The organism is Bacillus sp. MN7755 (genome assembly GCF_054771475.1).
Window position 1 is genome coordinate 172,547 of sequence record NZ_BTRL01000017.1, and the last position, 57,104, is coordinate 229,650.

Below are 57,104 nucleotides of genomic sequence, written 5' to 3' on the forward strand. Positions count from 1 at the left end.
ATCATTGTCGATTGTACCTGGTACACCAACACATGGGAATCCTTGTTCAGTTAATTTTTTAGCGCCTTGGTAAGAACCATCTCCACCAATAACAACAAGTCCTTCGATACCGTGTTTCTTTAATTGCTCGATACCTTTTAGTCGTACTTCTGGGTCTTTAAACTCAGGACATCTTGCTGTATATAATTTCGTACCACCGCGGTGGATAATATCGCCAACAGAACCTAGTTCTAATTTTTCAATGTGACCAGAAATTAATCCAGCGTATCCATGGTAAATACCATATACTTCAATATCATGGAAAATCGCTTTACGAACAACTGCACGAATGGCAGCATTCATACCAGGTGAATCTCCACCACTTGTTAATACACCAATACGTTTCATTTGTACTCACCTCATAAAGATTATTTGCCTTATAATAAAATAACACGAAAAAATATAAAAACACAATGGAGAAGATGTGTCTTTTCATAATAAAAACGTGCATTCGCGAAGAGGAACGCACGCTTTTCTTATTTTATCCCAATGGAAGCGTTTGAAAACGAAACTTGCCCAATTTTCATATATTTTTCATAACGTTTTTCGATTAATTCATCTTTCGAAATTCCACTTAATTGTTCAAAAGTTTTTTTAAGCATTAAATCTATGTTTTCTGATTGTTTTAAAAGATTACGATGTGCTCCGCCTTTTGCCTCTGGAATAATTTCGTCAATTACACCTAATTCTTTCAAATCCGCTGCTGTAATTTTCATCGCTTCTGCAGCTTCTTTTGCTTTACTAGCATCTTTCCAAAGAATTGCTGCCGCACCCTCTGGTGTAATAACAGAATACGTGGAATTTTCTAGCATATGAATGTAATCGCCTACTCCAAGACCTAACGCACCACCGCTACCACCTTCACCGATAACAATACAAATAACAGGTACAGTTAAACCCGCCATTTCAAATAAATTACGGGCAATTGCCTCACTTTGTCCACGTTCTTCAGCTGCTTTACCAGGATAAGCTCCCTTCGTATCGATGAAACAAATAATAGGACGATTAAACTTTTCCGCTTGTTTCATTAGACGCAGTGCTTTTCGATATCCTTCTGGATGAGGCATCCCAAAATTACGACGAATATTTTCTTTCGTATCTTTTCCGCGTTGGTGCCCAATTACAGTTACAGGCATCCCCTTATATTTCGCAATGCCGCCGACAATCGCTGCATCGTCGCCAAATAGGCGATCTCCATGACATTCAAAAAAATTAGTAAATAAGTGCTCAATATAATCGAGCGTTGTCGGTCGTTCTGCATGACGAGCAATTTGAACACGGTCCCATACTTTCATATTGCCGTATATATCTTCCTCTAATTTTTCTAGCTTGTCTTCCAAAATACGAATCTCCTCACTGAAGTCCATCTGGCTGTTTTTCGTATAGTCTTTCAGTTCACGAATCTTATTTCTTAGCTCAACAACTGGTTTCTCAAATTCTAGCTCTGCCATACAGCCATTTCCCCTCCTTGATGAACTTCTAAAATCTTACGGAGCGATTCTCTCATATCATCACGATGCACCACCGCATCTAATTGACCATGTTCTAGTAAGAATTCTGCCGTTTGGAAATCTTCCGGTAGTTTCTCACGCACAGTTTGTTCAATTACACGTCTACCAGCAAATCCGATCAGTGCCCCTGGTTCTGCAAGATTATAATCACCAAGTGAAGCGAAACTTGCTGAAACCCCGCCCGTCGTTGGGTGAGTCATAACAGAAATAAATAATCCTCCTGCATTACTATGCTTTTTCAAAGCTACGCTTGTTTTTGCCATTTGCATTAAACTTAATATCCCTTCTTGCATACGGGCACCACCCGAAGCAGTAAAGATAATAAATGGAACTTGTAAGTCGTATGCCTTTTCAACCGCACGGGCAATTTTTTCTCCTACAACAGAGCCCATGCTCCCCATTCGAAAACGAGAATCCATTACTGCAACAACAACAAGCATGTCATCAATTGTTCCTTCACCAGTTACAACCGCTTCGTTCAATTCAGTCTTCTTACGATCGCTCTCTAGTTTCTCTTCATAATGTGGAAACTCGAGTGGATTTAATGAAACCATTTCTTTGTCATACTCACGGAATGACCCTTCGTCCAATATACTATCAAGACGTTCCCATGCATTCATAGGATGATGATATCCACAATTCACACATACTTTTAAATTTTTTAGAAGTTCTTTCGTATACATGATTTTTTTACATTTCGGACATTTTGTCATAACGCCATCTGGTACATCTTTTCGTACTTGTTCTGAAGGTATTGCAGCATACTTTTTCTTTTTCACGAATAAATCTCTTAGCACAATTTGACCCCCTTCGTTGAGAGCTAAGGTTAGCGTAGGAAGAAAATTGGGCTAACACCAAAGTTTGATGTTAGCCTTATCTTCTCAATCTGTCTAATAACCTCACTCTTTACGTTTAACTTTAACCGCTACGCGATAGAATGTTTGTCATAACGTGTCATGGTCATTTCGACAAATTTTATACATTACGAGTGAAACTGTATATTCTCTACTAATTCATCGTAAATTTTTAGTGCATCATTTTCTTGTTTTTCTTCCAAAGTAGCATAAAGCTTTCTATACATATCGATAGAATCTCCTGAAACTTTACAAGAAAGAGTTGCTACGTAATCATTTACGATCATCCAAATGCGATATAGTAAATAATTATCGACTTGTTCAATAAGTGTTTTAAAGAACGTTTGATGAAGCGTCGGAATTGAATTTTCATTTTCTTCAAGCACTTGATGTAACTTACTTAGCACTTTAGAAAACGTTTCTTTCGGTAAATTACATACAATTCGAATCATATCTTTTTCAAGCAATCGTTTTGTTTGTAATAAATCACGAATTGTTTTCTCATCTTGCAGCAAGAACGGAGCAATCAATTGTACAAGACCGTTATCGTAAAAGTTTCGAATAAACGTCCCTTCACCACGTCTCGTTTCAATCAATCCTACAAGTTCTAAAGCACGCAACGCTTCTCTTACAGAGGAACGCCCTACATTTAAACGTGAACTTAACTCACGCTCAGACGGCAAACGATCCCCCGCTACCAATCCATCCTCTTCCATAATGGAACGGATTTTTTTTACAATTTCGAGATATACTTTTGTGTTTGATGATGTCAATGGAAATTCCTCGCTTATTCTTTACCAATCAGCGCTAATTGTTTTGTTTTCTCAGCAATCTCATTTGGATCTACTTGACGGCGAGCTACTCCTGTTTCCATTGCTGCTTTCGCAACGTAAGCTGCCACTTGAGGCGCTACACGCGCGTCAAACGGTGCTGGAATGATATAGTCTGCATTTAACTCATCTTCTGCTACAAGCTCAGCAATAGCCTGTACAGCTGCCATCTTCATTTCTTCGTTAATTTGTGTCGCATGTACGTCAAGTGCACCGCGGAAAATACCAGGGAACGCTAGTACATTATTTACTTGGTTTGCAAAGTCAGAACGACCCGTTCCAACAACAGCTGCGCCCGCTGCTTTTGCCAATTCTGGCATAATTTCTGGAACTGGATTCGCCATTGCAAAAATAATTGCATCGTCATTCATTGTACGAACCATCTCTTCTGTTAATGCACCTTCTGCAGATACACCAATGAATACGTCCGCACCTTGTACAACATCAGCTAAAGAACCTTCGATACGATTCTTATTTGTATATTTTGCAACTTCATCCTTCACCGGATTCATACCTGTAGGACGACCATCATAGATTGCCCCTTTACGGTCACACATAATAATGTCGCGTACGCCATAGCGATATAAAAGTTTAATAATTGCGATACCTGCTGCACCTGCGCCATTTGCGACAACTTTAATGTCAGACATTTTCTTTCCAACTAATTTTAGCGCGTTCACAAGACCCGCTACTGTTACGATAGCTGTTCCGTGTTGATCATCATGGAAGATAGGAATATTTGTTTCTTTTTTCAAACGTTCTTCAATAATGAAGCAGTTTGGTGCTGCGATATCCTCTAAGTTAACGCCGCCAAAAGTTGGCTCCATTAATTTTACAGTTTCAACAATTTTATCTACATCGTTTGTATTTAAGGCAATCGGGAATGCATCTACACCAGCAAAGCTCTTGAATAATACAGCTTTACCTTCCATTACTGGAAGAGATGCTTCAGGTCCAATGTTTCCAAGACCAAGTACAGCCGTTCCATCTGTCACAACTGCTACCATATTTCCCTTCATTGTATATTCATATACCTTACTTTTATCGTCATAAATTTCTTTACAAGGCTCTGCAACCCCTGGAGAATATGCAAGGCTTAAATCTTTTGCATTTTCTACTTTTACTTTTGATACAGTTTCTAATTTTCCTTGATGCACTTTATGCATGTGAAGTGCTTCTTCACGAAGTGTTGACAAACTATCCACTCTCCTCAAATTATTCTAGCTGATATCAATTTCTCCAAGTGGTCTGACCACGAACACTACTACTATAATAATCGAAGTGTAGGGAAATTGTCCATTATATTTTCACAACTACATTTTCTTCCCCGACAATTTCACGAAGTGCTCCTAAACATTCTTCACTTGGATGAATCGATAAACTTCGAGATAATTGTACCATTTTATGTTCCTTTTCATAATAAATTAGTACTTTCGCAAAACCTGAATAGTCAAACAATATTTTAGTAACCTGATTCAAAAGCTTTTTCTCATACTGAGACGGCAATTTCACGTAAACAGATGCATCTTTCTTTTCTTCATACACATCCATTTCTTCTAACGGATATAGTCCATTTACAATCCATTGCAACTTATGATTTCTAAGCTCAATCATGCCGTCAACTAAAACAATCGCTCCTTCTTGTAACTTATCTGAGAAATGTATATACGTTTCAGGGAAAAGCACTGCTTCCATTTCATCATTTTGGTCACAAAATGTAATAAACGCCATCTTTTGCAACTTTTTCGTACGAATCACTCTCACGCTTGTTATATACACGATAGCTCTTTGTACTTTTTTCTTATGTCGCATTGCTTGCGCGAGAGATGGAATTTCTAATTCTTTCGCTAACTTCACATACTGCGCTGTCGGATAACTTGATAAATAAAAACCTAGTGCTTCCTTCTCTTTATTTAATTGTTCAATAAAAGAGAGTTCTTCTCCTTGTACATATTTTGATTTTGGAACCGCATCTCCTAAATCACGTGCAAGGTTTGCGTACTCTAACGCCCCTTTAAGACTTTTCCATAAATTCGTTCTTGAAACGCCAAAGTCATCAAAACATCCAGACCAGACGAACGCCTCTAAATTTCGCTCTGTTACAAACTTTGATGGCATGCGAAGACAAAATTCAAATAAATCTTCAAACATTTTTTTCTCTCGTTCTTCTAACAAAGCTGTCACTGTAGCCATTCCGATATTCCGAATGGAAAGTAAACTATAACGTATCGCATTGCCTTCTATTTGGAAATTGTAACCACTTCTCTGAAGGGACGGCGGCAAAACGTGAAAACCTTTTCGCTTCGTTTCTCGTATATACTGTACAATCTTATCTTCATTTCCAATTGCACTTGATAATAGTGCTGTCATAAATTCCAGCGTATAATTCGCTTTTAAGTAAGCAAGCTGATATCCAATCATACTGTAGGCTACAGCGTGACTTCGGTTAAAACCGTAATTCGCAAATCTTACAATTAAATCATAAATTTTCTCTGCGGATGTCTCGTCATAACCGTTTTGTAAACACCCTTGTACAAAATGCTTACGTTCCTGATCTAAAATATCACGATTTTTTTTACTCACTGCACGGCGTAATAAATCTGCTTCTCCAAGCGAGAATCCCGCCAACTTCGACGCAATTTGCATAATTTGTTCTTGGTATACAATTACACCGTATGTTCTTTCTAAAATCGGCTTTAAATCTGGATGTAAATATTCAATTTGTCTTTTTCCGTGCTTTGATTCAATAAAGGTTGGAATTTGTTCCATCGGCCCTGGTCTATATAACGAGTTAACAGCGACAATATCTTCAAATTCATTCGGTTTTAACCCGCGAAGTACATTTCGCATACCACCTGATTCAAGCTGGAATACACCTGTTGTGTCCCCTCTACCTAACAATTGGAACGTCTTTTCATCTTGAAGTGGTAAATTTCTTATATCAATTTGTGTCCCAGTCTTTTTCACGATAAACTTTATAATATTTTCAAGTAACGTTAAATTACGTAATCCTAAAAAGTCCATCTTGAGTAATCCAAGTTCTTCTAATGCATCAGCTGGGTATTGCGTAACATACACATCGTTATGCCCTTCTTGAATTGCAACACTTCCGGTTAACGGCTCTTGGCTCATAATAACGCCAGCTGCATGGATAGACGTATGACGTGGTAAGCCTTCTACACGTTTTGCAATTTCAAACACACGCTCATGCAGAAGATTCCCTTGTATAAACTCACGAAGTGATTGCGATTCCTCATATGCATCTTTTAACGTTATACCAAGCTTTGATGGGATAAGTTTTGAGAATATGTCAATATCTCGCGGCGGAAGCCCCATTACACGCGCAATATCTCTAATTGCCGCTTTCGCTGCAAGCGTCCCGAACGTTACAATTTGTGCAACACGAAGCTGACCATATTTATCTTTCACATATCGAATCATCTCATCACGTCTTATATCCGGAAAATCGATATCAATATCTGGAAGTGTCACACGTTCAGGGTTTAGAAACCTTTCAAATAATAGATCGTATTCAATTGGATCAATATCTGTAATTTCTAATACGTAAGAAACGAGTGAGCCAGCTGCCGATCCACGGCCTGGTCCTGTTAAAATATGATTTTCATGCGCATACTTCATAAAATCCCATACGATGAGGAAATAATCACTAAACCCCATACTAGAAATAACGTTTAATTCATGATTCAAACGCTTTATATGTACTTCTTTCGGCGTACCATAACGTTTCTGCAACCCTTCTTCACAAACGCGGCGTAAATACATATCATTTGTCTCGTTAGCTGGAACAGGGAATTTCGGTAATTGATTTACATGAAACGGTATTTCTACTCTGCAACGTTCTGCAATTTCTACTGTGTTATAAATCGCTTCTTCCACGTGAGAAAATAGTACTTCCATTTCATCTGATGATTTTAAATAATATTGATCTGTTTTCAGCCTCGGTCTATCTGGATCCGTCATTTTCGTTCCACTTTCAACAGATAATAAACATTCATGAACAAGTGCGTCACTTTGATTGATGTAGCGTACATCGTTTGTTGCAACGACTGGAACATTTATCCTACTCATAAATTCAGGTAATTTCTCTTGCAGGAGCAGTTCATCTTGAATCGCATGATGCTGCAAACTCATATAAAAATTGCCGAACATATTTTGATATGCGCGAGCTACTTCTTCAGCCTGACTTTCTTTGTCTTCTAATAATAATTGTTCAATTTCCCCATCTTTACCTGGTGAAATAGCAATTAGCCCTTTCGCATAATGCGCAAGCCATTTCTTAGGAATACCTTCTTTTGACTTTGTCATAATGCTACTAGAAATCTTTAATAAATTTTGATAGCCCATTTCATTTTCAGCGAGTAAGACAAGCGGATAAGACTTTTCTTCTTCTTCACTAAAAATAGAAGCTGTTAAACCGATAATAGGCTGTATATCATGTTTCTTACATGCTTTATAAAACGGAATAACGCCATACATAACATTTTCATCTGTAATAGCCAACGATGAATAACCGAGCTCTTTCGCCCTGACTACAAGCTCATCAATTTTACAAGCACTTTTTAATAAACTAAAAACGGTTTGACATTGTAAATGCACAAACTTCACTGTTGTACCCTCTCTTTACCTATTTGACTACTTTTATTATAGGTGAAGAGGGAAGCTTAAATCAAAACATACTTCTTATACTTTGTCCATATATATGAAGAAGAAAGGGGAATGACGATGGATGTAAGAGAACATACTTTTTTCTCTCTGCTTATTATTAGTTATTTTATTGCCTTTGGGGTTATACTTGGCGGTTCATTAATTGGTGGATTTGGTGCATTTCTTATCGGAAAACCAACTCTAACTTACATTAATCAATTCGCCCAAAATTTAAGAATTTGGGCACTCGTTGCAGCAATTGGCGGAACATTTGATACCTTTTATAGCTTTGAAAGAAGTTTCTTTGGCGGGGATATGAAAGATATCGTAAAACAAATTCTCCTTATTTTTTTCGCAACGGGTGGTATGCAAACCGGTCTTACTATTATTAAATGGCTAACGCAGGAACATGTATGAGAGTACCAAGTGCCAATACAGCAAAAAGATGGTATTTAGTTTTAGCTGGCGCTGCTGTTGGAGGCGTGTTGAGCTGGTTTATTTTTTTGTACATATACGGTGTTTTTCAAGAAGAACAAACTAGTAAAATAGCAGAACAAAGAGAAATTATAGAAAAACAAGAAGCAAAGCTCCACGTCCTTCTCGAAGATCAAGAAAAATTGAATACAGAAAATAAACGGCTCTTAACCATTCAAGAGATTAAAATAAAAATTATAAATCGGGAAAAATACGATTTAGACAACCTTACACTCGAAAATATGACCACTTCTATCCATAATGACCTCCAGCATCTTTTAACGAAAAACATACAAAGTATCGCAAAAAATAAAGACCTACTCAAAAAAGCAATCGAAAATAAAACGTATAAACATTACGATCGTCTATATCGTTTTAAAGTCGACACCATATCTTTCGATACCGTGCTTGAAATTAGCATTGCTATAGAGAAAGAAAAATAAAGAAGGAGGGCTTTAGCGCCACTCCTTCTTTTCGTTTTAATATATACTCTCTTATTTACAAATCTCACGTAAATCAGCAAACAGACGATCCGCTTCTTCCCAAGAAGATGCTTTTGCACCAGAAGCCATCGGATGCCCTCCGCCATTATATTGCATTGCTAATTTATTTATAACTGGTCCTTTTGAACGAAGGCGAACACGAATCACATCGTCTTCCTCTAAAAATAGTACCCACGCCTTTAATCCATCAATATTACCAAGTGCTCCAACAACACCAGATGCTTCAGAAGGAAGTACATCAAATTCTTCTAATACTTCTTTCGTTAATTTAATGTAAGCTGCTCCTTCTTCTACCATCGTAAAATTCTGTAAAATATAGCCGTTTAAACGAGCAATCTTTTCTTTCGTCTTATACATTTCATTGTATAAATCTGTGAATTTCACACCCATATCAACAAGCTCACTTACGTAACGAAGTGTTTTTGCTGTTGTATTCGGGAATAAGAAACGTCCTGTATCTCCAACAATTCCTGCTAAAATAAGGCGAGCAGCTTCTGTTGTTATTTGTAATCCTTTATCTTTTCCATAACTGTAAAACTCATAAATCATTTCACTTGTAGAACTTGCTGTCGTATCTACCCATGTAATATCTCCATATGGATCTTCATTTGGGTGATGATCAATTTTGATTAACATTTTCCCTTTTGTATAGCGTTGATCGTCAACACGTTCTTGGTTCGCGGTATCACAAACGATAACAAGTGCATTTTCGTATACACTATCTTCAATATCATCCATTACTCGTAAGTATGCTAGTGACGGTTCATTATACCCAACCGTATAAATATTTTTCTCTGGAAACGATTCTTGTAGAATTGTACTAAGACCGCCCTGTGAACCTAGTGCATCTGGATCTGGACGTACGTGACGATGAATAATAATCGTATCAAACTCTTTAATTGCTCCTAAAATTTGCTCATGCATATGTATAATCTCCTTTTTATTCAACTTCTTCACTTGATTCCGCATTAACGTGCAGTAAAAGCCCAATTGGTGCGGGCTAATCATTAGCGCGTGGAAACATCCTCATACTAATTAAAGTTTCACTTTATCCTTCATTATAACGGAAAGTATTTCATACATGCGAACAATTGCTTTATAATAAAAGTTAGAAAGTTTAGATATTTCTTTTTTCTCCACTATTATTTTTCACAAAACGATGGGAGTGTGTATTATGCCAGTATTAGTCTTCTGTATTATCGTCTCATTTATGTTGTATCTCTTCTACAAAACAAAATACTTTCGTACAAGCCGCCCAATGGAGAAAGGTTGGCTCTCCGGAAAATCTGCAATGGCACTCGGTTCATTCGTCTTATTCTTCGGAATAAACCAATTCTTTTTAGAACTTTCAACCGCTCGTATTATCGTTGGTGTCTTATTTGTTCTATTTGGTAGTGCAAGTGTATTTAATGGATTTCGCCAATATAAACATTTCTTACCATTAGCAGTTAAAGAAGCAGAAGGCTATGAAGCAACGTAAAAAAGCATCAACATTGTGATGCTTTTTTACGTCCTCTAACTTTCAAAATCATATATGCGACAAAAGCAGAAGGTATATTAAATGGGTTGCCTTGTACGTGAAAATGTAATTGTTCTTCTTCAAAAGACATTTTTTCATATAGTTCTCGCTGAGATAATCCTGTTTTTTTCTTTTTTTCATGTAATCCTTGTAAGTATAAATATTGAAGCGGTATCATCACAAGAAAGTAAAATAGTGCGATACTACCAAAAAAGAGTACTGTTGACGACATAATGCATACCACCTTCCTGTAATCCATTTTCTTACAATTTAATTATAACATAGTCTAGGATCTAATTAAATTAATATTCTGTTTTTTAATCAGACAATTGTCTCACCACATAATTCTTCTTCGACATACTGAATATATCGGCGAATAAAAGCATCAGGATCTTTTCTAATAGGTTCAATATCAAGTCTTACGCAGCTTAAATAACAGCTTCAAAATCCAATAAAACAAAATAAAGTTAAAGAAAAAGCCTAATGGATGAAACGAAATTTCCCATCCGCCATAATAAATGAAATTTTCTGCTGGCATACCAAAGTAAAGAAAATCGCTATTATTTTCTCCAGTTGTAGGGATAAAGGAACAAATAATAGCGAAAATCAAACTTATTACATACAATTTCTTTTTATTTAAATCCATTATTCTATGAGTTATCACATGAACAGTAATTACAGATATTAAGCCTAAAAAGAAAAATATTACTCCCATTCGACACCTCCACAATTAGTGTTCAAGCATCTTCAAATGATTGCATGCCCTACTTATAAATATGAAACAGAACGTGATTTAATTTTCTCTTTTGCAGTTCAAAACATAATAGATTCGATAACTAAATTTTAAAACTCCCTAATGTAGCGTTCTAAAAAAAATGGAACAAACCAAAGCGGTCTGCTCCATCTTTTTATTTATCAATCAACTGCACCATAAGTAATGCTTTCCCAACAACATTACCTTCATGATGCACTTCTACATCAACCTTACCAAATTTACGTCCAATTTCTAATACTTTCGGATGAACCGATACAACATTATCAATTTGGACTGGCTTCACGAAATAAATTGTTAAGTTTTCAACAATTAAATCGCTTTTCTTTTGCGCACGAATAACGCGATTCGTTGCTTCCGTGACAATTGTTGCGAATACACCGTAAGATAACGTTCCAATCGAGTTCGTCATTTGCGGCGTCACTGAAAATTGATATAGATGTTCATTTTTCGCTTCTTTCGGCGTCATAAATTGATTCGTTACAATATCATCAATTGTTTCGCCGACTTGTGGTTGACGCTGAATCATTTGCAATGCCTGAAGTACATCTTGACGGCTAATAATACCTTGCAACTTATTTCCTTCATCAACAACAGGAAGTAACTCAATACCTTCCCACACCATCATACGTGCCGCAGCCGCGACAGACATTTTTCCATTTACCGTAATTGGATGCCTTGTCATTACTTTATCAATTGGTGTTTCTTTTGCAACACCAATCATATCCTTAGAAGTCACAATACCTAATACCTTTTTATTTTCATCAACAATTGGATACCTTCCGTGCATCGTCTCTTCGTTATATGCATGCCATTGCTGCACTGTATCATTTGGTTTTAAATATAACGTTTCTTCAATTGGCGTTAAAATATCTTCAACGAGTACAATTTCTTTCTTAATAAGCTGATCGTAAATCGCACGGTTAATTAACGTTGCAACTGTAAATGTATCGTAACTACTTGAAATAATCGGCAGTTTTAATTCATCTGCTAATTTCTTCACATGATCTTCCGTATCAAATCCGCCCGTAATTAACACCGCAGCTCCAGTTTCTAACGCTAATTGATGTGCGTTCGTACGATTACCGACAATAAGTAAGTTTCCAGCTTCTGTATAGCGCATCATCGCTTCTAATTTCATTGCCCCGATTACGAATTTATTTAACGTTTTATGTAGTCCTTCTCTGCCTCCAAGTACTTGACCATCGACAATGTTAACGACTTCTGCATATGTCAGCTTTTCAATATTTTCTTTCTTCTTTTGTTCAATTCGAATGGTTCCGACACGTTCAATCGTACTAACATACCCTTTATTTTCTGCATCTTTAATTGCACGATAAGCTGTACCTTCACTTACACTCAAATCTTTTGCAATTTGCCTTACAGAAATTTTATGCCCTACTGGCAGGCTATTAATATGTTCTAAAATTTGGTTATGCTTGGTAGCCAAATGGTTTCACCATACTTTCTTTTCCCTAAATTCTTCATGTGTTGTATTTTCAGTATACTATATTTTCAAAACTGTTACACTCTCTCTTTATATATCTGTACTATTTTTTTTATAACAAAATACGCCTTACATTACACCACTTCTTCCATTACAACAATGTAATGGTATTGTCATCTCGTTCGATAGTTTGTCCAGCCGCTTCAATATACAATGAAGACAAGAAATGAAACAAAGGAGCGGATAGATGATGAAAAAATTATTAGAAGTTGTAGGTGCTGTATTTTTAGCTTTCGTAGACGGGAAAAAAGTTGCAATGGAATTAAATGAAACACCTGAACAACCACTTCCAAAAAGAAAAGAATCATCAAAACAATTACAACCTTTAAAAGCTGCCCTACACACATAAAAAACCCTTCACTTGTCTTTTCAAATGAAGGGTTTCTTTTTTATAGTGTAATACTTTCTCCAGCTTCTAATACTTTCCCTGTACAATTTTGTAGCTTTTCTACAAATTGATATGGATCTTGTTCAATTACTGGGAACGTATTGTAATGCATCGGTACAACAGTTTTCGCCTGAACCCATTTTGCTGCTAAAACAGCATCTTCTGGTCCCATTGTGAAATTATCACCAATTGGTAAAAATGCTACATCAATGTTATGTAGTTCCCCAATTAATTTCATATCAGAGAATAAAGCGGTATCCCCTGCATGGTACACAGTTTTCTCTTCTGCTGTAAATAAAATACCCGCTGGCATACCTGTATATGTAATCGTCTTATTTTCTTCATCAATATAACTAGAACCGTGGAATGCTTGTGTAAACTTCACTTTGCCGAAGTCAAATTCATGTGAACCACCAATATGCATCGGATGTGTATTCACACCTTGCCAACTTAAAAATGTCGCTAGTTCAAATGGCGCTACAACAACCGCATTATTTTTCTTCGCAAGCTCTACTGTATCTCCAACATGATCACCATGACCGTGCGATAAAAGAATCGCATCTACTTTTACATCTTCAGCCTTTAAATCTGTTTTCGGATTTCCTGTTAAAAACGGGTCAATTAAAATGACTTTTCCATTCGTCTCAATTTTCACAACTGAATGTCCATGATAAGATACTTTCATTATTACATTCCTCCCCTTATTACATTCACACTTTTTATTCTACATGATTTTTCAATTCCCTGTCTTTTCTAACATCTATTTACTTGTCATAACACTTTCCTCCGATGTAAAGTTATATTTGTAATTAAATATCTCGGGGGTGCCAATCAATGAATGCTAGATTAGAAAATTTAATGCAATGGCTAAAAGAAAAAAACGTAGAAGCTGCGTTCCTAACTTCTACACCAAACGTCTTCTACATGACAAACTTCCACTGTGAACCACACGAAAGACTTCTTGGTATGTTTGTATTCCAAGACAAAGAGCCTATTTTAATTTGTCCTAAAATGGAAGAAGGTCAAGCGCGTAATGCTGGCTGGGCACATGAAATTATCGGATTTACTGATACTGACAGACCATGGGATATGATTGCAAAAGCAATTAAAGACCGCGGTATCAATGCAAATGCAGTTGCAATTGAAAAAGAACATTTAAACGTAGAGCGCTACGAAGAATTAACAAAACTATTCCCAAATGCAGCTTTCAAATCAGCTGAGGAGAAAGTTCGTGAACTTCGTTTAATTAAAGACGAAAAAGAACTTTCTATTTTACGCGAAGCAGCTAAAATGGCAGACTATGCTGTTGAAGTTGGTGTAAATGCAATTAAAGAAGATCGTAGCGAGCTAGAAGTATTAGCAATTATTGAACACGAATTAAAAACAAAAGGCATACATAAAATGTCATTTGATACGATGGTATTAGCAGGTGCAAACTCTGCCCTTCCACACGGTATTCCAGGTGCAAACAAAATGAAGCGCGGCGATTTCGTACTATTTGATTTAGGCGTAATCATTGACGGTTACTGCTCTGACATTACACGTACAGTAGCATTCGGTGACATTTCTGAAGAACAAACTCGCATTTACAACACTGTACTTGCTGGACAACTACAAGCAGTTGAAGCATGTAAACCAGGTGTTACACTTGGCGCAATCGATAATGCTGCTCGTTCTGTTATCGCAGATGCAGGTTACGGAGACTTCTTCCCGCACCGCCTTGGTCACGGACTTGGAATTAGCGTACACGAATATCCAGATGTAAAAGCTGGTAACGAATCTCCATTAAAAGAAGGTATGGTCTTCACAATCGAGCCTGGTATTTACGTACCAAACGTAGGTGGCGTTCGTATTGAAGATGATATTTACATCACAAAAGACGGATCAGAAATTTTAACGAAGTTCCCAAAAGAATTACAATTTGTAAAATAATAAAAAGGCAGCTTAATTGCTGCCTTTTTTATTTCTCTACTATTTCAAATTTCTCTACTATCATTTTTGCTGGATAACTCTCAAGCGTTTGAGAAGACCATACTTTTATTTTATCCCCTGTGTTCAATTGATTATATGCGTCTTTATCCTTAAAACTCAACACTATATCTGATGGATGTTCTTTATTCATTTGTTGTTCCATATAATGTTGCAACTCTACTTTTGTATGAAACGTTTTATCACCGACAAAAAATACCGCATCATTTCTTATTATGATATACCCTTCTTCAGGTACTTTTTTTACCTCTACTTGTTTTGTAGTACACGCTGATAATACGAGTAGAAATACACTAAAAAATATATACATAGAAATTTTCACATGCCTATTCATTCTTAACTCCTTATCCTACACTATTTCCGCTTTAACACCATCTTCTCTTCATACTTATCATCCCATTTAATCACAATCTCTATCGGTTCATCTTTAGAAAGCGGCGCGCAACTTACACAAGAAGACTTCATTTCAATTCTTGCTCCTTTATGACTTTCTGACGTTTGTGTCATTGTACTAAAGGTCCCATGAATAGAAATCTCCAAATTTTTAAATTCTGTATTCCCATCTCCGCCCTTATACTGAAATGTAAACATTCCATCTTCACTGTCATCCTTAATATGGCCTTTATATTGTCCCGTCCAACTTTTGCTCTCGCTAGAAAAAGTAAAATACCAAATTGAGCAGCTTCCTAAAAAGAAAATACTAATGAAAAAGAATAATGCTCTCTTCATCATGCCCCTCCATTCAAATGCACTTATTTATCCCGCATTAACGGGCAGTAAGACCCCCACCTCAAAATTCGGTGAAAGCAAAGAAGTTAGGTGGGAGATCAACTGTCCGTAAAAGCCCGATTGGTTCAACTAATAATCAGTGGGGGATGAATCCCCCACTGATTAAAGTTTCACTTTATTGCCTATTTCTTCCTCTTATTATACTATTAAAATACAGAATTTTCTAAAATAGGAGGTTTATATGTTACAACAACAGTTAGAAGAAATTCGTAATAATAATTACGTAATCAATGGTAATCTCAATATTGATTCCTTAAGTTCCAGTATGCTTGAGCATATTGGGGATACTGATAGCTATTTAAGAGACAAACTTATTTACTCTACTTTTTATCATCTCATCAAAAAGGAATACATTTCACACACGCAATTACAGAAACTATTATTAGAAAGCATCGGTGAAAAATATTTATTGTATAAGATTCATTCGGATAACGAAGATGCGGTATTTACCCGTGCATTTACAACATTATTAATTGCACTTATTATTGATGCCGATACGAATCATAATTTCTTATCACAGAATGATATTTTAACTGTAAAAGATCAATTAATTCTATATATGAACAATGAGCATGATTTCCGTGGATATGTGCAAGACCACGGCTGGGCACATAGTATTGCTCATGCTTCCGATACGTTTGAGGCGCTTGTTCGTAATCCTAAACTGGAAACTTTATATTACGAAGAAATATTACAAACTTTATTAAACAAAGTTTGTGTCCATTCTATTTGCTACAAATATGAAGAAGATGAACGTCTCGTTTATCCAATTGTCGCAATGCTACAAAATGGTCTAAAGGAAGAAGCGCTCATATTAGCCCTTCATGACTTAGTAGCCCAATTACCAGTCCAAAAACAAACACTACATATTAAATCGTACGAGTTTCTATATGGAAATATAAAATCTTTCTTACGTAGCTTATTTTTCAGACTACGTACACTGTCTATATGTGAAGAAACTGAATGCGAAATTGAAAAATTGCTACAAGAGCTTCCAAAATATTATTAAAAAAAGAAGGCCACTTAGAAAGTGCCTTCTTCTATTTCACTAATATTTAATTGAAATTTCACAATCCAAACTGAGAAAAGGTGGACAAGAAGCGCAAACGCCATACATGCTCCGCTTAAAAAAGTTAGTATAGGATGCGAATACACGTGCCCTAATCCATAGGATATTGCCACGAAAAACATTGTTATGTAAATATAAATTGCTCCATGTATTTGCCTCATATGAACCTCCTTTTCACATAGTATAACATAAATTTTCTGATTATTCACATTAATAGACTGTAATTAATATTTCTCAACTGTTACACCTCTAACAGCAGCCTTAATATATAGTGCTCCTTGTAAACTTTGTAAATCCTCTGTTTTATCTGTTACAACTACACCGTATATCGCTAATTCTTTTGCTTCGAAGTTTTTTATCTCATTATAGTTTTCCCTAAAATATTTTTGATATCCCCCTTTATTTTCACTTAAAGATATCTAAATACAACTTTCCTTTAAATTTTTTTCAAAATAAAAAGCACATCCATTTTGATGTGCTTCTCTCAAAAATACTATTCTATTATTTCATCGCTTCCTTCACAACATCTTGAATCATAACGACTTCTGTTTTCATATCAACAGACGGTACTTCCTCATCAATACATTCATACCAAAATTCCAAATGTTTTTTATCAATTTCATGATGAGAATTTTCGACAAGAGCCCCGCCTTCTCCTTGCACAGAATACCAATATAAGTACTCTTCTCCATCTCTTATTTCCCGGAAAATTGTCTCTACATACATCTTTTCGTCGTTTAATGTCAAAAGCACTTCTTTCATATTGTCATTCAGAAGCTGCATCCATTCATCTACTCGCTGACTTTTACCCGGCTTCACTTTAAATCTCGTTAGTTCTACATTCATTTTTATCCCCCCGTTTTCTTACGTACAAATAAACTATATTCTACTGGATGATGAAAACTTAATTTACTAGCTAATTTTTGCGAGGGAATATTGTCTACATAACAATCCCAGCATGGTGTAATATCATTTTGTATGCAATGTTTAATGAACCGTGTTGCAACAGCTTGGGCTAATCCTTTCCCTTGATATGCTTTATGCGTCGCAATATCAATTTCAGCAAATCCATTCCCGCTAAATATCGAAACACATTCCGCTACAATTATCCCATCTTGTTCTATACAAAATCCAAAACCATCATTCAAAAACGCTTCAATTGACCCCCAATATTCTTTATAATATTCCTCTGTAAATTCATTGCTTCGTTCTATATTTCTTCTATCAATACGCTTCACTTCATATGTATTTTTGTTACAATCTCGCTCTCTCTCTTCAAAGGTTACTCTTTGAAATTTCATTCGCGGGATGTTCCGAAGTGCATGACTAAAACACCCTTCAATTATCATTTCCCATTCTTCGCTAGAAGTGAAGAGTGTAAATCGTTTTTCTGTTTTTTCAATGGCTGTTTTTATATACGAAAATAAATCTTCGTTATAACTTTCATCTTGCGTATTACCAAATAAATAATAAATGCCGTTAGCTGTAATAATTAGTCCTGCTGTTAACTCCTCGTTTGCAAAAACCTCACCATCTATCATTTGATCACATACCGCATAAGCAAAAGTCGTGGTTCTTGTATCACTTTCTAAAATCGAAAGTACTTGTCTATACTCAGCTACAGATAATTCCCTCATAATTGCTCCACTTTAATCGTATCAGCCTCTATATTTTCAAAACAAAGATTTACCGTTCTCTTTAATGCTCTCGTTCTATGAATCTTGCATGCTGGAATTAAAATAGAATCATTTGGCTTTAATACCACTGTTTCTCCATCTTCAAAATCAATAAGTAATTCTCCCTCTAACACAATAAATAATTCATCCGAATTAGAATGATAGTGCCAATCATATCCACCAGTAAATACGGCGATTCGTAAGCAATGATTATTTATATTTGAGACAACAAAGTTTTTGTGTTGATCTTGAATATCCTTTGTTAATTCTATTAAGTTCACAGTTTCCATCTTTCGTCTCATCCTTTCATTAGTCGTTCTTCTGAAAAACTAACTTAGTCGCCACCACCTCCGCAGTCACCTCCACTATCACCTGAGCTGCTACAATCATTGCTACTATAGTCACCAAATCCACTTGATGAGCTTGAAGCGTACGAAGATTTTTTGCTCCTTTTTCTTTGCTTATCTTTCTTACTTTCATGACTAGGCCATACTGTATCAAAAAATATAAAAAATAAGACTAATTCTATTGCAACAAGGAGAAATTCTAAAATACTCTCAATAATATTAGGAGTTATCTCAAAACTGTAAAACACTCCAAATGAATACATACACAAAATTACATACAGAGCCATACAAATATACCGAAATGTTTTCTCTATCATAATGACTACTTTTTGTGAAAAAGGTATGTTCTGTTCCTGTTTTTTCTTTATATATTTTTGTCTTTTAGCTTGTTTTTGCTTCCTCTTTTTGCTCCCCATCCAATTCCCTCTTTCGACTTCTATTTTTCACTTAATTCCAAATTATCACAAAAAATAACATTATAACAAGCTATATTTCACGTAAAGTTTTGTTTACTTTTTGTAAAGTTTCATTTACTTATTACCTAAAAATGGATATAATGAATGTAACAAATTTACAAAAAGGAGCCTTTGTATATTTGATTAAAAATAAGGTAAAACAATTCCGCGTCGTTAGAGACATCACCCAAGAACAATTAGCTTCCTCTGTTCAAATCACTAGACAATCCCTCATCGCTATCGAGAAGAATAAATACAACCCAAGTTTAGAATTAGCATTGAAATTATGTGAGTTTTTCAACTGTAAAGTAGAAGATTTATTTCAATTAGATAAAACTGGGGAGGAAAAGAATGAAAAATACTTTTAATCAAAAGTTCATTTCACATCTTACTATTTTAGTGTTAGGATCATCTTTTCTTTATTTCAATAGTAATGAAGAAGAAAAGATTAGTTCTGTCCTTCTATTCGCTGGCGTATACATACTCTTGACCTTGATACTATTAGTAGCGAAACGAATATTCTTTAAGAAAAAAAAGAACGATGCAGAGAAATATCCATTACCTGAGATGGATGAAAGAATCGAGAAGATGAGTTTAAAACTTATGGCGCAAATTTTTGGTCTCTCTCATTTAATCGGCTCTGCGATACTATTTATTTTATATATCACTGACAAAAATTCGATGATACGAGTTGAGTATGCCTTGTATTACTTATTCGGCATTCTTTTCTTTACAATGATGTTCGGATTGAGAATTATAAAGAAACTAGACAATTAATTTAAATAAAAAGCCCCTCCTTACGAAAGGAGGGGCTTACATGTATTTCTATTATGATAAAGCAGGAGCTATTTCAAGTAGCTCTTTCGCATCAGCATATTGTAAACCGTGTGCTTCTGCAACTGCTTCGAATGTTACATAGCCATCTAATGTGTTAATACCTTTTAGTAATGCAGTATTGCCTAAGCAAGCATCTTTATAGCCTTTGTTCGCAATTTGTACTGCATATGGTACTGTTACGTTTGTTAATGCAAGAGTTGATGTACGTGGAACCGCACCTGGCATATTAGCAACCGCATAATGAACAACGCCATGTTTTTCGTAAGTTGGGTTGTCATGAGTTGTAATACGGTCAGTTGTTTCGAAAATACCACCTTGGTCAATCGCGATATCTACAACGACAGAACCTGGTTCCATTGATTGAATCATTTCTTCTGTTACAAGTTTTGGCGCTTTTGCACCTGGAATTAATACCGCACCAATAACAAGGTCAGATTCTTTTACAGCTTCTGCGATGTTATATGGATTAGACATTAACGTTTTTACTTGGTTACCGAAAATGTCATCTAGTTGACGAAGACGTTCTGCACTTAAGTCGATGATTGTTACATCTGCACCTAAACCTACTGCAATCTTCGCTGCGTTTGTACCAGCTTGACCACCGCCGATAATTGTTACTTTGCCGCGTTTTACCCCTGGAACGCCTGCAAGTAAAATACCTTTACCACCTTTGTTTTTCTCAAGGAATTGTGCACCGATTTGTGCAGACATACGACCAGCTACTTCACTCATTGGTGCAAGTAATGGTAATGAACGATTGTCTAATTGTACTGTTTCGTATGCAATTGATACAACTTTGTTATCAATTAATGCTTTCGTTAATTCTGGTTCTGGAGCTAAGTGTAAGTATGTGAATAAAATTAAACCTTCACGGAAATAGCCGTATTCACTTGCTACTGGCTCTTTTACCTTCATAACCATATCTTGATTCCATGCTTCTTCAGCAGTTTCAACAAGTTTTGCACCAGCTTGTACGTATTCTTCATCCGTAAAGCCAGATCCTAAACCTGCTCCTTTTTGAACAAAAACTTCATGACCATTTTGTACTAAATGTACTGCTCCCGCTGGCGTCATTGCCACGCGGTTTTCATTGTTTTTAATTTCTGTTGGAATACCGATACGCATTATTAGTTCCCCCTTGAGTTATGAAATGACCCCTGAATCATTTTTTAAAGCGCTTTCTACACTCTTATATTTTAACATAATATCTCAATATTTGACAAAAAATAATACAAGTTTTCCGATAGATTTAATCTTACATTAAAGGACAGTATTATCCGCACCTATCAGCATACAGGATAAACTGTCCAATTATTCGAAACTTCACTTCACTTTATTTTACTCTATCGATGTCTATGAATAACATCAACTGCACCCGTTACTTCAATAATTGTGCCGGTAATCATATCGGAATCGTCCTCACATAAAAACGAAATCGTTCTTGCGATATCTTCGCCTGTTCCAGATCTACCAATTGGTGTGTTATGTTCTTTCAACTGACGTGCTTCCTGAATTGTCGCTTCTTTCATTTCACCAATAATATCACCAGGACATACCATGTTTGCAGTAATACCATACTCTGCTTCTTCGTAAGCAACTGTTTTCGTTAATGAAACAAGTCCTACTTTCGCTGCTGCAAAAGCTGAACGATAAATCCATCCCGGTGCGCTATCTGCCCCTTGGAATCCGTAATTAATAATACGGCCAAAGTTCTGTTTTCTCATAACTGGAACGACAAGTTTCAACAAATGAAACACCGCTGTTAAATTACCCTGAATCATTTCATTCCATTCGTCTTCTTCATAATCGACTAACTTTTTTCGTTCAAATACATATGGACCAGCATTATTAATTAAAAAGTCAATTTTGCCAAAACGGCTTATCGCTTCTTCTACTATTTTATGTAAATCTTCCTTTTTCGTGACATCCGCTTGCACGAATTGTAGACGCTCTTCCACATTTTTATATGTTTCTTTCATCGTTTCCATAGCTGCTATATCGCTATGATATGTTACTGTTACTGAATATCCTTTAGCCAATAACTTTTCTGTTACTTGCTTTCCTAAACCTTTCGTACCGGCTGTAATGAGCGCGTGTCTCACAAACATGCCTCCTTTTAAATTGCTATACTTCATATGTAACAAGTTCTCGCACCAATTACAACTAAAATGAATCAAAACAGAGTTTTCGAAATTCTGTAACGTTTCCGACAAGCACATTACCAAAATTTGTTTTATAATAAAGTTGTAAACAGTAATAAAAATGATTGGGAGGAATTTACTATGAATAATACATATACAAATATTTTAATCGCGGTGGATGGTTCTAAAGAAGCAGAAAGAGCCTTTAAAAAAGCAATTCAAGTCGCAAAACGAAACAACGCAACATTAACAATTGCTCATATCGTTGATGTAAAAGCATACTCAGCAGTAGAAGCTTATAGCCGTGCAATTGCTGAACGTGCAAATCTATTTGCAGAAGACTTATTAGAAGACTACAAAAAAACTGCGCTTGAAGCTGGCCTTGAAAAAATTGAAACTGTATTAGAATTCGGTAATCCTAAATCTAAAATTTCAAAAGAAATCGCTCCAAACCATAAAGTAGATTTAATTATGTGTGGTGCAACTGGTTTAAATGCTGTTGAGCGTTTCTTAATCGGTAGCGTCTCTGAACATATTATTCGCTATGCGAAATGCGATGTCCTTGTTGTTCGTGGTGATGAAGAGCAAGGTGAGCTTTAATTTATAAATAAAAACACCAAGTCCACATGGGCTTGGTGTTTTTCATTTCACATATTTTACTATAAATACAAGACAAACCACAATAACAACAGTAATTGCTAATACATAAGGCGGAAGAAATTTTAAGGACCACAGTGCCATCATGATCGTAGCTACCGTTAAATAAGATTGCTTTGCATCTTCTGTCATTGTTTTACGAAGGAAGAATACATACAAATAACCAATTGGCGGCGTAATAAAGCAAAGAACATATATGATTTTTGATTTCAAATACCATTTTTGTTCTCCAAGTTTCTTTATATCTTCTTCTATTCTCTTATGCTCTTGTTCTCTCGTTTCTCCTACAAGCGGATCTTCCTCTTCTCCTCGCTTTTTTTTCATATAAGGAAGAAAGTGCATGAAAAAATAGTATGCAAATACGAACGCTCCAAATCCAATATTTAATCTTTCTAATGGAATATGTTCACTAAAAAAAGCAGCAATAAGCACTAAAGATAAACAGTACGTCATCATCCAAAATGAACGTTTTCTCTTTTTTCGTTCCATTTCTTTTTATCTTGTACATGTTTTCTTTTCGAAAGCCATATCGAAATACAGCAATCTACTACAAATAGAATAAAGATAAATATCCCGATGTGTACTATTTCTACATCCTCAAATGAAAAGATATTTGGGAATGCAACGTGTAATACAATTAGCGTGTACAAAATTAACCGATACGATAAACTTAACTAAATCTATACAATTCAATCAAATTTACACAAGTTAGTGCTTCATCGTGTTCTCGCAGCCCCAAAGGGACGAGGGGTATAACACTCCACACGAGGCAGTATCGTTACCTCCTATTATCAAGCATTTATTTTACCCATCTTGATAAATTTATCGCAGCATTTATATCCCTATCGTGATGGCTATTGCACCCAACACAGTCCCATTCACGAATCTTTAAACTCCACTGTCCTTCTGGTTGAACTGAATGGTCGTATTTAACTCCGCATGAACAAATCTTGCTTGAAGCGAACCATTTATCAGCTTTTACATACTCAATGCCGTACTTCTCACACTTGTATGATAAACATTGAAAGAAGAAGTTTAATTTTTGAAATGAAAATGCTTTCGATAGTCTTTTGTTTTTTAACAGGTTTGAGATAGATAAGTCTTCCACAACCATCCTCATTGGTTTGGTTTTCACCAATTTAGCTGTTGCTTGATGGATATGGTTATTTCGGATATTCGTAATTTTCCTAGATAACCGCAGGTGCTCAGCTTTCGCTTTTTCATATCCGGCAGATTGAATTTTTACACCTTTTTTAAATCTCCTAGACATATCTCTTTGCGCTGACTTTTTCCTTTTCAAAAGTTTTTTAACCTTAGCATCTTTGTTTATATTTCGTTCTTTCATACCTTTAGAAGCTACAAACAGCTCTTTTAAACCAACATCCACACCAATCGACTCATTGGTTAGTTCTTGTAATTCAAAGTCTTCTTGGAATCCTACACTAATCCACCAGTGACGACCATCAAAGGTAACTCTTGGATTGGATGTTTTTTTGTTTCTTGGTAGTTGTTGGCTTGTTTTTACTTTTCCAATAGACTGAATATGAACTACTTTCTTTCCTATAATCAGTCTTTCATAATTGGCATAAAATCCTTGGATTAAATCTTTTTTGGATTTATAAGAAGTGTGAGAACCATTTTTGTACTTTTTGAACGAATTTTTTCTCGCCGTATCAAAATCTTTTGAAGCCTGTTTGGGAACTTGTGCGTTGATGTCATTTAACCACTCATATCTCTTTCGCTTCTTGATCTTTGTAAATCGTTTCTGTAAAGCTAACTGTGAAACAGATTTTCCAAATAGCTTATAATATCTATCACTCATTCTTTTACAATAGTTATAAGCGAATCTTGCAGCACCAGCATGGTTTCTAAGCACTTTTTCTTGTTCAGGCGTTGGAATCAGTCTGACTTTCTTCGCCAATATCATCAGAATTTAACTCCTTTAATGAAAGATTTGTTCTTCTGAATCGTAGCGTGTTCCACCAGCATTCTCCTTAGACTACTCGGATGCAAACCTGTTAATTCCGATACTTGACTAACTCGTGAAAATTTCATTATTATTCTCACCTCATTGCATTTACCATCATGCATAGGTTCGGTAGATTCAATGAGACTTGATAGATTTAATTAAATTTATCTCGTTCAACTAAGGGCGCAATTCCTTAGCCAGTTCTCTTATGAACTTCTCATGTTTTCACATGAGCGCAGACTATATGTTTATCTACTTAAAGATAGAGGATTTTTCCACCACCATAGGCTTGTGATGTACTCTCGTCAGTTATACGAGATAGTCGTTGAACGTTCATCTTATCCATTTTGACTTAGATGATTCGAGGCGGAAGACCCATTGTTCTAATGTTTAGGATTTAACCTTGCACGATCTGATTGATTTTTTCTGCTTTCGCGACATTCACGCTCGCTATTTCTAGCCACGTTGTAGTTCAATCAGCTTTAGGGATTGCCCACAGTTAACCCTCACTACTAGCCAATCACTTGACTAGCAGGGCTTGCTGATATATTTAATTAACTTTATTTATAATTGGTTAAATAAATCGTAACAGTTAGTTACCCTACAAAATAAATACGTCTCATTTTCCTTCCCTTTCTTATTTCCTAACTTTAGGTTAACATACATTTTTTAGAAATAGACGGACAAAATATATATGTTTAAAAAAGGAGGATGCTACATGGATGATTCTGAACGTATTATTTTAGATGTGAATGGGAAAGAACTCGAAATGCTAGATACAATTCGCGCACATTTTAGAGAAACACATGGAATTGAGCTAAGTAATGGTGCATTGCTGCGAGATTTGATGGATATTGAGTATATTCGAATTACGGAAGATCGACATAAGTATGATTAATTTGGGGCTATAAAAAAAGAAGGTAAGCTTATCTCCATCAGGATTAGCGTACCTTCTTTCCTATCAATTAAATTCCCACAAACTCTCCAACTAATCCTTTCGCCTTCTCCAAAGCTTTTTCAATTTGCTCAAATCCAGTCCCGCCAGCACTGTTACGACGCTTTACAGCTGCATACGGTGAAAGAACTTCATACAAATCTTCTTCAAATAACAAGCTCATTTCTTTATACGTTTCAAGTGGTACATCTAATAAATAAATTCCTTTTTGTGTGCAGTATAACACTAGCTTTCCAACAATTTCATGAGCTTGACGGAATGGGAGTCCTTTGTTTGCTAAGTAGTCAGCAATTTCTGTTGCGTTAGAGAAATCTTGCGTCACAGCTTGCCCCATCTTTTCTTTGTTGACAGTCATCGTCTCTAACATGCCTGCCATAATATGAAGGCAGCCTTCTACTGTTTTTACTGTATCAAACATTCCTTCTTTGTCTTCTTGCAAATCTTTATTGTAAGCGAGCGGTAATCCTTTCATTACTGTAAGTAAACTAAATAAATTACCGTACACTCTGCCTGTTTTACCACGAATAAGTTCCGCCATATCTGGATTTTTCTTTTGTGGCATAATACTGCTTCCCGTTGCGTATTGATCGCTCATTTCAATAAATTGAAACTCTTGGCTACTCCACAAAATAAGTTCTTCGCAAAAGCGTGATAAGTGCATCATGAGCATGGATGAGTTACTTAGGAACTCCAGTATGAAATCACGATCGCTTACTGCATCTAAACTGTTTTCATAGATTCCATTAAATCCAAGAAGCTCCGCACTATATTCTCGGTCAATCGGGAATGTTGTACCAGCTAACGCTCCTGCTCCTAATGGCGACACGTTAATACGCTTTAACGAATCTTCATAACGATTCACATCACGCTCTAACATCCAAAAATAAGCGAGAATATGATGAGCAAATGAAATTGGCTGGGCACGCTGCAAATGCGTATAGCCAGGCATAATGGTTTCAATGTTATTTTCTGCTTGATGAACAAGAACCGTTTGCAATTGTTTTGTAGCTTTTATAATATGTTCTACTTTTTCTTTTAAATATAAATGCATATCAGTCGCTACTTGATCATTACGGCTTCGGCCTGTATGAAGTTTTCCTCCTACTTCGCCGATTTGTTCAATTAACATTTTTTCAATGTTTAAGTGAATATCTTCAGCTTCAACTGAAAAATGCAATTTATTTTGTTTCGCTTCTTTTAATAAATACTGAAGCCCTGCCTTTATTTTCTCTGCTTCTTCTTTCGTAACGATGCCTTGCTTTGCTAGCATCGTTACGTGCGCAATACTTCCCTTTATATCTTGATTTACTAATTGTTGATCGAAGGAGATGGATGCTCCAAACTCTTCAACCCACGCTTCCGCTTCTTCTGTAAAACGTCCGCCCCAAAGTTTGCTCACGCTTCCACCTTCTTTTGATTCACTTGGCTGTATACTTTCGTCGGTAAACCGAATAATGAAATGAATCCAACAGCTGCATCATGATTAAATTCGTCCTGGGCAGTATATGTTGCTAGTTTTTCATCGTATAAAGAGTATTCAGATTTACGTCCTTCTACAATCGCATGGCCTTTAAATAATTTCACACGCACTGTACCTGTTACATTCTTTTGCGTTTCTTGTAAGAAAGCATTCAGCGCTTGTTTTAAAGGTGAGAACCATAAACCGTTATAAATAAGTTCTGTTATTTTCTGCTCAATCATCGGTTTAAAATGCGCTACTTCTTTTACTAGTGTTAAATCTTCAAGTTCCTTGTGCGCCGTAATTAATGTCATTGCTGCTGGGCATTCGTATACTTCACGCGATTTTATACCAACAAGGCGATTTTCTACGTGATCGATACGTCCAACGCCATGTTTTCCAGCAAGTGCATTTAACATTTTAATAAGTTCTGAAAGTGGATATGAAGTACCATTTAAAGTAGTCGGTACGCCTGCTTCAAAACCGATTTCTACAAATTCTGGTTTATTCGGTGTATCTTCTAATGCTAATGTCATCTCATATGCATCTTCTGGCGGCGCTGCCCATGGATCTTCTAAAATGCCACATTCATTACTGCGTCCCCATAAATTTTGATCGATTGAAAACGGGCTATCTAAGTTAATCGGAATTGGTACATTATTTTCTTTTGCATAGGCAATTTCTTCTTCACGTGACCATTTCCATTCACGTACAGGCGCAATTACTTCTAAATAAGGATTTAACGCTTGAATAGAAACTTCAAAACGGACTTGATCATTCCCTTTCCCTGTACATCCGTGTGCAACTGCAGTCGCGCCTTCTTGTTCTGCGATTTCTACTAATTTTTTCGCAATAAGCGGACGAGATAATGCAGAGACAAGAGGATATTTCCCTTCGTATAACGTGTGTGCTTGCATCGCCATCAATGCATATTCATTTGCAAATTCTTCTTGAACATCAATCATATATGATTTAATTGCACCTACTGAAAGTGCCTTTTCTTTTACAAATGCTAAGTCTTTACCTTCCCCTAAGTCTAAACAAAGCGCGATAATATCATAATTCTTCTCTTGTAACCATTTAATTGCAACGGAAGTATCAAGACCTCCGGAATATGCTAATACCACTTTTTTCTTCTCCATTTTGCATCCCCCTAAAGAATAAATATTCATTTTCTTTTATAATAATTCACACTTTAACACCTTTTACAAAATGTATCAAGAGTCATTTTCAAATTTTTTCAAACAATTTCGTCGAACTTCTTTCTGTTTTTATGTACAATATAAGCAGGAAAACGGGGGTGAACTTATGGAAAAGTATTTCTTATACAATGAACATCTAGGAATTGAAATTCCACATTTACAAGAAGACTGGGAAGATATCCCCGAAAAAATGCAACATGCGATTTTATTAAAATGGGAACAAATTCGCGGGAGAATCCCTGATCGTATAAAAGAACTGGAACACTATATAAATGCAAAGCAACATCATTTAAATAACGAAGAAGACTTCGAAATTTCTTGCAAACTTAATTCAGAAATTGCCGATTTCGCTTCCATCATTAATGACCTTTGGCTTTGGTATCGACTCACTCAAAATGTATCTGAGGGAAAAGCACACCAATGAAAAAAGCATGCCCCTCAATTACTTTGGGTCATGCTTTTTTGTCGTAACACGATTTACAATATATCTCTTGTGCTGTTTTTGCCAAACATACATCAAATGGACCTACCAACAGATTTCTCTCCTTAGGCAGTTTTACAAAAGCAACTAGCTCTTCTTCATATTGAATCTTTTTCTGACATGAAACGCATGTTAATTCTTTTCTTTTGAACATGTCTTTTAGCATACCTTCAATCTCTCCTTTATCTATCTATATTAATATACTCTCATAATAGTTAAGACTTGTAAAAAAATGACACATTCTGAATTGAATCATTCATATACTATGTACAAAAGGAGGTCTAAAGCTTATGCGCGCTTTCATTATTATCGCTTTAACTTTTTTAAGTGTGATTAGCTGGGATGCGTTTTTTAAAGATAAAAGTGATGAAAAAGATACAACTGAATAAAACTCATTTTTTCTTACTTATTGGACAAACCGTTAAAAACTGTCCAATTCAGCAAAATAACTTAGGCTTTTCTACAAAAATATTTAAACATAACAATTTTTGTAGATTCCCTCCGTTTATTGTCGGTTTCCATCCGCATACATTTTTTGAAAGTATGATATAATAATATAAATCTTGAAGGAAGGGATTTTGATATCATGATCGCTCGAAGGAGCATGTGGCATCGTATTGACGAATCATACACGTAGCGTATTTTTCAGCTTAGATACTTTAGTCTAGCGAAAAAAATACGAGAGTGGGGAAATTATGATTGCCCGAAGGATAATTTGGCAAAAAAAAGACTCTTCTTACACATAGCGTTTTGTTTAGGACTTAATTGTTACTAACTAAACAAAACAAAGAAGAGCAGGATTGCTAAATGAAGAATCCTACTCCACGTTTTGTTTAGTCGTTTTTAAGACTTAAACTAAAACGAAGGTAGGGAGAATTGATGGACGAGAGGATTATTCGTTATTTCTTCAGCGACATATAGCGTAGTTAGTTTTTTCGTAAACTAACTGAAAGCTACATGTGAGCTCGTAGTTAGTTTACAACACAAAAAGGACTACTAACTACGGAAAGAAGGAATAACGATGAGGAACATCCAAAGTCGACAAATTATTAAAGAAGTTTTTATGGTTTTAATCGGTTCATTTATTTTAGCAGCAGCGCTATATCACATTCACTTCCAAAACCACTTAACAGAAGGTGGCTTTGTAGGTATTGCACTATTCATCCAAAATTTTTATGATATTTCACCATCTATTTCAACTGTAATCATGGATATCCCAATTATTTTACTGTGTGCTTCATTTTTAGGTAGAAAAATGGTTGGTTATTCATTCCTAGGTTCGATTTCATTCGGAGTATTTTATTCTCTTATGGAAAATTATTCTCCATTTACGGTAGATTTATCAAATAATTTATTTGTAGCTGCAATAGTTGGCGGTGCGTTAGCTGGTATTGGACTCGGTTTTATATTGCGATTTGGCGGTGCAACCGGTGGAGACGATATTTTAACAATTGTAATAAGTAAACGAACTCGCTTTACAATTGGGCAAATTTTCTTCGTCTTTGACGCGATTGTTCTTGCGCTTTCATTATATTATTTAAATTGGACAGAAATTGCTTTCACTATTCTTTCGATTGCTATACAGGCAAAAACATTGGATTTAATTTATTATCCAAAAGCAGAAAAAACAGCAGAAAAGCAACCAGTATCTGTTCCAATGCCAAAAAAACATGCAACAAATTAAAAAAGCGAAAGGCTTCGGCCTCTCGCTTTTTTTATGCTCTTTTTTCTTTCTCGACTATATGGCGCACTTGATAAAATCTATTAGCAAATTCAGTAACGTTTCTTGTTAAACGATAATTCACTGTAGACCCAATTGCTATCCCAATTACCGGAATACCTTGGAATAATTTACGACGAAGAGCATAAATCGAAAATGTTTTCAAAATTTGTTTTAATATAACTTCAGTAGAAGCTGGTTGTAACACCGCTTCATCTCCTTCATAGAAGAATGAATCTTCTTGCTCTAGCTCTTGCAATAAATTGTACCATGCGTATTGCTGAAGTCTTCCTGGTAGTAATGACGCATGAAATACCTTTAACGCAAGCATCATTTCATAAGGCTTGTTCACATCATGACCAAATGACGTTGCAATAAGTTGGACAGCCTTCACATTTAATGCGATCATAACCGGAAAATCAGCCGTTAATAATAATAAACCTCCAGCACCCGTTGCTCCGCCTTGCACGAATGAATATAGGCGATGACGTGCTGTTTGCTGCTCTGCTATGTATGTTAATTGATCAATAGATAATGCTTTCAAATCTTCTAGTTGCTCAATCGATTCATCAAATAATCTCGATGTTCCTAAAATACGATTACGCGCATCTAACTGTGATTGTGAACTTTGGATCAATGCATGCAAATGAAAGAGCCATCCATCTGCTTTCGTAAAAAAATCTTTTCGTTTTTTCTCAGGCAATTTTGCAATTGTATTATGTACCCATTTATCAAACATTTTTTGAAAATCAGTCGCCTCTTGCTCAACTAATTGCAATTCCCATTCTTTTATATTGTCTAAAATGGCTTGTTCTCGCTTCGATCGCATCGTAACAACCACCTCGTTCGATTTTTTTCTATTGTAACATATTTCCGCTTATTCTTTGCAAATTTGCTTGTCTATCTTCATTCACATACCATTTTTTAATGGCATAAAATATTAACAAAAAGGATGAGATGAATCACATGAATCTATCCAATATAAAAAAAGAATATAATGCCGTATTCAGCTTAGGACAAAACTGTTGGCCTGCTTGGGCGTTATATCAATTCGGATTATCACCATTTTTTGGCGTTATTGATTTTATGTTAAGCCCTTCATTAGAAAAAGTGAACTTATTATTACAAAATCGATTTGACCGTTTTTTACATTTCGAAAACTTATCCTTCATCTCATTTTGGGATGATGCTGCCAAATTAAGACTAAGGGACAACCTATATGAAATCGATTCCTGTCACGATTTTAAAACAGATGTAAACACACCAACTTCTTGGCCTTCTTATTCAGAAATCAAGCTAAATTATGAGCATCGAATTACTCGTTTTCTAACTACAATTGAAATAGAAAAATCCATATTGTTTATTCGGACTGGAGGAACATACGAAGAAGCACGATCTCTGGAACAAATTTTATCTCAACTAGTCAAACATAAATTCTCCGTCCTATTACTGATTCCTGCGGATGTAACAACTGTCACCCAAGAAGATTGGGGATTACAAAATATTTGCGTTATAAAATGCCCTATTATGGATGTATACCAATACAATGAAGGATTTTGGAATGACTTATTTGATGGGATCTCAATTAGACCGCACGCTTAAATACACGACACTTTTTATCAAGCAATACATTATAATCATCCTTATACAAAATAAATAAGGAGTGATTCTATATGTATCCACGTGCAAAAGCATTCGGTCTTGCCACACATCACGGTCGCCTTCTCGTACAAGAATATCATACAGGCGATGAAACGTATTACCGACCTCTTGGCGGCTCAATTGAACTTGGTGAACAATCAGCACATACCGTTATTCGTGAATTTAAAGAAGAGCTTCATACAGAAGTGGAAATCACCAATTATTTAGGCTGCTTAGAAAACATCTTTCAGCTAGATGAGGAAATTGGTCATGAAATCATTCAGCTATATTCTTTACGCTTATTAGACACATCACTATATGAAATGGAAAAAGTGAATATACAAGATGAACAAACAGTATCGTATGCGAAATGGATTCCCGTTACAGCATTCATTCAAAAAGAGAAAGCACTATATCCAAATGGAATTTTGAAATATCTCCAACAGAAAAAAGACGAAATCCTATAGGATCTCGTCTTTCTTTTCATATAGTATATTAACCAATATCTCCAAGACGTAGTACGTCACGAGCGATCATAACTTCTTCGTCAGTTGGAATTACGATAATTTTTACTGGAGAATGTGGGAAGCTGATAAATGCTTCTTCACCAAATACGTTATTACGTTTTACGTCGAAGTATACGCCCATGTACTCAAGGCCTTCTAATACGCGCTCACGAATAATTGCACTGTTTTCCCCTACACCAGCTGTGAAGATGATTGCGTCTACACCTTTCATACGAGCAGTGTAAGAACCGATGTATTTGTGGATACGGCTTACGAATACATCAAGTGCTACTTTCGCACGGTGGTCGCCTTCTTCTTCTTTCGCAATAATGTCACGTAGGTCACTAGAGTAACCAGTAAGACCTAACATACCACTCTTCTTGTTTAATACGTTAACTACTTCTTCTACTGTTTGGCCTGTTTTTTCCATGATGTATGGAATTAACGCAGGGTCAAGGTTACCAGAACGTGTACCCATTGTTACACCAGCAAGTGGAGTGAAGCCCATAGAAGTATCGATAGATTTACCGCCTTCTACTGCTGCGATACTTGCACCGTTACCTAAGTGACAAGAAAGTAAGCTTAAGCTTTCAAGTGGACGACCTAATAGTTCAGCCGCACGCTCAGTTACGTATTTATGAGAAGTTCCGTGGAAACCGTATTTACGGATGCCGAATTTTTCATAGTACTCATATGGTAAGCTGTATAGGAATGCAGATTCCGGCATTGTTTGGTGGAATGCTGTATCGAATACTGCTACTGCTGGTACGTTTGGTAATACTTCTTGGAATGCTTTAATACCAACAATGTTTGCTGGGTTATGAAGTGGTGCTAAATCGCTTAATTCTTCGATATCAGCTAATACTTCATCAGTAATTAAAACAGAGTCAGCAAATTTTTCGCCGCCGTGAACAACACGGTGACCGATACCGCCAATCTCGTCTAGAGATTTAACGATTCCGTTTTCAGTTAATTTTTTAAGAAGCATATTAACTGCTACTGCGTGATCTGGAATGTTTGTAATTTCTTTTTGTTTTTCGCCATCTACAGTAATAGTGAAGATACTATCTTCTAAACCGATACGTTCTACTAAACCTTTTGTTAATACTGTTTCACTTGGCATTTCAAATAATTGGAATTTTAAGGAAGAGCTTCCTGCGTTAATCGCGATGATTTTTGACATCTAGTCTTTCGCCCCTTTTTCTCTTGGTAGTTGTGTGGATGTTTCCACAAACCGCTCGATTTTATCTAATTAAATTTACTAAATATGAAAACGTTTCATCATTAGCAAATTTTATACTCACGATTTTAATTTAAACATCGTACGACATATATTTCAAGTGAAAAAATTGTAACACCAAGAAAAAAAATATATTACAGATTTCAAAAAAATTCAGTTAAATCTTGTATATATTTAAAAATATGACATATCATATAAAACTGTACTACATGAATTACTAACCCTGTTACATATACCCGGCCTTATTTATGCGTTGCAAACCAAGTATTTAATTGGTCCATAATGTCCTCCATCGCCTTCATGTTGGAGAATTTAGGTAACTCCACTAATAACGCCTGTTTTGGCATCGTTACACTAGGGCCTTTCTTTTGGAGAACAAATATACTTTTTGCATTTTTCTCGTTTTTAAACATGGAAACAGGTAGTTGCAATAGTCCTTGAATAAAACATGTTTCTTTAATAAATGCATGTAATTTTGGTGCTTGATCACTTTCAAAAATGAAGTTTGGTACTAAGAAGAATAAGTATCCGCCTTCTTTCGTATGTTTCACACTTTGTTCAATAAATAAGTGATGTGCATACGACATTCCTTCATCTGCTTTTAACTTATATTCACTTGCACCGATCTCATTTGGATAATAACCAATCGGTAAGTCTGAAATAACTGCATCAACTGGATCGATATAAAGTGGCGCTAGTCCATCTTGATGGAAGAATTCGATTGCATGCTTTTGTAAATTCGCATTTACTAAAGCAAGTTTAATTAGCACTTCATCCACTTCTACACCAAATCCACTCATTGTTAGTTCTTCTTTGGCGCTATTAAATACGGTAATCATTAAGTTACCTGTTCCAATTGCAGGATCTAAAACAGTGATTTCGTTTTTCCCTTGCATAAATTTATGGAATAAGTAGCTCATGAACATACCAACTGCATCAGGCGTCATTTCGTGATTCGCTTGTACGCCTTCTTTCATTCCTTTTAAAATGGCTAACTGAAATGCTTTACGAATTTCTTCACCTTTATATGTTTCTTCATTAAACGTACTATATTCACGATTCAGCCTTTCAATTGCTGATTCGGATAATTCCTCTTGTAAAATCGCTCCTTCAAACAAGTTATCCCCTGTTTCTACAAGCGCCTCTAAATATGTTACATCTAATTCTTTACGTAAAACTACCGCAGAAGAATCAAAAATAGAAAATAATGTTTCCACTGTCTGACTCACGTACATTCCTCCTTCTCTCTTTTACACATAACTTATATCATACCACAAAGTGATTTTTTCCAAAAAGAAAAAGCGACCTCCTGTCAAGAGCTCCCCTTTTAATTATATATGATATAACGTTTTTTCTCATATATTGGTACCATTACGCAGCAATATATGAGAAAAAACGACCTCTTTATAAGAGGTCATTTTCTTCACATTACTTCGCAGATTTTGCTGCTTCTAATGCTGCTTCATAGTTTGGATGGCTTGTACCTTCATTTACGTATTCTACGTAAACTACTTTGTCATTGCTATCTACTACGAATACTGCACGAGCAAGTAAACGAAGTTCTTTCATTACTAAGCCGTAAGCTTCACCGAATGAAAGGTCGCGGTGGTCAGAAAGTGTAACAACATTTTCTAAACCGTTTGCTGCACACCAGCGTTTTTGAGCGAATGGTAAATCAGCGCTAATTGTTAATACTTTTGCGTTTTCAATACCTGCTGCATCTTGGTTAAAACGACGTGTTTGTGCATCACACACACCTGTGTCGATTGAAGGTACAACACTAATTAATTTTACTTCGCCTTTGTATGTTTCTAAACTTACTGGAGATAAGTCATTTGCTAATACTTGGAAGTTTGGCGCTTGATCGCCAACTTTAACTTCTGTTCCAACTAAAGTCATTGGATTACCTTTAAAAGTTACGTTTGCCACTTGAGAATCCTCCCTTATTTAAACAAAATATGTACAATGTAAATGATAGTTTGTCCCTATCGATAATGCAAATAAAATCGCTTTATTTACAAAAAAATTAAAGAAGCTAATCTATTGATTAGCTTCTTTGTTCGTTAAATTTGAAATTCAGGATCGTCTTCTTTTCGTTTATCCATCATTTCCTTCACTTTATCAACAGCTTGTGGCGCTAATTCAATTATTTTATCGATGACATGTGTTTGCTTATCTAAATGCAACACTTTTACACCTTCTCCATTTATAACAAGAAAAGCAACAGGATTAATAGAAACTCCTCCACCGCTTCCCCCGCCAAATGGATGACGGCCTGAATGTTCTACTTTACCAAATTCACTTCCACCAGCAGCAAATCCGAAACTAACTTTCGAAACAGTAAGAATTACACTTCCATCTGCCGCTTTAATTGGGTCACCAACAATTGTATTTACATCAGTCATTTGTTTTAAATGCTGCATTGCAGTTGTCATTAAACCTTGAATTGGATGGTCCATTCTATATCCCCCCTATGCTTGAACAGATTTTTCTGTCGTACCAGATCTTTGTCTTCTCATAAACACGAGTAATTTCACCGCTGTTTTTATAGTACGGAATATACGAAAAGATGCTGTTAACTCACATCTTGATGCAAATCCTTTCCCTTGAAAAACAGGAGTAATTTCAAACTCTGGTACGTCGACAATATGCATATATTGTCCTACAACTCCAGCAGCCATTCCTTTTGTCCCCCATGCATATCCAGTGACAATTCCAGTACTAGCTGCGTCGCCTGCTCCAATTTGCGTATGCCATTTCCAACCATTGATTTTCACTCGTTTGAGAAAATCTTTAACAATAGTATGAACTTCTTGAAGCTTTTTTATCAGTTCCCCAATGCTATCAAGTTGTGCCATAATTTTATTATCTAGTCCGCCGTCCTCTTCAGCTTTTTCGATTTTTTGTCCTGTTTTCTTCTGCTGTTTTTCAATTCTTTCCAACACATCAAATGTATATCGAATCATCCATATTTTCACTTGAAGCAAACATTGCTTTTCCATTTCTGAATATAAAAATGTCACCTTAAGCTTTATTTTCGACAATAGTATAAACAAAATAAAAAGGAGAAGAATTATTATTCCAATTGCGAGCCACTTCATACGTATCATCCTTTCACTCCGTACCCATTATCGACAACTTTATTCATCATTAAACAGAGTTCCATAAGATTGAATATAAAAATTTTTCTAAAAATAAAAAGGTATTTTGACAATTTATATCGAAATATATTATTTGAACATATCATCGAGAACGGACTCTAATGATATGTAGCACGAAAAACAGAAAATTTAACTGCAGTGGAGGGATACATAATGGCAGATCGTCGCAATTTATTTTTCTTTTATGGTGATGACAAAGCAACGCTCGTTGAAAAAATGAAACCAATCTATCGTATTTTAGAAGAGAATGGATTTACCATATTAGATCATCCAAAAAATGCAAACGCTATCGTCAGTGTTGGAGATGATGCAACTTTCTTACAAGCCGTTCGTAAAACTGGTTTTAGAGAAGATTGTTTATACGCAGGGATTTCTACGAAAGATGAAATTTCGTTCTACTGCGATTTCCACCTTGATCACATTGATACAGCCCTTCAAGAAATTACAAAAAATGAAATTGAAGTGCGAAAATATCCAACAATTCAGGTAGATGTAGATCACGGTACATCTTTCCATTGTTTAAATGAGTTCTCATTACGTTCTAGCATTATTAAAACATTCGTTGTAGACGTTCACGTTGATGATTTATATTTCGAAACATTTAGAGGTGACGGTTTAGTTGTTTCTACCCCAACAGGAAGTACAGCTTACAATAAATCATTGCACGGTGCAGTTGTTGATCCGCTCATCCCTTGCTTCCAAGTAAGTGAATTAGCATCTTTAAATAACAACACATACCGTACACTTGGTTCACCGTTCATTTTAAATCACGAACGTACATTAACTTTAAAACTAAGACCAGACGGTAACGATTATCCTGTTATCGGTATGGATAATGAAGCGCTCAGCATTAAACAAGTGGAAAAAGCTGTTGTACGCTTAAGCGATAAACAAATTAAAACAGTTAAACTAAAAAACAATTCTTTCTGGGAAAAAGTACAGAGAACGTTTTTATAGCATGAAAATAACCGCCGAATTATGGAATTCCATAATTCGGCGGTTATTTATTTCTCTCGCTATCAGTCACTATTCTTGTCATTTCTTGTCGGTAAGTCGATATACTTTAATAATCGCTGATATATTCCGGATTGTGGTCGATATATTCCAATAATCGCTGATATATTTCAAGTTGCGGTCGATATATTCCGAAAATCGCTGATATATTTTCACTCATCTTTTCTATAGACGATCCGGCCATCTATTACAGTCATTTCTGCTTGTACTTCTTTTATTTCTTCTGCTTCTATTTCAAAAATATTTCGGTCTACTATCGTAAAGTCTGCTTCATATCCTTTTGTAATCTGCCCTCGCTTCGCTTCTTTTCCGATTGCATAGGCACTCCCTGTTGTAAATAAAGAAACAGCCTCATATACCGTTAATCTTTCTTCTGGCATATAACATACGCCGTCAATAAAACTTCTACGTGTAACAGCGCTATATATGCCTAGAAATGGATTTACTTGTTCAATTGGAGCATCTGAGCCACCGTTACAGTGTAATCCTGCTTCCAGTAACGTCTTCCAAGCATACGCATAACGAAGACGATGCTCGCCTAGTTTTTCAATGACTGATGGAAAATCCGATGAAAGAAAGACTGGTTGTATATCAATAATGGTTTGCAAGTTTTTCATTCTTTCAATCAACTCTTCACGGGCAAGCTGACAATGAATAATGCGGTCACGCAATCCGTCTGCTGGTGGATATAGTTCAAGTGCATCAATAACATACTGGAGCGATAAATCACCGATTGTATGAATCGCAACTGGCATATGTAAGTCTCGTGCTTTTTTCACTAACTCTGCAAGCTCTTCACGCGAGAAGATTGCAACCCCATTTGTTTCCTTCGCATCTTCATACGGTTCACTTAATAAAGCTGTTCTTCCGCCAAAAGAGCCATCAGAAAAAATTTTCATCGCCCCAAATTCAATATAGTGTTCATTTTCATATTCTTTTCGCTCATGCGCTACTTCATGGTGAACGAGCAAATGCGCTTTAAATGGCATTTCTTTTATAACATGAGAAAACGCATTATGCGTTTTTCTAAAACCACCGTAATAATTTAAATCTTCCGTATGCCCACCAACGAGTCCATATTGCCAACAATCTTTAATCGCTGTTTGCAAAGCGCTTTGTAAGTAGACTTCATCAATTTCAGGCTGAACATGTTTTATTAATTCTTGTCCTTGTTCATATAAAAGCCCGGTTAACATATTGGATGAATCTCGGCCAATTCTTCCACCCTTCGGATCTTTTGTCGCTTCTGTTATGTTCGCTTCTTGCAGTATGTATGAATTCACCCATGTGACGTGGCGACAAATGCGCTTTAATAAAATCGGATGTTCTTTCGAAATCGCATCTAAATCTTTTGCATGAACATCTTTCGTATCTGTAAAATTATTTTCATTCCAGCCTTCTCCAATAATCCAAGAGCCTTTTGGTGCTTCTTCTACTCGCTTCTGAACGAGAGTAAGCATGTCACTATACGATGTGCAATTTGATAAATCTAGACGAAGTAACCTCTCTCCATGCCCAATAAGGTGCATATGGCTATCAACAAGACCTGGAATCATTGTTTTCCCTTTTAAATCGTACAATTCTATCGCAGCATATCGGTTTTCTAACTCTTCCTTACTCCCAATATCAACGATCCTGCCATTTTCAACATAAATAGCTTCCACTTTTTCATTTTCTTCCCTCATCGTGTAAATGATGCCGCCGTACCAAATTTCTCCCATATATCCCATCTCCTTTGTTTTATTGTATAAAAAAAAGCACCATTTCAAAACATGGTGCTTTTCTAAACATTACTTTTGTTCAGTAGTAGACGTTGTAACTTGCCATTCAATATTAAATTTATCTTTTACTTGTCCGTATGCTGGGCTCCAGAACGTTTCTTGAAGTGGCATGATAACCTCTCCACCTTCTTGTAACTTATCGAATACTTCTTTCGCTTTTTCCGCGTTACTAATTTGAATTGCGATTGTTACTTGAGATCCAATTGCATGCCCTTGACCTGGGAATGTATCAGAAATCATAAGTTCCGTATTACCAACTTTTAAAGTGGCATGTAGAACGCGCTCTTTCGCTTCAGCTGGAATCGGGTATTCTGGATTTTCAGGCATGTCACCAAAAGTTTGCATGACTTCTACTTTTGCGTCTAACGCATCTTTATAAAACTGTACAGCTTCTTGCCCACTACCATCTAAAACTAAGTAAGGATTAATACCTAAAATCATACGGACACCTCTTTTTTAAGTTTATAAAATCGAACTTGTGTTCGTTTTTATATTATCATTGTTTTCCATTTTATTCAACTATTTCCTTCACTGTTTTCAAAATTATTTTGAGGGTAGCTCCATCTCTTGTTTTCTAAGTTCAATACGGCGAATTTTTCCAGAAATTGTTTTTGGTAGTTCATCTATAAATTCAATTTTGCGAGGGTATTTATATGGTGCAGTGAGTTCTTTGACGTGTTGTTGGAGTATTGGAATTAATGTTTCTTCGTTCTTTTCTATATTCTCTCTTAATACAATAAATGCCTTCACGACACTTCCGCGAATTTCATCAGGGCTTGCGACAACCGCACACTCTCTTACATAAGGATGTTTTACAAGCGCATCTTCTACTTCAAACGGACCGATTGTATAACCAGAGCTAATAATAATATCGTCACCGCGCCCTTCAAACCAGAAATAGCCATCTTCATCTTTCTTCGCTTTATCACCGGTAATATAATAATCACCGCGAAATTGCATCGCTGTGCGTTCATCGTCTTTATAATATTGTTTAAAGAGGGCTGGTGTTTCAATGTGAACTGCAATATCACCAACTTCTCCTACCTTTACCGGCATACCTTCCTCATCTACAATATCAACGTGGTTGCCTGGCGTTGGTTTCCCCATTGATCCTGGTCTAATATCCATCCCTTTCATTATACCAACAAGTAATGTATTTTCCGTTTGCCCATAGCCGTCTCTTACTGTAATATCAAAGTGTTTTTGGAACGTCTCAATGACTTCTCTATTTAACGGCTCACCTGCGGATACAGCGCTATGTAACGCTTCTAAATTATACTCACTTAAATTCTCTACTTTTGCCATTAATCTATACTCAGTCGGCGTGCAACAAAGCACATTCACCTTATTATCATTTAATAAATTTAAATATGTTTTCGGTTCAAACTTACCGTTGTATACAAATCCTGTTGCCCCAGAGCCTAGAGTTGCTAAAAATGGGCTCCAAATCCACTTTTGCCAGCCTGGACTAGCCGTTGCCCATACAACATCATTCTCTTCAATTCCAAGCCAATTTGGGGCGCTCGTACGTAAATGAGCGTATGCCCACGCATGCGTATGAACAACACCTTTTGGATTTCCTGTCGTTCCTGACGTGTAAGATAAAAAGACCATGTCCTCTTTATCTGTCTTCGCCATTTCTAACATGTCACTTTCTGTTTCTAACGCTGTTTTTAAATTGATCCATCCATCTACTGACTGCTCGCTCAGAACGAATTTTTGAAGAGATTCCATCACTTCTATATCATCAAACTGGCCAATGTACGGCTCATAACTTACAATTGCCTTTACTTCACCATGCCCGATTCGATATTCAATATCTTTTTTACGCAACATTTCCGAACTTGGAATTACGACAAATCCTGCTTTAATCGCTGCGATATACGTCATGTACGCTTCAATTAAACGCGGCATCATAATGAGGAGCTTGTCCCCTTTTTGCAGACCACTCTTTATAAAAGCGTTTCCAATTTTATTCGCACCTTGCATTAACTCAGCGTATGTAACTTCTCTTCTATTCCCTTTATCATCTTGCCAAATTAAAGCAAGCTTCTCTTTATCACCTGTATATTTCTCTATTTCAGAAACTAAATTATAAGACGGCGGTGCCAACAATTGTTCTCTCTTCATAAACATCCTCCTTTTTTTATGCCTCCCTTATATAATAAAGAATTTTCTGTCTATTTTGAACCCTCTTCTTTTGACAAATTTTTTAGTTCTGTCGAATTGGTAAATGAAATTGTATCGACGATTTTTTAAATATATCGAACACAACTTGGAATATATCAACGAAAAATTGAATATATCGACGTTTCGACAAAGGATATCGACTTACCGACAAATAGCGACACAACACAAAAAAGAAAGAGCGGGAGAACCCGCTCTTTCTAAGCCATCGTATATGGGATTATTTTTGGAAACCGCCTAATTGTTGCTCAGCTAGTGAAACTAGACGTTTAGTAATTTCGCCACCAACAGAACCGTTAGCGCGAGATGTTGCATCCGCTCCAAGTTGAACACCAAACTCTTGAGCGATTTCGTATTTCATTTGGTCTAATGCTGATTCAGCACCAGGAACCGCTAATTTATTTGTGCTACGTGCCATGTTATATCACCTCCTTGTGAGTATAGAGTGTGATAAATAACATGACTTCATACACGGTTTAGATATGGTAATTTATGGTTTTAGAAAAGTTCTTCGAATTTTTCTTCTTCCGCCACTACTTCTACTGTTTGCAATACCATTGTTTCTTTGTTCGCTACAGCTTCATCGATTAATGGTGTGAAATCATATTTCGCTTCAAAACGATTCGCTTTTTCACGCTTCGGCTTCGTCGCTGGGCTTGCTGGTGTGAATACTGTACAGCAATCTTCGTACGGACGAATTGAAATCTCATATGTGCCGATTTCTTCAGCAATTTTAATAATTTCTAATTTATCCATCGTAATAAGCGGACGAATAACTGGATAGTTTGTTACTTCGTTAATCGTATGCATACTATCTAATGTTTGGCTTGCTACTTGTCCAAGACTTTCACCAGTCGTGATTGCAAGTGCATTACGCTCCTCTGCGATACGCTCTGTAATACGCATCATCATACGGCGCATAACTGTCATTGAATAGCTAGATGGAATTTCTTTATTAATCGTTTTTTGCACTTCTGTAAATGGAACAAGGTGAAGTGTTACACGTTTACAGTATTTCGTTAACTCTTGTGCTAAATCAATTACTTTTTGTTTCGCGCGCTCACTTGTGAAAGGTGGGCTATGGAAGTGAACTGCTTCCACAGATACGCCGCGTTTCATCGTTAAGTAAGCTGCTACCGGGCTATCGATACCACCAGAAAGAAGTACCATTACTTTTCCGCCAACGCCAACTGGTAAACCGCCAGCTCCCATACGCTCATCGCACATAATGTAGCTATAACCACTGCGAATTTCTACACGTACATTTACATCTGGATTATGAACATCTACTGTAATATCTTCTGTATTTTCTAGAATGTGTCCACCAATCTCAGGTAATAATTCCATCGTTCTCATTGGGAAATGCTTATAAGAACGGTGTACAGTAATTTTAAATGTTTTCACATCGCCTTTTACTTGTAAGAAAGCTGCTAATGCACCTTTTTTAATATCTTCTAATTCTGATGGTACTTTCATCGCTAAGTTAAACTTATGAATACCAAATACATCTTTCAATCTTTCAGAGATCGCTTCATGATCTTCACCATTTAATTGGATGTACATACGGTCATGTGTTGCATCGATTTTAATATTTGGGAACTTTTTCAGTTTGAACTTCACGTTATCTTTTAATGTGCTTACGAATTTAGAACGGTTCTTACCTTTAGTCGTCATCTCTCCGTAACGAACTAAAATATATTCATATGTCATCATATTCCTTTACCTCATCACTTCATATAATTTTGGCATTGTTTGTTTCACAATACCTTCAAATTGTTTTACTTCTTCCATCGTGTTTTCTGGTGCCAAACTAATACGAATCGCACTTGCAGCAGCGGCATGCGGTACTCCCATTGACACTAACACTCTGCTCACTTCATTCGCTTTTGAAGAACAAGCAGACTTCGTCGATACATATACACCGTGTTCTTCTAAAGCATGAACGACCACTTCTGGTTTTAAACCAACAAATGATACATTTAAAATGTGCGGTGCTGCATATGCAAGCGACGTATTGATCGTTACATCTTCCATCTCTTTAAAGAAACGGACAAGCTCTGCTTGTAAACTTTGCAAATGAGCTACCTTTTCTTTCACTTGTTCCATTGTCATGCGAAGTGCTTTCACCATCGCTACAATGCCAGGTAAGTTCTCTGTGCCAGAGCGATACTTCAGCTCTTGTTGACCACCTGATAAAATTGGATCTAACCTTACGCCATCACGTATATAAAGCAGACCTGTTCCTTTTACACTGTGGAATTTATGTCCAGATATTGAGCAAAGATCAATATGAGAAGCGTATAAATCAAGCGGTACTTTTCCTATCCCTTGTACATGGTCCACATGGAATCTTATTTTCGGATAATTCGATAATAACGTTCCAATTTCAACAACAGGCTGAATCGCTCCAGTCTCGTTGTTCACGTGAATAATTGACACAAGAATCGTATCTTCACGAAGTGCTCGTTTTACATCCTCTACCGATACAACACCATGCTCATTAACCGGTAAATATGTTACATCAAAACCGAGATCTTCTAACTGTTTATATGCTTCAAACACAGACGCGTGTTCAATATTCGTTGTAATGATATGTTTACCGCGCGAACGATTCCTCATCGCTATCCCTTTAATCGCAAGGTTATTCCCTTCCGTTCCACCTGATGTGAAAATAATTTCAGAAGGTTTAACGTGAAGAAGCTGCGCTGCAATCGTTCTTGATTGTGTTAATAGACGCTCTGCCTCTCCTCCAAGCGAATGAATAGAAGAAGGGTTTCCAAAATATTTTCCAGCAACCGTTACGTACGATTGGAGGGCTTCTGGATATGGCTTCGTCGTCGCACTATTATCAAAATAGATCATCGTTCTTCCCCTTTCAGCGCTATCACATCATATAATCATATCACAAATACGTGTAATTACGCTAAGACTACTCAAAGGTTCCATTTTATCCCGATTGTGAAGGACAATAATTAGCGAGGATGCCCACACTGATTACAGTTTCACTTTATTTTAAAACAAATAACCTTACTGTATTCCGCTATTCATTATAGCAACATCGCCCTCAAAATTACACAAAAAAACAAACCCTTTATGAAAGGGTTTGTTCATTGTCTACATATTCAGCTATTTTTTGAACAACGCCAGGTTCAAGCTGCTCTAGTATAGAAGCCGCTTGTTCTAAAGCTGCATCGTATTGATATTCACGGAATAATTTCTCCGCATAATTTAAGCTCTCTGCAAGACTCTCATCATGACTACGGTAACGATTACCGTATTGAATTAATTTTTCAACTAAATACGCTTGTCCAATTAACTCTTCTGTCATTTCAGCTACACCATTAACAGTTGTGTATGCTTCTTCTAAACTGCTATTTACAGCGTTCATATTTAATGGCTTCACTTCTAATTGATCATATACAGCTTGCATTGCCATTTGTCCTCTTTTTAAATCTTCCATAATACTCTCTGGAAGGCCTGGCAAATTCGACTTTTGCATAAATCGTTTCGTTTCGAAAATGGTATTTCGCATTTCTTGTAATTTCTCACGCGCTTCAAATTCTTCTTTACGCATCGTTTGCAGCATTTCTTTATATTCTGCATGAAGTACTTTCAATGTTTCACATTGCTCATAAACCTCTTCTAATTCCTCACGAATAATAGAGAAGGCAATATCTTGTTCAGCAACGCGTAATTGTAGCATTTCAAAACGTTTCGTTAAAATGTGCATTTGCTTTTCAATTACTTTTTGAGACTCAATGTCCTTATCTTGTAACTGATAACTTTGTTTCACAAGTTGTGTTTCTGCTTTTGTTTCAATCGTTTCAGTGCGAATTTCTTCTAAATCTTCATAAACAGAAAGTGTTTTTTGCTCCACATAATGTCTCGCATGCACCTCTTGCTCCAGCTGATCATAGAAACCATCTAAACGCGTTTTTAAGTTTTCTACTTTTTCAGTCGCTTCCGTTATATGAAGCTCCTGTATATCCATTAAACATGTGTGTAGTTGTGTCGTCATATCGCGAACTTCTTTAGGGATTTCCAAATACTCTAATACATAACCTTGTCTTACCATATCGTTATGTCCGTGTAATAAGTCTTCCAGCTGAACTGGTAACGTCGCTTGACACTCTACCAATAAATCTGGAATTTGGTGAATAATGATTTCTAAATCTGCTAAACCTTCTTCCAAACTAATAACAATTTCTCTCGCTTTTAAATAGTCACCATTATCTGTTGCCTCTTCAAAGCTTTTAAATTTATTAGATTCAGCATCTAGCATCTCTTCAATTTTCTGCTCTGCTGCTCCATACATATGTCTATGAGCAAGAACACTCTTCTTCATACTACGATATGTATCACGTAACTCTTCAATTTCCGAGCTATTTTTTTCATGGCTTTCTAACAATTGCTGTAATTCATTTAAAATGTCTGTAATACGATTATCAGCATCATCTAAACCACTTATGGATTCATTCATCGCATGCTTTGCTTTTCGGAAGGAGAATTGCGAGGCGAATTTTCGCGCTTGCGCTAAATCTTTGTCAGCTTTCGGAAGGGTTGTTGATACAATTTCATCCCATTCTTCACGCCATTTACCAAACAGTTCTTCTGTTTGACCCGTCATATTTAAATCTTTTACCCGCTTTAGTTCATCTGCCACAGGTTTATCTTTTATCTCTTGTTTCCACTGCTCAAGTGCTTCAATATCTTTATATGAACGATTTCTTATCACAAGCTCTATCATGAGCAGCACTAGAATAGAGCTTACTACAATGATAACGATCGTCAGGATAGAATCCATGCAAAAAAGCCTCCTAGTTATATCTCTTTTTTTGTCCGTTCCGTTTATGAAATGGAAGGCATTATGTATAAAAAGGGAATTCCCCTATATTTAACAACTAACAATGTACTAATCATACCATGTAATGGCTTGTTTTTGACCTAGTTTTTTTAAAATTTCATGTTTCTTTCAATGCAATTGTAATCTTTCTCAATATTCTATTTGGATTATCTCTCATCATCAAATGAATGCAATAAAGTGAAACTTTAATCAATGGGGTTGTTTCCCGCCCACTGATTATTAGCCCTCACCAATCGGGCTTTTACGGGCAGTTGATTCCCCACCTAACTTCTTTGCTTTCGCTGAATTTTGAGGTGGGGTCTTACTGCCCGGCAAATAGCGGGACAAAGGTCCTTCTTCCATATGAGATGCGAAATAAATTTTACGCACAAGTGGTGGCTCAATAGAAATCGCATGTACATTCCCTTGCTTTATCGCTTGCTCTACTGACATTTCTGGAAGTAACGTGATACCAAGTCCAGCACCGACCATCGCAAGCATCGGTTCTGCATAAGAACTTTCAAATGCAATGATTGGTTTCGCACCTATCCCTTGAAACATATTCGTAATCATTTTCCTTACATCACAGATTTCTGGATATACAATTAACTTTTCATTTTGCAAATCTTCCATTCGGATTACTGTTTTTTCTTTATAAAGATGATCATTTGAAACGACACAAACAATTTTTTCTTCTCGCATTTCTTTTATACATGTAGCGCCTTCTACTACTGAATCAATGAACATCGCTTCAATCTTCCGTTCTTTAAAGAGTCCCATTAGTACTTTCGTATGCTCAATTTTCCATTCTACTTCGAACCCGTCACCTAATATATCTTTACATTTTGATATGTAATGTGCTGCTAAACTTGGCAATATGCCTATAGAAATGCTCCGCTTCTCTTGAAACTTCTTCATTTCGGCTTTCACTTCATGTATGTGTTCCAAAACCGGTAACATTCTTGTTATAAATAACTCTCCAGCACTTGTTAATTCGACTCCTTGCGCGGAACGCTTGAGTAAAGTAACCTCTAAATCCGCTTCTAACCTTTGAATTTGTTTACTAAGCGCCGGCTGAGAAATATGTAAAAGCTTACTTGCCTTTGATAAACTTCGCGTGTTCTTTACTTCAATAAACGATCGTACTGCCTCTAAATCCATCGTACACACCTCTAACAAAAAGTTATAACTGTCATAAGAAATCGGTATTTCCTTCTATAAACAATTACTCTTTATACTTATTTCATCAACTTACTATAACGAAATGTAAAGGGGAAAGATACTCTTGAACAAAAAACAAATGCTACTCGGATCCCTCCTATGCTTACTTGCCGTAACGGCTTGGGGATTTATGTTTCCTGTAATGGCAAACGCCTTACAGTTTATCGATCCGTTCTTCTTCACAACTATCCGATACGGATCAGCAGCTATTATTTTTCTTATTCTGTTATTAATTACCGAAGGGACACAGTCGCTCCGCTTAGAAAAGAGAACACTTTCGTTATTCTTTTACGGAACAGTCGGTTTCGCTGGATATGGTTTTCTCGTTTTCTACGGACAACAACTTGCCGGACCTTCTGGAGCCATCCATGCGGCTATGATTCAGTCTCTTATGCCACTCATCGCTTTATTATTGCAGGGGATAACAAAAAACAAACGCCCACAAAACTACACATTCCTTTGTATGTTCGTTGCACTAATCGGTGTTATGCTTGTCATTTCAAAAGGAAATATTCACTTATTATTTGGAGCTGCCAGTCACGTCTCAACAAATATACTTATGCTATGCGGCGTTACTTGCTGGGTCATTTACACGAACGGTGGTGCTCGTTTTCAATCTTGGTCACCACTTCGATATACGACGTTAACTTGTTTATTCGGCTCAATTTCACTCATCGTTATTGTCACTTTCTTCACTTACACAAACGTCGTTACTGTACCGTCACTCTCTACAATTATGAGCGTTCGTTTTGAACTCTTATATATGTCGATTATTGCAGGGGTTATCGCTGTATTTTGCTGGAACACAGGAAATCGCTATATTTCATCTATTAACGGCATATTATTTATGAATTTAGTTCCTGTCCTTGCACTTATCGGTTCCATCTTTCGAGGTTATACAGTCGACAAAATTGAAGTGGCCGGAGCCTCATTAACAATTATCGCGCTATTATGCAACAATTTATGGCAAAGAAAAGAAATCACAAGAATCCCCACCTCAGTTCGTTAGGTGGGGATTCTTCACATATGAACGGCTCTTGGCAATTCATAATACATATTCGTTATACATAATGTTTGTTCCATCCATTGTTCAATTTCTTTCGTGTACATTTCTAAGAAAAATGTTTCAGACGGAAAAGAATGCAGTACTTCCGATATATATTGCGGATATAAAAACGGCATATTCATCATGCCTTTTAATTGCGTCATAAACATTGTAAAAGATACCTTTCTAAATTCTTGCTTCATTTGTCCCTGTCTAATTATTTGCTCTATATAATATCTTTCTTTAGAAAAATAAACGGTCATCACTTCACGAATTAATGTCGTATCAAGCGAAAGCTCTCGGTAGAAGAAACGTGTCAGTTCCCTATTTTCAAATTGATATCGTAAAATTCCGCGCACCATTTGCACCATCACATCTTTAGCTGACAAATACTCTCTCTGTTCAAACGACACTTCAATCACATGAATATATCCTTCTAAAAAATCAGTAATAAGCCGTTCTAATAAACCTTGCTTTCCAGCAAAATAATATGAAATATTCGCTACATTCACATCCGCTCGCTTTGCAATGTCTCGCACCGAGGTTCCATCATAACCTTTCGTATTAAACAACGATATTGCCGCATCAATTACTTTTTGTTTCGTCTGTTTCATGCGCTCACTTCCTCTCACTGAACAGCTATAGTTTAAATTTCTTGACTTTTAAGACAAATTCCTTTAATTTTCTATCGACAAAGTCATGTGAAATACATCGTATTTTGCTAATATTTTACACATCTCGATAAAAAAGGAGCTGTTTCCATGTTTACTAAAGAAAGTTATGCAGGATCTCGTGAAGAGCAATATGAGACAGTAATTAAACAACTGGATGCATTATTAACTGGCGAATCAAACGTAGTCGCAAACTTATCAAATGCGTCCGCATTATTAAACCAATTTTTAGATCGTGTGAATTGGGTTGGCTTTTACGTAACAGAAGGAAATCAGCTTGTTCTTGGACCATTCCAAGGAATGCCTGCTTGCGTACGCATCCCATTTGGACGAGGCGTTTGCGGCGTTGCAGCTGAAACGAAAACAACGCAGCTTGTAGCAGACGTTCACCAATTCCCAGGACATATCGCTTGCGACAGTGCTTCAAATTCAGAAATCGTCGTACCGATTGTAAAAGAAGGAACTGTCATCGGTGTACTTGATATCGATAGCCCTGAAAAAAATCGTTTTGACGAAGTAGATCAGCGCTATTTAGAAAAGTTTGTGGAAACACTCCTAACACATATGTAAAAGGAAAAGAGCGAGTTATCGATTTAGTACATCACGTACAAAACCGATAGCTAGCTCTTTTTTATTGATTGACCGTAGATATGTTCTTTAACGCTTGCTCTAAATCAGAAGCAATATCCTCCCATGATTCTAAACCGACAGATAAACGTATTAAATTATCATAAATGCCCATTTCTTGTCTTAGCTCAGCTGGAATCGCAGCGTGCGTCATCGTCGCTGGATGCTGAATTAACGTTTCTGTATCTCCTAAACTTACCGCAATTGTAATAAAGTGAAGGTCATTGATAAACGCTTGCGTCTCTTCTTTCCCGCCTTTTACTGAAAAAGAAATCACACCGCCGCCCCGTTTCATTTGGCGAGATGCTAGTTCCCCTTCTGGATACCAAACACCTTCTACCGCATCATGATTTTTTAGGAACGACACAATTTTTTCTGCATTATCACAATGACGATCCATTCTTACCGCTAACGTCTTTAATCCACGTAACAATAACCACGCATCAAACGGCGCCATAATACCGCCGATATCTTTTCGCATCGGGCGAATTTTTTCAGCTAACGCTTTCGTTTTACAAATCGTTACCCCTGCTACAACATCACCGTGACCCCCGATATACTTTGTCGCACTATGCACAACCGCGTCACAGCCGAGTTCAAGCGGCCTTTGTAAATAAGGTGAACAAAACGTATTATCAACAATGACAAGTAAGCCATTTCGCTTTGCAACCCGAATCACTTGTTTTAAATCAATTAATTTCATTGTCGGATTAATCGGTGTTTCAACGAAAATAAGCTTTGTATTTGGGCGAATCTTATTTTCAATATCAGCCTCTGTTTCCATATCACAAAAAGAATGCGTAATCATAAATTTTTCTTCTAACACTTCTAAAAAACCGTACGTGCACCCATATAATCCATTTGAACAAATAATATGATCTCCAGCCTTTAGAAAACCAATTAAAGTTGCTGAAATAGCTGCCATACCGGATCCGAAAGCAAGTGCTTCCTCTCCTCCTTCTAACACCGCCATACGTTCTTCAAATAATTTTACAGTTGGATTTCCAAGTCTTGAGTAAATGTAAGATGGATCTACTCCCGCAAAACTCGCCTCACCTTGCTGTGCAGTCTCAAATGTAAATGTAGACGTTTGAAATAAAGGTGGTGTTAAACTTCCTTTATGTTCCTCAGATTTATAACCGTGATGAATTAACGCTGTCTCCATATGCTTCTTTTTCATAAAAACATCCCCTTTTATGTTTTTACTGCCGCATATTCATCAACAAAAATTTGATGAACGTTTTTACCATATTTTATGTAAGCGTTTTATTTGTGTTTCTATCTCTTCTTTTATATCGTTTTAAATTCCTTCTTGTTAATTTCCAAAATTTATATGCATAAAACAAAAACGTACTCGCTTGACGAAACTCTGGGTAAAAGATATAATAGCGTTTGTGTAAAATAAAAAGGCAGCCTTGTAATGTGAGTTTATCGTTTGTATTTTGTTCCTCTACGGAGGTGTATCTCGTAACTCCCTGCTGCTGGAGCGAAGGTACATGAAAACAAAATGCCCGTAAATATCGATTACGTCTGTTTTTATTTTACGTAAATAAAAACATTTTTAAAGGAGGAGTCAACTATGGCTCGTTATACAGGTCCAGCTTGGAAACTGTCTCGTCGTCTTGGAATCTCTCTAAGCGGCACAGGAAAAGAATTAGAAAAACGCCCTTACGCACCAGGTCCTCACGGTCCTAACCAACGTAAGAAACTTTCAGAATACGGTTTACAATTACAAGAGAAACAAAAACTTCGTCACATGTACGGCATGACTGAGCGTCAATTCCGTCGCACATTTGACCAAGCAGGTAAAATGCCTGGTAAGCACGGCGAAAACTTCATGATCCTTCTTGAAGCTCGTCTTGACAACCTAGTTTACCGTATGGGCTTAGCTCGCACTCGTCGTGCAGCTCGCCAATTAGTAAACCACGGTCACATCACAGTTGATGGATCTCGCGTAGATATCCCATCTTACCGTGTAAAACCTGGTCAAACTATCAGCGTTCGCGAAAAATCTAACAGCCTTGTTGTTGTTAAAGAAGCGATCGAAGTTAACAACTTCGTACCAGAATACTTAACTTTCGATGCTGATAAATTAGAAGCTACTTACACTCGTCACGCTGAGCGTTCTGAGTTAGCAGCTGAAATCAACGAAGCATTAATCGTAGAGTTCTACTCTCGTTAATCTCGGTACTCTGAAAAGAGTATTATTAAAAGCCTTAGGAACCTTGTTTATCAAGGGGCCTGGGCTTTTTTTATTTTATAAAACACATATAATTAGGCCAAAAATAAAAAAGCTGGTGTGTGTATAGAAATGGGTAAGTACAAAAAACAGATGAGAAAAGAAGCTACTTGTTTTGAAAGAAGAATTTACCACGATCCCTCTTCATTTAAAGAACCTCAAAAAAATAAAAATGCTATTAGAAGAATTAGTACAAGATGAAGTAATATTCATGGTGGAGCATTATGTCGTTACACGAATTAGAACAGATAAACCCCGTTCCCTAACAATGGTTCAGGATCATTAAAAAAATCGAGAAACAAAATACTGAATTACAAGGATAGAAATTACCTCTCCGAAAAAAAAACCAATCCTGTGGATTGGCTTTTTTCGTTTATATATAAAATAAAATTATTTATTTTCCTCTTTCTGAACATATACATAAGCATCTTTCTGCTCTTTATGTATATCTACCTTCGAATTCTCTGCAAGCTGACCCGCATTTAGCAAAGAAAAAATAATGAGCGCTTCTAGTGACATTTTGTTTTACCACTCCTTTCTAGTTGTTATACATTTATCATACCGCTTACATGTGATTTCCGTATGAACTCGAAAAGGAGATTACAACAAAAAGGTTACAGGAATACGAAGGCACGCTATAATAACCATAAAATAGGAGGTGGATTCTTTTTGACAATAAACCAAATGGTTCAGTTAGGTAGTGCATGTATGCTATTTATTACTTCAGCACTTATGAGTTGGTATCAGGGGAGTAATTTAATAGATTATCCTGATGAATGGAAATATAGCGCTAAGTTTACCAATTACTTTAAAGGTACTGTCTCAAATTACCAAGATATTTATCAAATCGATTTCTTTATATATGCAGCAAAATTTTATCCCGCGGCATTTATCGTTATGCTAATTAGTTTACTTTATATGCTCATATTAATTCTTTATATTCTATTTAAAAGAAAAGATCCGGCGATTTAAATCCATACATAAAAAACCCCGAATCATAAACTTTTCAGCCTACAATTCGGGGTACTATTTGTTTTATATTCGTTTCTAATTAGTAACGAATTAAGAAATATTTCTTTTTACCGCGGCGAATGATTGTGAATTTACCTTCGATGCGGTCGTTTTCTGTTACAACGTAGTCTAATGCTTGTGTACGCTCACCGTTTACGTAGATTGCGCCGTTCGTTACATCTTCACGTGCTTGACGTTTTGATGGAGAGATTTTGCTTTCCACAAGTAAGTCGATTAATACTGTATCTTCTGCAGTACGTTCTACAGATGGTACATCTTTGAATCCTTGCTCGATTTCGCTTGCAGTCAATTCTGCTACAGAACCACTGAATAATGCAGCTGAAATTTTAATTGCTTGCTCTAATGCTTCTTCGCCGTGAACAAGTTTTGTCATTTCAGAACCTAATGCTTTTTGTGCTGCACGTTTTTCTGGCGCTTCAGCTACTTGCTTTTCAAGCTCAAGAATTTCTTCATGAGATAAGAATGTGAAGTATTTTAAGTATTTAACAACATCACGGTCATCTGTGTTAATCCAGAATTGGTAGAACTCGTAAGGAGTTGTTTTTTCTGGATCTAACCAAATTGCGCCGCCTTCTGTTTTACCAAACTTCGTACCGTCAGATTTAGTAACAAGTGGAATTGTTAAACCAAATGCTTTCGCATCTTCTTCTGATTTACGGATTAATTCAAGACCAGCTGTAATGTTACCCCATTGGTCACTACCACCGATTTGTAGGCGGCAATTATGGTGTTGGTATAAGTTTAAGAAGTCGTATGATTGTAAAATCATGTAACTAAACTCAGTGAATGAAATACCAGTCTCTAAACGAGATGCTACTGTATCTTTTGCTAACATATAGTTTAAACCGAAGTTTTTACCGATATCGCGTAAGAATGAAATTACATCTAAGTTACCAAGCCAGTCATAGTTATTAGCCATTGTTGCTGGGTTGTCCACGTTTTCAAACTCTAAGAAGTTTGAAAGTTGGTTTTTAATGCTTTCTGTGTAGTAAGCAACTGTATCTTTCGTATTTAATGTACGCTCTGCTTTTTTACCACTTGGATCACCGATCATACCAGTACCACCGCCAACAAGTGCGATTGGTTGGTGACCAGCTAATTGGAAACGACGTAACATTAATACTGGTAACATATGACCGATGTGTAAGCTATCCGCTGTCGGGTCGAAACCACAGTATAATTTAACGCTTTCTTTTTCTAGTAATTGCTCAAGGCCCTCAGCATCTGTTTGCTGATTAATTAGACCGCGAAATTCAAGATCTTGTAAAATACCCATATCCTACATACTCTCCTTTAAGTTCATTACTGGCGTGAAGGTTGAAAACATAAAAAAATCGCCCCTTCAAATAAGGGACGATTTTGATTATCGCGTTACCACCCTAGTTGCAGACCAAAAAAGCCTACCACCTTATTTACATAACGGCTTAGCACCGTCTTTTCCCTTTTGAATACAATTCAATCGAAAAAAGATGCTCTAGGGGCGTAATTCGCGATCATCTATGTGCTGATTTTCACCGGCCATCAGCTCTCTAAAACAGGGAAATGATCACTACTTCTCCCTTTCCACGCTCAATTATTCATATACTTTTCTTTATACCATCATTTATATAGGCGTGTCAAATAGAGGTGGAATTTCTCACCTTGCCAATCCTTTACAACGTCGCAAAGAGTATCGTAATAAGAGAAAGAATCGGAACTCCAACTAGCAACGAGACATGAAACACAACTGATAAATCATTTCCTATCGTCGCCTCCACAGGATCTTTCGCCGGAGAACCAAGAAATCCGATTAATCGATCGAAGCGACTTACCGTTTTTGGAAAGTCCGGTACTTCTACATGGTCACTATCTAAATGCTGTTTTAATTTATATTCACTCTTAAAGGGATTTTCGCTCAATTTCATCCACCTCCAGCAATTGTTTCAATTTCTTTATCCCGTTATGAAGTCTCGATTTCACTGTTCCAATCGGAATGTTTAATATTTCTGCAATCTCTTTTTGCTGCATATCATGATAATAAGAAAGGATCAGGACCGCTCTTTGCTCTTCAGGAACTTTCAAAATCGCGTCCCTTACTGTGAGCCGATCTTCGTGAGAAAATTCTTTTTCCGGAATCGGCACTAAAAACGGCAAAAGCGTACGCCACTTTTTTCTCCTATTTAATTTATTAATCATAAGACGATAACCGATTTGAAATAAATACGTTTTTATTTTTCCTTTTTCAGGCTCATACATATGTTTCTTTCGTTCTAACGTCAAAAACGTATCTTGCACAAGGTCGATACTCAGCTGTTCATCTCGATTAAAGCGATACAGAAATGTATATAGCGCTGGTTTAATTAAAACGTATAGTTTTTCTCCAGCCTGCTTATTTCCACTTTGATACGCCAGCATGAGCTCTTCCTCAATCCCAATCTGCGCCATGATTTTTGATCTCCTTTATTCCTTTTAACGTTAATGAAATACGGGAAATTAAATAGCAACTTGCGACAATAATCCATACTTGTGATTGATTCGTAAAAAATTGAACGTACGGGTTTTGAATTGTCTGGCCGGTTGAAACTAAAATATTTAATGCTTGCACACATATGCATGCATACACTGCAAGACAAGCCGAAATCGTATCAAATACATTCCAACGAAAGTACACTTTTGTTTTTGTAAAATCAATTTTATATCCTTTTTTCCGTACTATATGTTTTCTATCAAACGGAATAATGATTGAAAACATCACAATCATCATGACTCCAGCTGTGATCATTGAAACTTTAAATCCAATCGGCATCGGTAATAACAGACCACAAGAAAATACGGCTATAATTCCAATTAAAGCAAAAGTAAGAAGTAATTTATTAGACATATAAAAGCCTCCCTCATCTATTCTTTCATAAATGTATACAGACGAGGAAGGTGCTTCGTTCAAATATTATTTTATTTTTTTAATAACCTTTGCAGGATTTCCGCCAACTACTACATGATCTGGCACATCTACCGTTACAACGGCGCCAGATGCGATAACCGTATTGTCTCCAGTTGTCCCAAATAGTTCTTTTACGATTCCACTACGTTATTCTAATTTTACTTCTAA

The 57,104-nt window shown here is 36.4% G+C and carries 63 protein-coding genes, 5 pseudogenes and 1 other annotated feature (2 of these 69 running past the window's edge); of the genes and pseudogenes, 19 read left to right on the top strand and 49 right to left on the bottom strand.

Annotated elements, in window-relative coordinates:
• The 6 genes from pfkA to dnaE form a co-directional block, all read right to left on the bottom strand.
• A protein-coding gene (gene pfkA / locus ACYVEC_RS20080) for a 6-phosphofructokinase (RefSeq protein ID WP_000821156.1) crosses the window boundary here: on the bottom strand, window positions 1–387 show its 5' portion. The gene continues 573 nt to the left of window position 1, outside the view; the window shows 387 of its 960 coding nt (coding positions 1–387); the start codon lies at window positions 385–387; its stop codon lies off the left edge, out of view.
• Window positions 388–515: 128 nt separating this feature from the next.
• Window positions 516–1,490, bottom strand: coding sequence for an acetyl-CoA carboxylase carboxyl transferase subunit alpha (gene accA / locus ACYVEC_RS20085; protein WP_063224721.1), 975 nt, complete (start codon window positions 1,488–1,490; stop codon window positions 516–518).
• Entirely contained in the window at window positions 1,478–2,347 is an 870-nt protein-coding gene (gene accD / locus ACYVEC_RS20090; RefSeq protein ID WP_063224720.1) for an acetyl-CoA carboxylase, carboxyltransferase subunit beta, read from the bottom strand. Before accD ends, accA begins: the two co-directional genes overlap by 13 nt.
• 185 nt (window positions 2,348–2,532) lie before the next feature.
• Complete coding sequence (locus ACYVEC_RS20095) at window positions 2,533–3,177, bottom strand: FadR/GntR family transcriptional regulator (RefSeq protein WP_060632502.1); 645 nt, start codon at window positions 3,175–3,177, stop codon at window positions 2,533–2,535.
• Between the two features lie 14 nt (window positions 3,178–3,191).
• Window positions 3,192–4,400: an NADP-dependent malic enzyme gene (gene ystJ, locus ACYVEC_RS20100; RefSeq protein WP_161796084.1), complete on the bottom strand. Its 1,209-nt coding sequence runs from the start codon at window positions 4,398–4,400 to the stop codon at window positions 3,192–3,194.
• Window positions 4,401–4,533: 133 nt separating this feature from the next.
• Window positions 4,534–7,860 (bottom strand): DNA polymerase III subunit alpha, encoded by a 3,327-nt coding sequence (dnaE, locus tag ACYVEC_RS20105; RefSeq protein WP_460508033.1) that lies wholly within the window; start codon window positions 7,858–7,860, stop codon window positions 4,534–4,536.
• A gap of 117 nt (window positions 7,861–7,977) precedes the next feature.
• Between dnaE and ytrH the strand changes: the two genes are divergently transcribed.
• Window positions 7,978–8,316: a sporulation membrane protein YtrH gene (gene ytrH / locus ACYVEC_RS20110; RefSeq protein WP_000383161.1), complete on the top strand. Its 339-nt coding sequence runs from the start codon at window positions 7,978–7,980 to the stop codon at window positions 8,314–8,316.
• Window positions 8,313–8,816 (top strand): sporulation membrane protein YtrI, encoded by a 504-nt coding sequence (ytrI, locus tag ACYVEC_RS20115; protein WP_063224718.1) that lies wholly within the window; start codon window positions 8,313–8,315, stop codon window positions 8,814–8,816. Before ytrH ends, ytrI begins: the two co-directional genes overlap by 4 nt.
• Before the next feature lie 51 nt (window positions 8,817–8,867).
• Here ytrI and ACYVEC_RS20120 read toward each other — a convergent pair whose 3' ends face one another.
• Window positions 8,868–9,800, bottom strand: a complete 933-nt coding sequence (locus tag ACYVEC_RS20120) for a DHH family phosphoesterase (RefSeq protein WP_063224717.1) — start codon at window positions 9,798–9,800, stop codon at window positions 8,868–8,870.
• Window positions 9,801–10,050: 250 nt separating this feature from the next.
• On the opposite strand from ACYVEC_RS20120, the gene ACYVEC_RS20125 reads away from it, so the two are divergent.
• A complete protein-coding gene (locus tag ACYVEC_RS20125) occupies window positions 10,051–10,356 on the top strand; it encodes a YtpI family protein (RefSeq protein WP_063224716.1) in 306 nt (101 codons plus the stop codon).
• A 7-nt stretch (window positions 10,357–10,363) separates the two neighbouring features.
• Here the strand turns inward: ACYVEC_RS20125 and ACYVEC_RS20130 are convergent, their stop codons facing one another.
• From ACYVEC_RS20130 to ACYVEC_RS20145, 4 genes and pseudogenes are all read right to left on the bottom strand, one after another.
• Complete coding sequence (locus tag ACYVEC_RS20130; protein ID WP_063224715.1) at window positions 10,364–10,627, bottom strand: DUF3949 domain-containing protein; 264 nt, start codon at window positions 10,625–10,627, stop codon at window positions 10,364–10,366.
• Between the two features lie 89 nt (window positions 10,628–10,716).
• Window positions 10,717–10,818 (bottom strand): annotated as a pseudogene (locus ACYVEC_RS20135) (phosphotransferase enzyme family protein); the annotation flags it as partial.
• Window positions 10,808–11,110 (bottom strand): hypothetical protein, encoded by a 303-nt coding sequence (locus ACYVEC_RS20140; RefSeq protein ID WP_063224714.1) that lies wholly within the window; start codon window positions 11,108–11,110, stop codon window positions 10,808–10,810. The gene ACYVEC_RS20140 and the pseudogene ACYVEC_RS20135, both read right to left, overlap by 11 nt.
• Window positions 11,111–11,303: 193 nt before the next feature.
• The gene (locus tag ACYVEC_RS20145; protein ID WP_000201587.1) at window positions 11,304–12,617 is read right to left on the bottom strand and encodes a CBS domain-containing protein; all 1,314 of its coding nucleotides are present in this window, start codon (window positions 12,615–12,617) and stop codon (window positions 11,304–11,306) included.
• Window positions 12,618–12,864: 247 nt separating this feature from the next.
• Between ACYVEC_RS20145 and ACYVEC_RS20150 the strand changes: the two genes are divergently transcribed.
• Window positions 12,865–13,023 (top strand): hypothetical protein, encoded by a 159-nt coding sequence (locus ACYVEC_RS20150; protein ID WP_199678077.1) that lies wholly within the window; start codon window positions 12,865–12,867, stop codon window positions 13,021–13,023.
• 40 nt (window positions 13,024–13,063) lie between these two features.
• On the opposite strand, the gene ACYVEC_RS20155 is transcribed toward ACYVEC_RS20150, so the two are convergent.
• Window positions 13,064–13,747, bottom strand: coding sequence for a metal-dependent hydrolase (locus ACYVEC_RS20155; RefSeq protein WP_242252516.1), 684 nt, complete (start codon window positions 13,745–13,747; stop codon window positions 13,064–13,066).
• A 149-nt stretch (window positions 13,748–13,896) separates the two neighbouring features.
• Between ACYVEC_RS20155 and pepQ the strand changes: the two genes are divergently transcribed.
• Window positions 13,897–14,994, top strand: coding sequence for a Xaa-Pro dipeptidase (pepQ, locus tag ACYVEC_RS20160; protein WP_063224711.1), 1,098 nt, complete (start codon window positions 13,897–13,899; stop codon window positions 14,992–14,994).
• A gap of 28 nt (window positions 14,995–15,022) precedes the next feature.
• On the opposite strand, the gene ACYVEC_RS20165 is transcribed toward pepQ, so the two are convergent.
• Together ACYVEC_RS20165 and ACYVEC_RS20170 are read right to left on the bottom strand one after the other, a co-directional pair.
• Window positions 15,023–15,385: a DUF3221 domain-containing protein gene (locus ACYVEC_RS20165; RefSeq protein WP_336448081.1), complete on the bottom strand. Its 363-nt coding sequence runs from the start codon at window positions 15,383–15,385 to the stop codon at window positions 15,023–15,025.
• 20 nt (window positions 15,386–15,405) lie between these two features.
• Window positions 15,406–15,783: a hypothetical protein gene (locus ACYVEC_RS20170; RefSeq protein ID WP_080468716.1), complete on the bottom strand. Its 378-nt coding sequence runs from the start codon at window positions 15,781–15,783 to the stop codon at window positions 15,406–15,408.
• Window positions 15,784–16,021: 238 nt separating this feature from the next.
• Between ACYVEC_RS20170 and ACYVEC_RS20175 the strand changes: the two genes are divergently transcribed.
• Window positions 16,022–16,849, top strand: a complete 828-nt coding sequence (locus tag ACYVEC_RS20175) for a DUF2785 domain-containing protein (protein WP_336448080.1) — start codon at window positions 16,022–16,024, stop codon at window positions 16,847–16,849.
• 14 nt (window positions 16,850–16,863) lie between these two features.
• On the opposite strand, the gene ACYVEC_RS20180 is transcribed toward ACYVEC_RS20175, so the two are convergent.
• From ACYVEC_RS20180 to ACYVEC_RS20205, 6 genes and pseudogenes are all read right to left on the bottom strand, one after another.
• On the bottom strand, window positions 16,864–17,070 hold the full coding sequence (locus ACYVEC_RS20180; protein ID WP_001248905.1) for a hypothetical protein: 207 nt from the start codon (window positions 17,068–17,070) through the stop codon (window positions 16,864–16,866).
• Window positions 17,071–17,133: 63 nt separating this feature from the next.
• Window positions 17,134–17,325, bottom strand: a pseudogene (locus ACYVEC_RS20185) (hypothetical protein); the annotation flags it as partial.
• An 85-nt stretch (window positions 17,326–17,410) separates the two neighbouring features.
• Window positions 17,411–17,755, bottom strand: coding sequence for a DUF6176 family protein (locus tag ACYVEC_RS20190; protein ID WP_460508043.1), 345 nt, complete (start codon window positions 17,753–17,755; stop codon window positions 17,411–17,413).
• 2 nt (window positions 17,756–17,757) lie between these two features.
• The gene (locus ACYVEC_RS20195) at window positions 17,758–18,546 is read right to left on the bottom strand and encodes a GNAT family N-acetyltransferase (RefSeq protein WP_336448078.1); all 789 of its coding nucleotides are present in this window, start codon (window positions 18,544–18,546) and stop codon (window positions 17,758–17,760) included.
• On the bottom strand, window positions 18,543–18,875 hold the full coding sequence (locus ACYVEC_RS20200) for a cupin domain-containing protein (RefSeq protein WP_063224705.1): 333 nt from the start codon (window positions 18,873–18,875) through the stop codon (window positions 18,543–18,545). Before ACYVEC_RS20200 ends, ACYVEC_RS20195 begins: the two co-directional genes overlap by 4 nt.
• 44 nt (window positions 18,876–18,919) lie before the next feature.
• Window positions 18,920–19,348, bottom strand: coding sequence for a hypothetical protein (locus ACYVEC_RS20205; protein ID WP_063224704.1), 429 nt, complete (start codon window positions 19,346–19,348; stop codon window positions 18,920–18,922).
• A 131-nt stretch (window positions 19,349–19,479) separates the two neighbouring features.
• Between ACYVEC_RS20205 and ACYVEC_RS20210 the strand changes: the two genes are divergently transcribed.
• On the top strand, window positions 19,480–19,755 hold the full coding sequence (locus tag ACYVEC_RS20210; protein ID WP_063224703.1) for a helix-turn-helix transcriptional regulator: 276 nt from the start codon (window positions 19,480–19,482) through the stop codon (window positions 19,753–19,755).
• Window positions 19,739–20,164 carry a hypothetical protein gene (locus ACYVEC_RS20215; RefSeq protein ID WP_063224702.1) on the top strand — a complete coding sequence of 142 codons (426 nt, stop codon included), beginning with the start codon at window positions 19,739–19,741 and terminating at the stop codon, window positions 20,162–20,164. The genes ACYVEC_RS20210 and ACYVEC_RS20215 overlap by 17 nt, the downstream gene beginning before the upstream one ends.
• 51 nt (window positions 20,165–20,215) lie before the next feature.
• Here the strand turns inward: ACYVEC_RS20215 and ald are convergent, their stop codons facing one another.
• Window positions 20,216–21,349 carry an alanine dehydrogenase gene (gene ald, locus ACYVEC_RS20220; RefSeq protein WP_098556255.1) on the bottom strand — a complete coding sequence of 378 codons (1,134 nt, stop codon included), beginning with the start codon at window positions 21,347–21,349 and terminating at the stop codon, window positions 20,216–20,218.
• A 218-nt stretch (window positions 21,350–21,567) separates the two neighbouring features.
• Entirely contained in the window at window positions 21,568–22,359 is a 792-nt protein-coding gene (locus tag ACYVEC_RS20225) for an SDR family oxidoreductase (RefSeq protein WP_098556269.1), read from the bottom strand.
• A 147-nt stretch (window positions 22,360–22,506) separates the two neighbouring features.
• On the opposite strand from ACYVEC_RS20225, the gene ACYVEC_RS20230 reads away from it, so the two are divergent.
• Entirely contained in the window at window positions 22,507–22,965 is a 459-nt protein-coding gene (locus ACYVEC_RS20230; protein ID WP_001066681.1) for a universal stress protein, read from the top strand.
• Window positions 22,966–23,007: 42 nt separating this feature from the next.
• Here ACYVEC_RS20230 and ACYVEC_RS20235 read toward each other — a convergent pair.
• A pseudogene (locus ACYVEC_RS20235) lies at window positions 23,008–23,672 on the bottom strand (hypothetical protein).
• A 149-nt stretch (window positions 23,673–23,821) separates the two neighbouring features.
• Complete coding sequence (locus tag ACYVEC_RS20240; RefSeq protein WP_460508052.1) at window positions 23,822–24,949, bottom strand: RNA-guided endonuclease InsQ/TnpB family protein; 1,128 nt, start codon at window positions 24,947–24,949, stop codon at window positions 23,822–23,824.
• Between the two features lie 760 nt (window positions 24,950–25,709).
• Here ACYVEC_RS20240 and ACYVEC_RS20245 point away from each other — a divergent pair.
• A complete protein-coding gene (locus ACYVEC_RS20245; RefSeq protein WP_063222499.1) occupies window positions 25,710–25,889 on the top strand; it encodes a hypothetical protein in 180 nt (59 codons plus the stop codon).
• Between the two features lie 67 nt (window positions 25,890–25,956).
• On the opposite strand, the gene argH is transcribed toward ACYVEC_RS20245, so the two are convergent.
• Together argH and ACYVEC_RS20255 are read right to left on the bottom strand one after the other, a co-directional pair.
• A complete protein-coding gene (gene argH / locus ACYVEC_RS20250) occupies window positions 25,957–27,345 on the bottom strand; it encodes an argininosuccinate lyase (protein ID WP_063222498.1) in 1,389 nt (462 codons plus the stop codon).
• The gene (locus tag ACYVEC_RS20255; protein ID WP_063222497.1) at window positions 27,342–28,547 is read right to left on the bottom strand and encodes an argininosuccinate synthase; all 1,206 of its coding nucleotides are present in this window, start codon (window positions 28,545–28,547) and stop codon (window positions 27,342–27,344) included. The genes argH and ACYVEC_RS20255 overlap by 4 nt, the downstream gene beginning before the upstream one ends.
• 166 nt (window positions 28,548–28,713) lie before the next feature.
• Here ACYVEC_RS20255 and ACYVEC_RS20260 point away from each other — a divergent pair, with 166 nt between their 5' ends.
• Window positions 28,714–29,031, top strand: a complete 318-nt coding sequence (locus ACYVEC_RS20260; protein WP_063222496.1) for a hypothetical protein — start codon at window positions 28,714–28,716, stop codon at window positions 29,029–29,031.
• A gap of 28 nt (window positions 29,032–29,059) precedes the next feature.
• Here the strand turns inward: ACYVEC_RS20260 and ACYVEC_RS20265 are convergent, their stop codons facing one another.
• Window positions 29,060–29,254 carry a hypothetical protein gene (locus tag ACYVEC_RS20265; protein ID WP_060632527.1) on the bottom strand — a complete coding sequence of 65 codons (195 nt, stop codon included), beginning with the start codon at window positions 29,252–29,254 and terminating at the stop codon, window positions 29,060–29,062.
• 855 nt (window positions 29,255–30,109) lie between these two features.
• Between ACYVEC_RS20265 and ACYVEC_RS20270 the strand changes: the two genes are divergently transcribed.
• Window positions 30,110–30,772: a YitT family protein gene (locus ACYVEC_RS20270; RefSeq protein ID WP_063222495.1), complete on the top strand. Its 663-nt coding sequence runs from the start codon at window positions 30,110–30,112 to the stop codon at window positions 30,770–30,772.
• Between the two features lie 31 nt (window positions 30,773–30,803).
• Here the strand turns inward: ACYVEC_RS20270 and ACYVEC_RS20275 are convergent, their stop codons facing one another.
• Window positions 30,804–31,637, bottom strand: coding sequence for an EcsC family protein (locus tag ACYVEC_RS20275; RefSeq protein ID WP_063222494.1), 834 nt, complete (start codon window positions 31,635–31,637; stop codon window positions 30,804–30,806).
• Between the two features lie 137 nt (window positions 31,638–31,774).
• Between ACYVEC_RS20275 and ACYVEC_RS20280 the strand changes: the two genes are divergently transcribed.
• Window positions 31,775–32,410 carry a DUF1796 family putative cysteine peptidase gene (locus tag ACYVEC_RS20280; RefSeq protein WP_063222493.1) on the top strand — a complete coding sequence of 212 codons (636 nt, stop codon included), beginning with the start codon at window positions 31,775–31,777 and terminating at the stop codon, window positions 32,408–32,410.
• A 71-nt stretch (window positions 32,411–32,481) separates the two neighbouring features.
• Window positions 32,482–32,916: an NUDIX hydrolase gene (locus ACYVEC_RS20285; RefSeq protein ID WP_063222492.1), complete on the top strand. Its 435-nt coding sequence runs from the start codon at window positions 32,482–32,484 to the stop codon at window positions 32,914–32,916.
• A gap of 28 nt (window positions 32,917–32,944) precedes the next feature.
• On the opposite strand, the gene ackA is transcribed toward ACYVEC_RS20285, so the two are convergent.
• The 5 genes from ackA to ACYVEC_RS20310 all read right to left on the bottom strand — a co-directional run bounded on the left by ackA (window position 32,945) and on the right by ACYVEC_RS20310 (window position 37,305).
• On the bottom strand, window positions 32,945–34,138 hold the full coding sequence (gene ackA, locus ACYVEC_RS20290) for an acetate kinase (RefSeq protein ID WP_000034570.1): 1,194 nt from the start codon (window positions 34,136–34,138) through the stop codon (window positions 32,945–32,947).
• 299 nt (window positions 34,139–34,437) lie between these two features.
• On the bottom strand, window positions 34,438–35,424 hold the full coding sequence (locus tag ACYVEC_RS20295; RefSeq protein WP_063222491.1) for a class I SAM-dependent methyltransferase: 987 nt from the start codon (window positions 35,422–35,424) through the stop codon (window positions 34,438–34,440).
• A 199-nt stretch (window positions 35,425–35,623) separates the two neighbouring features.
• A complete protein-coding gene (gene tpx / locus ACYVEC_RS20300; protein WP_060632534.1) occupies window positions 35,624–36,124 on the bottom strand; it encodes a thiol peroxidase in 501 nt (166 codons plus the stop codon).
• A 134-nt stretch (window positions 36,125–36,258) separates the two neighbouring features.
• Window positions 36,259–36,654, bottom strand: a complete 396-nt coding sequence (gene ytfJ / locus ACYVEC_RS20305) for a GerW family sporulation protein (RefSeq protein WP_000350005.1) — start codon at window positions 36,652–36,654, stop codon at window positions 36,259–36,261.
• A 12-nt stretch (window positions 36,655–36,666) separates the two neighbouring features.
• Complete coding sequence (locus tag ACYVEC_RS20310) at window positions 36,667–37,305, bottom strand: DUF2953 domain-containing protein (protein WP_063222490.1); 639 nt, start codon at window positions 37,303–37,305, stop codon at window positions 36,667–36,669.
• A 204-nt stretch (window positions 37,306–37,509) separates the two neighbouring features.
• Here ACYVEC_RS20310 and ACYVEC_RS20315 point away from each other — a divergent pair, with 204 nt between their 5' ends.
• Window positions 37,510–38,313: an NAD kinase gene (locus ACYVEC_RS20315; RefSeq protein ID WP_063222489.1), complete on the top strand. Its 804-nt coding sequence runs from the start codon at window positions 37,510–37,512 to the stop codon at window positions 38,311–38,313.
• A gap of 209 nt (window positions 38,314–38,522) precedes the next feature.
• Here the strand turns inward: ACYVEC_RS20315 and ACYVEC_RS20320 are convergent, their stop codons facing one another.
• The 8 genes and pseudogenes from ACYVEC_RS20320 to ACYVEC_RS20355 all read right to left on the bottom strand — a co-directional run.
• The gene (locus ACYVEC_RS20320) at window positions 38,523–40,091 is read right to left on the bottom strand and encodes an amidohydrolase (RefSeq protein WP_460508063.1); all 1,569 of its coding nucleotides are present in this window, start codon (window positions 40,089–40,091) and stop codon (window positions 38,523–38,525) included.
• 69 nt (window positions 40,092–40,160) lie between these two features.
• Window positions 40,161–40,592, bottom strand: a complete 432-nt coding sequence (locus ACYVEC_RS20325; protein WP_063222487.1) for a VOC family protein — start codon at window positions 40,590–40,592, stop codon at window positions 40,161–40,163.
• Window positions 40,593–40,694: 102 nt separating this feature from the next.
• Window positions 40,695–42,281 carry an acyl-CoA synthetase MbcS gene (gene mbcS, locus ACYVEC_RS20330; RefSeq protein WP_063222486.1) on the bottom strand — a complete coding sequence of 529 codons (1,587 nt, stop codon included), beginning with the start codon at window positions 42,279–42,281 and terminating at the stop codon, window positions 40,695–40,697.
• Window positions 42,282–42,558: 277 nt separating this feature from the next.
• Window positions 42,559–42,756 (bottom strand): alpha/beta-type small acid-soluble spore protein, encoded by a 198-nt coding sequence (locus ACYVEC_RS20335; protein ID WP_000124490.1) that lies wholly within the window; start codon window positions 42,754–42,756, stop codon window positions 42,559–42,561.
• Between the two features lie 80 nt (window positions 42,757–42,836).
• Window positions 42,837–44,051, bottom strand: a complete 1,215-nt coding sequence (gene thiI / locus ACYVEC_RS20340) for a tRNA uracil 4-sulfurtransferase ThiI (RefSeq protein ID WP_060632540.1) — start codon at window positions 44,049–44,051, stop codon at window positions 42,837–42,839.
• Window positions 44,052–44,057: 6 nt separating this feature from the next.
• Entirely contained in the window at window positions 44,058–45,200 is a 1,143-nt protein-coding gene (locus tag ACYVEC_RS20345; protein ID WP_063222485.1) for a cysteine desulfurase family protein, read from the bottom strand.
• A 229-nt stretch (window positions 45,201–45,429) separates the two neighbouring features.
• Entirely contained in the window at window positions 45,430–47,142 is a 1,713-nt protein-coding gene (gene ezrA, locus ACYVEC_RS20350) for a septation ring formation regulator EzrA (protein ID WP_063222484.1), read from the bottom strand.
• A gap of 384 nt (window positions 47,143–47,526) precedes the next feature.
• A pseudogene (locus ACYVEC_RS20355) lies at window positions 47,527–48,342 on the bottom strand (LysR family transcriptional regulator); the annotation flags it as partial.
• 124 nt (window positions 48,343–48,466) lie between these two features.
• On the opposite strand from ACYVEC_RS20355, the gene ACYVEC_RS20360 reads away from it, so the two are divergent.
• Window positions 48,467–49,411, top strand: coding sequence for a DMT family transporter (locus tag ACYVEC_RS20360; protein ID WP_275719066.1), 945 nt, complete (start codon window positions 48,467–48,469; stop codon window positions 49,409–49,411).
• An 11-nt stretch (window positions 49,412–49,422) separates the two neighbouring features.
• Here ACYVEC_RS20360 and refZ read toward each other — a convergent pair whose 3' ends face one another.
• Window positions 49,423–50,061, bottom strand: a complete 639-nt coding sequence (gene refZ, locus ACYVEC_RS20365) for a forespore capture DNA-binding protein RefZ (RefSeq protein ID WP_199677854.1) — start codon at window positions 50,059–50,061, stop codon at window positions 49,423–49,425.
• A 147-nt stretch (window positions 50,062–50,208) separates the two neighbouring features.
• Here refZ and ACYVEC_RS20370 point away from each other — a divergent pair, with 147 nt between their 5' ends.
• Complete coding sequence (locus ACYVEC_RS20370) at window positions 50,209–50,688, top strand: GAF domain-containing protein (RefSeq protein ID WP_063222481.1); 480 nt, start codon at window positions 50,209–50,211, stop codon at window positions 50,686–50,688.
• Window positions 50,689–50,749: 61 nt separating this feature from the next.
• Here ACYVEC_RS20370 and megL read toward each other — a convergent pair whose 3' ends face one another.
• Entirely contained in the window at window positions 50,750–51,925 is a 1,176-nt protein-coding gene (gene megL / locus ACYVEC_RS20375; RefSeq protein WP_199677853.1) for a methionine gamma-lyase, read from the bottom strand.
• A 399-nt stretch (window positions 51,926–52,324) separates the two neighbouring features.
• On the opposite strand from megL, the gene rpsD reads away from it, so the two are divergent.
• On the top strand, window positions 52,325–52,927 hold the full coding sequence (gene rpsD, locus ACYVEC_RS20380) for a 30S ribosomal protein S4 (RefSeq protein WP_000135322.1): 603 nt from the start codon (window positions 52,325–52,327) through the stop codon (window positions 52,925–52,927).
• Window positions 52,928–53,374: 447 nt separating this feature from the next.
• On the opposite strand, the gene ACYVEC_RS20385 is transcribed toward rpsD, so the two are convergent.
• On the bottom strand, window positions 53,375–53,503 hold the full coding sequence (locus ACYVEC_RS20385) for a hypothetical protein (RefSeq protein ID WP_000050940.1): 129 nt from the start codon (window positions 53,501–53,503) through the stop codon (window positions 53,375–53,377).
• 63 nt (window positions 53,504–53,566) lie between these two features.
• Here ACYVEC_RS20385 and ACYVEC_RS20390 point away from each other — a divergent pair, with 63 nt between their 5' ends.
• Window positions 53,567–53,956, top strand: coding sequence for a YjdJ family protein (locus tag ACYVEC_RS20390; protein WP_080468437.1), 390 nt, complete (start codon window positions 53,567–53,569; stop codon window positions 53,954–53,956).
• A gap of 79 nt (window positions 53,957–54,035) precedes the next feature.
• On the opposite strand, the gene tyrS is transcribed toward ACYVEC_RS20390, so the two are convergent.
• From tyrS to ACYVEC_RS20415, 5 genes and pseudogenes are all read right to left on the bottom strand, one after another.
• Window positions 54,036–55,292, bottom strand: a complete 1,257-nt coding sequence (gene tyrS / locus ACYVEC_RS20395; RefSeq protein WP_000512081.1) for a tyrosine--tRNA ligase — start codon at window positions 55,290–55,292, stop codon at window positions 54,036–54,038.
• A 70-nt stretch (window positions 55,293–55,362) separates the two neighbouring features.
• Window positions 55,363–55,591, bottom strand: a binding site (T-box leader).
• Window positions 55,592–55,668: 77 nt separating this feature from the next.
• Entirely contained in the window at window positions 55,669–55,914 is a 246-nt protein-coding gene (locus ACYVEC_RS20400) for a hypothetical protein (protein ID WP_048531770.1), read from the bottom strand.
• On the bottom strand, window positions 55,895–56,440 hold the full coding sequence (locus ACYVEC_RS20405) for an RNA polymerase sigma factor (RefSeq protein WP_063222477.1): 546 nt from the start codon (window positions 56,438–56,440) through the stop codon (window positions 55,895–55,897). The genes ACYVEC_RS20400 and ACYVEC_RS20405 overlap by 20 nt, the downstream gene beginning before the upstream one ends.
• Complete coding sequence (locus ACYVEC_RS20410; RefSeq protein WP_000066437.1) at window positions 56,421–56,876, bottom strand: lipoprotein; 456 nt, start codon at window positions 56,874–56,876, stop codon at window positions 56,421–56,423. The genes ACYVEC_RS20405 and ACYVEC_RS20410 overlap by 20 nt, the downstream gene beginning before the upstream one ends.
• 66 nt (window positions 56,877–56,942) lie before the next feature.
• Window positions 56,943–57,104 (bottom strand): annotated as a pseudogene (locus ACYVEC_RS20415) (maltose acetyltransferase domain-containing protein) (it continues 114 nt past the right edge of the window).

Coding starts and splice junctions, on each gene's coding strand:
- accA (WP_063224721.1), bottom strand. CDS start 1,490: ATGGCAGAGCTAGAATTTGAGAAACCAGTTGTTGAGCTAAGAAATAAG.
- ystJ (WP_161796084.1), bottom strand. CDS start 4,400: ATGCATAAAGTGCATCAAGGAAAATTAGAAACTGTATCAAAAGTAAAA.
- ytrH (WP_000383161.1), top strand. CDS start 7,978: ATGGATGTAAGAGAACATACTTTTTTCTCTCTGCTTATTATTAGTTAT.
- ytrI (WP_063224718.1), top strand. CDS start 8,313: ATGAGAGTACCAAGTGCCAATACAGCAAAAAGATGGTATTTAGTTTTA.
- ACYVEC_RS20120 (WP_063224717.1), bottom strand. CDS start 9,800: ATGCATGAGCAAATTTTAGGAGCAATTAAAGAGTTTGATACGATTATT.
- ACYVEC_RS20125 (WP_063224716.1), top strand. CDS start 10,051: ATGCCAGTATTAGTCTTCTGTATTATCGTCTCATTTATGTTGTATCTC.
- ACYVEC_RS20130 (WP_063224715.1), bottom strand. CDS start 10,627: ATGTCGTCAACAGTACTCTTTTTTGGTAGTATCGCACTATTTTACTTT.
- ACYVEC_RS20140 (WP_063224714.1), bottom strand. CDS start 11,110: ATGGGAGTAATATTTTTCTTTTTAGGCTTAATATCTGTAATTACTGTT.
- ACYVEC_RS20150 (WP_199678077.1), top strand. CDS start 12,865: ATGAAAAAATTATTAGAAGTTGTAGGTGCTGTATTTTTAGCTTTCGTA.
- ACYVEC_RS20155 (WP_242252516.1), bottom strand. CDS start 13,747: ATGAAAGTATCTTATCATGGACATTCAGTTGTGAAAATTGAGACGAAT.
- pepQ (WP_063224711.1), top strand. CDS start 13,897: ATGAATGCTAGATTAGAAAATTTAATGCAATGGCTAAAAGAAAAAAAC.
- ACYVEC_RS20165 (WP_336448081.1), bottom strand. CDS start 15,385: ATGAATAGGCATGTGAAAATTTCTATGTATATATTTTTTAGTGTATTT.
- ACYVEC_RS20170 (WP_080468716.1), bottom strand. CDS start 15,783: ATGATGAAGAGAGCATTATTCTTTTTCATTAGTATTTTCTTTTTAGGA.
- ACYVEC_RS20175 (WP_336448080.1), top strand. CDS start 16,022: ATGTTACAACAACAGTTAGAAGAAATTCGTAATAATAATTACGTAATC.
- ACYVEC_RS20180 (WP_001248905.1), bottom strand. CDS start 17,070: ATGAGGCAAATACATGGAGCAATTTATATTTACATAACAATGTTTTTC.
- ACYVEC_RS20190 (WP_460508043.1), bottom strand. CDS start 17,755: ATGAATGTAGAACTAACGAGATTTAAAGTGAAGCCGGGTAAAAGTCAG.
- ACYVEC_RS20195 (WP_336448078.1), bottom strand. CDS start 18,546: ATGAGGGAATTATCTGTAGCTGAGTATAGACAAGTACTTTCGATTTTA.
- ACYVEC_RS20200 (WP_063224705.1), bottom strand. CDS start 18,875: ATGGAAACTGTGAACTTAATAGAATTAACAAAGGATATTCAAGATCAA.
- ACYVEC_RS20205 (WP_063224704.1), bottom strand. CDS start 19,348: ATGGGGAGCAAAAAGAGGAAGCAAAAACAAGCTAAAAGACAAAAATAT.
- ACYVEC_RS20210 (WP_063224703.1), top strand. CDS start 19,480: ATGGATATAATGAATGTAACAAATTTACAAAAAGGAGCCTTTGTATAT.
- ACYVEC_RS20215 (WP_063224702.1), top strand. CDS start 19,739: ATGAAAAATACTTTTAATCAAAAGTTCATTTCACATCTTACTATTTTA.
- ald (WP_098556255.1), bottom strand. CDS start 21,349: ATGCGTATCGGTATTCCAACAGAAATTAAAAACAATGAAAACCGCGTG.
- ACYVEC_RS20225 (WP_098556269.1), bottom strand. CDS start 22,359: ATGAAGTATAGCAATTTAAAAGGAGGCATGTTTGTGAGACACGCGCTC.
- ACYVEC_RS20230 (WP_001066681.1), top strand. CDS start 22,507: ATGAATAATACATATACAAATATTTTAATCGCGGTGGATGGTTCTAAA.
- ACYVEC_RS20240 (WP_460508052.1), bottom strand. CDS start 24,949: ATGATATTGGCGAAGAAAGTCAGACTGATTCCAACGCCTGAACAAGAA.
- ACYVEC_RS20245 (WP_063222499.1), top strand. CDS start 25,710: ATGGATGATTCTGAACGTATTATTTTAGATGTGAATGGGAAAGAACTC.
- ACYVEC_RS20255 (WP_063222497.1), bottom strand. CDS start 28,547: ATGGAGAAGAAAAAAGTGGTATTAGCATATTCCGGAGGTCTTGATACT.
- ACYVEC_RS20260 (WP_063222496.1), top strand. CDS start 28,714: ATGGAAAAGTATTTCTTATACAATGAACATCTAGGAATTGAAATTCCA.
- ACYVEC_RS20265 (WP_060632527.1), bottom strand. CDS start 29,254: ATGCTAAAAGACATGTTCAAAAGAAAAGAATTAACATGCGTTTCATGT.
- ACYVEC_RS20270 (WP_063222495.1), top strand. CDS start 30,110: ATGAGGAACATCCAAAGTCGACAAATTATTAAAGAAGTTTTTATGGTT.
- ACYVEC_RS20275 (WP_063222494.1), bottom strand. CDS start 31,637: ATGCGATCGAAGCGAGAACAAGCCATTTTAGACAATATAAAAGAATGG.
- ACYVEC_RS20280 (WP_063222493.1), top strand. CDS start 31,775: ATGAATCTATCCAATATAAAAAAAGAATATAATGCCGTATTCAGCTTA.
- ACYVEC_RS20285 (WP_063222492.1), top strand. CDS start 32,482: ATGTATCCACGTGCAAAAGCATTCGGTCTTGCCACACATCACGGTCGC.
- ackA (WP_000034570.1), bottom strand. CDS start 34,138: ATGTCAAAAATCATCGCGATTAACGCAGGAAGCTCTTCCTTAAAATTC.
- ytfJ (WP_000350005.1), bottom strand. CDS start 36,654: ATGGACCATCCAATTCAAGGTTTAATGACAACTGCAATGCAGCATTTA.
- ACYVEC_RS20310 (WP_063222490.1), bottom strand. CDS start 37,305: ATGATACGTATGAAGTGGCTCGCAATTGGAATAATAATTCTTCTCCTT.
- ACYVEC_RS20315 (WP_063222489.1), top strand. CDS start 37,510: ATGGCAGATCGTCGCAATTTATTTTTCTTTTATGGTGATGACAAAGCA.
- ACYVEC_RS20320 (WP_460508063.1), bottom strand. CDS start 40,091: ATGGGAGAAATTTGGTACGGCGGCATCATTTACACGATGAGGGAAGAA.
- ACYVEC_RS20325 (WP_063222487.1), bottom strand. CDS start 40,592: ATGATTTTAGGTATTAATCCTTACTTAGTTTTAGATGGTAGTGGGCAA.
- mbcS (WP_063222486.1), bottom strand. CDS start 42,281: ATGAAGAGAGAACAATTGTTGGCACCGCCGTCTTATAATTTAGTTTCT.
- ACYVEC_RS20335 (WP_000124490.1), bottom strand. CDS start 42,756: ATGGCACGTAGCACAAATAAATTAGCGGTTCCTGGTGCTGAATCAGCA.
- thiI (WP_060632540.1), bottom strand. CDS start 44,051: ATGATGACATATGAATATATTTTAGTTCGTTACGGAGAGATGACGACT.
- ACYVEC_RS20345 (WP_063222485.1), bottom strand. CDS start 45,200: ATGATCTATTTTGATAATAGTGCGACGACGAAGCCATATCCAGAAGCC.
- ezrA (WP_063222484.1), bottom strand. CDS start 47,142: ATGGATTCTATCCTGACGATCGTTATCATTGTAGTAAGCTCTATTCTA.
- refZ (WP_199677854.1), bottom strand. CDS start 50,061: ATGAAACAGACGAAACAAAAAGTAATTGATGCGGCAATATCGTTGTTT.
- ACYVEC_RS20370 (WP_063222481.1), top strand. CDS start 50,209: ATGTTTACTAAAGAAAGTTATGCAGGATCTCGTGAAGAGCAATATGAG.
- megL (WP_199677853.1), bottom strand. CDS start 51,925: ATGAAAAAGAAGCATATGGAGACAGCGTTAATTCATCACGGTTATAAA.
- rpsD (WP_000135322.1), top strand. CDS start 52,325: ATGGCTCGTTATACAGGTCCAGCTTGGAAACTGTCTCGTCGTCTTGGA.
- ACYVEC_RS20385 (WP_000050940.1), bottom strand. CDS start 53,503: ATGTCACTAGAAGCGCTCATTATTTTTTCTTTGCTAAATGCGGGTCAG.
- ACYVEC_RS20390 (WP_080468437.1), top strand. CDS start 53,567: ATGAACTCGAAAAGGAGATTACAACAAAAAGGTTACAGGAATACGAAG.
- tyrS (WP_000512081.1), bottom strand. CDS start 55,292: ATGGGTATTTTACAAGATCTTGAATTTCGCGGTCTAATTAATCAGCAA.
- ACYVEC_RS20405 (WP_063222477.1), bottom strand. CDS start 56,440: ATGGCGCAGATTGGGATTGAGGAAGAGCTCATGCTGGCGTATCAAAGT.
- ACYVEC_RS20410 (WP_000066437.1), bottom strand. CDS start 56,876: ATGTCTAATAAATTACTTCTTACTTTTGCTTTAATTGGAATTATAGCC.